We start from the raw sequence: 57,671 nt of genomic DNA, 5'->3' as shown, positions 1-57,671 counted from the left end.
ATACAGGAATAATTCATGTAAAAAGAAAAACAACTCCAATTTTAAAGTTTGACTACACCTATTGGTCGTCTCCGGTAGAGAATCAAAAATTGATTGATGTTTCTCCAAATACTTTATCGGACAAATTTTTTTCTTATAATAATGTTCTGAAAAACTGGAATCAGGAAATTCTCTCAGCAATAATGACTGCCGGAAAAGGCTATATTATACGAGGCCCGCAGAATTTTTCTACTGCTATTCCTGCCATTTATGAAGCAGTTTTTAAGGGCATTCCAAACAATGGAAAAGTAAATGTTGATATTGGTGTTTCAGACAGTTATAATCTGATAGGTAATCCTTATCCTTCAGCAATTGATGCAGATGCTTTTTTAATAGAAAACTCAGAGAGAATAAAAGGAACGCTTTATTTCTGGACACACAATACACCAATTACAAATAATATGAACAGCTATATATACACTTATAATGATTATGCTGTTTATAATTTGCTTGGAGGAGTGGGTACAAGACCAGCTTTAGCATCCGGGGTAAATGAAACAGAACCAAATGGAACCATTGCTTCCGGACAATCTTTTTTTGCACATAGCATAACATCCGGAGAGGTGAAATTTGACAATAGCATGCGAATAATTGAGGGAAATGCGTCTTTTTTTAAGCCGGGTAAAAATATAAAGAGCAAAAAGAGTAAGGAGCAAAAGAGTAGAATATGGTTGAATCTAACCAATAAAGATGCTGTTTTTAAGCAGCTTTTGGTTGGATATGCTGAAGGAGCAACCAATAAATATGATGCTTCTTTTGATGGTGAAACGTTTAATGGCAATCAATATGTAAATTTTTATAGTACCAACGAAAACAAAAACTGGACAATTCAGGCCAAAGGATTGCCTTTTCAGGATGAAGATAGTATTCCGCTGGGTTATCAGACTGAGCTAAATGGTGATTTCTCTATAACTATTGATCATTTAGACGGAATTTTTACAAATCAATCGGTTTTTATTGAAGACACGAAAAAAAATATACTACATGATTTAAAGAAAGGACCTTATGCTTTCGCAACAGAAAAAGGAGTGTTTAATGATCGCCTTGTTTTAAAATTTACGGACAAAACATTATCGTCTGATGAATTTTTATTAAATAAAAAAAACGCCCTTGTTTACCAGAAAAAAGGGCAGTTAATTATAGAATCACAGGATTCAATTATTCATAAAATTCAGATCTATGACGTTTTAGGAAAATTAATTTTAGAACAAAATACAAATCAAAATTCAGTAATAATTTCAAATTTGAAAATTAAAAACCAAATTTTGATCCTGAAAATTATAACTGAAAACAACGTAGAAACCAAAAAAGTAATTTATTAGACTTCATTCATTAAATGATCATGTGTATTCTGAATTGCTTTTTCATTTTTATAATCAATCCATTTTTGTCCTTTGAATTTTCGCATTAAAATATCAAAATGGCGCATAATTAAAACATTATAAGCCGCCTTTGATAAATTGGTAATATTCTTAGGAAAAGAACGCAGGCTCATAGAAAATCCCGGAGTCAAATATTTCATATAATGCCAATAACCTTCGGGCATGTACAGCATTTCGCCATGTTTTAAATTGGTAATATAACCTTCGGCATTTTTTAGTGCAGGAAATTTTTCAAAATCAGGCGCATCAAAGTCAATATCTTCCCTTGAAATCAAGGCATGCGGAACTTTATACATGTATTTGGACTGATCAGGAGGAAAAATCATACATTGTTTTTCTCCATGAAAATGAAAATGAAGAATATTGGAGTAGTCAATATCATAATGCATAAACACTTTTGAGTTTTCTCCACCAAAAAAAAGCATAGGAAGTTGTCTGACCAGTTTCAAACCAATATCAGGCCATAAAAAATCATTTTTTAGAACCGGGACATCTTTCATTAAGTTGTAAAGGAAAATGCGATAATTAGTGGGTTTTTCTTCAAGCAAATCGATATAATCACTCATTTTCATTGAAATATGGGCTTCATTAAAACCATCTTCGTGGTGAACAGGCCTGTTATCATACAGAGGCACAACCTTATCGCCTGCAATTTCTTTAATATAGGATAGTTTCCATTTAGTATAGGCTGGCCAGTCTTCGGTCAGTTCCTCAACAACAACAGGAATTTGGTTTTTTACATATTGGGAAATAAAATCAGATTTAGATTTTTTTTTTACCCTTTCGATTTGTTTTAAATTCATCTCTTCTAATAAAAATTATTCTGACGCTTAAGTCAGAACCAATTTAAAATTATTTTTTGCGACGGATGAACTCATTTGCTTAAATTTTTAACTTCATCAAAACGGAAGATTATTAAATTAAACCTGTTTGATAAAATTAAAAACCTGTCAGGCTGAGCGGAGCCGCAGCCTTTTTAAGTCAAAAAGCCTTCGGCGAAGTTTATCCGGAGTAAATTCAAATGGTCTCAGTGTAAAATCATTACTTAGATTATAAAGGATGTTTACTATCAATTTTACAAGATCTGATCTGTTTTTTCATCAAATCAAATTTTTTGTCAATTCACCTTACGAGTAGTTTTGTAACAGACTGAATGTCTGCATCTTGGTTTTTTGGTAATAAAATAATTATAATTTTTTAGCACAAGAGTTGTTTGCAACGGATGAACTCATTTGCTTAAATGTTTAACTTTATCGAAGCTTAAGAGCTTAATAAATGTTACTTTAAAGTCTTTTTTGTTCTTCAGTTTGTTCCCTGTTTTTTTCGCTCAGTTTTTGATTCCCAATATTGTATTTAAACCCGATCCTGAAATTCTGAGTATCACTGTAATCAGTAAAATAATTATATTGATTGGCATAATTCGTTGTCACAGTTTGTTTTTCTCCGCGATAAACATCAGAGAAAAGAGCAAAAAATTCCCATTTTTCATGAAAGGCCTTTTTACGGAAAGCAAAATTCAGACTTGTTGACTGACTAATAGTAAAAGTGCCCTGAACGGATGGGGAATTATAATAAAAATTGGCTTCGGCGGTACAATCTTTTTTCTTGTTAAGTATAAATCGGTTATTGATACTCCCGTTAAATTGCCAGCAATTGTTCTGGTAGATTTTTTTATCAATACCCTGAAAAGTATCCTGAGTATAATTTATCCCGGATTCAATTCCGGATTCCCACCATTTAAATAGAACCAGATTCGTATTGAAGTCCAGTCCGAAAGCAGTGTTTTTTTCAATATTCGTAAGATGATACACAACCGTAGTCGTTTCATAATCCTGATAGGAAATTTCCATAGACGGATTCTTTTCCTGTCTGTAATACAAGTCAAAATTGTATTTATCTTTTAAAGTATAGGTCAGGTTCAGGTTGTGAATAATCGTAGGCTGCAATTTAGGATCTCCGATAAAATAAGAATAGGAATTATAATAAGACCGAAAAGGATTTAACCAGCTGTATTGCGGTCTGCTGATTCGTTTTCCGTATGAAAATCCAATTTGATGATTTTCATTGGCTTTGTAAAGTGCATAAAACGTTGGGAAAAGTTTAAAATAATTCTGTTTGTTTATTTCTGTTATACTCACAGAATTACCTTCTAGTTGGGTGTGTTCTCCTCTCAATCCGGCTTTCAGTGTCCATTTTTTGATTTCTTTATTGTAGCTTATGTAACCGGCAAAGATAGATTCATCATATAAAAACTGATTCGTTCTCTCTGCATTTTCTATTAGTTCACCATTAATTGCGTCTTTAAAATTAAGCTTGCTGTCTGCTTTTACCTTTCCAAATTTCACTCCTATTTCGATACCTTTTTCTTCATTTGAATAATCTGACTGGGCTGAAAATAGTTGGATTTTTTGAGTATTGTCACTAACAAAACGCGTTTCACGGTAAGGAATACTGTTAGGTAATGAAAATGAAGAAAAAATATCCTGATTCTCATTATCAAAGTATCGTGTATAATCAGAGGAGAAAGAAAGCTTTTTCTTTTCGCTGAATTTGTGGTCATAAGAAAAATTATAAGCACTGTTTCGGGATGCGTTTTTTCTTTTGTTTTGAGTCACATATAAAGAGTCTAACTGTCCGTTGCGATCATAAATATAAGTTGGGACATTATAAAAACCATTAAAATTGGGAGACGAGGAACCTGTTACTCCAAATGAAACAGTATTCAGGCTGTCAATTTCATATCCTGAATCCAGTCGATAGGAATTTTGAGGCGTTGATTTGTTTTTTCTTCTCAAACTACTTTCCCAGACAGAATTAGTCTCGCCGGAATCATCCAGATAATGAACAAAATCCTTTCCTTCGCGTACATAAGTTCCCGAGCCTAAAGAATATCTTCCTGTCAAAGAAAGTTTTTTTCCTTTGTAAATATGGCTTGTTGAGACAACTCCTTTTGGATAAATAGACTGTACATAAGATCCGGTAACAGTTCCTTTATAACCTAATTTAACATTTTTCTTTAACTTAATATTTAAAACGGTAGCTCCCTGCGCTTCATATTTTGCCGGCGGATTTGTAATTACTTCAATCGATTTTACATCTTCTCCATTTGTGTTTTCCAGAAATTGTTTTAATTCATCACCAGTTAAATACACCTTTTTATCGTTTATAGTAACCAGGATGCTGGTACTCCCGCGTACCGTGAGGCCTCCATTTCCCATCGTAGTAACACTTGGCGTTTTACCCAGTATTTCCCATGCATTATTAGTAGAAAGTGATGAGTTTTCTACAGTGAATTCTAAGCGGTCAATTTTTCTTTTTACAATTGGTTTTGATGCCGTGATTTGCACATCATTCAGCATTTCTGCAGCCTGCTCCAGAACCACCGGAGAAAGTTCAGTATCAGTTTGAAGGTCAATATTGAGATGTTTTTCAGAATGACCAAGCGAGGTGATTTTCAAAATGTAGTTTCCTTTTTCAATTTTCATTATTTTAAAAAAGCCTTTTTCATCTGTCTGGGTGCTTTTATAAAGTGTTGAATCCTGTGGTTTCAATAAGGTGATTGCTGCAAAGTCAACGGGATTTTTTTTATAGTCTAAAATTGTTCCTGAAATTTTTTGCTGTCCGGTTCCTATAAAAGGAAAGAGTATAAATAATAAAAGATACTGTCTCATAATGTTGTGATGATTTGTTTGGTGCAAATCTCTGAAACCTCTTTTGAGTATTGGGTTAATAGACGGTTAACGATGGGTTAAAGGCGTTTTGCAAAATTCAGATCTAAGAACAATTGCAATATACTCCCCAGGTTTTCATGAGATTGATTCCATAATTGGGTTAATGAAGGGTTAATCACGGTATTTATTGAATGAGCAAATGATTATTAAAGTAGATTTGCCATGTTAATTCTTTACATCATGCAAAAAAGAAAGAAAATTGCGTATCTAATTGGAGCCTGTATTTTTACAGTGATTGCGCTAGCTGTTATTCAGGGATATTTTATATACAATACCTATAAACTTACAGAAAGGGAAGTCAATGTTAAAATTAAAAAGCAACTAACAGAACTGGAAGATTACCCTGAATTTGATGCTATAAAAGATGTTTGGCTGGAGACTTCGGCAAAATTTGCCAAAGAATATATTGATCAGAAAATATCAAAAAAAGAATACGTTAAACTAATTCAAAAAAGTCATGATTCGCTTTCGAATGCTATGAAAACCCATATGCAAAAAAGGAAGAAAACTGGAGATTATGATATTGGCTACAGTGATTATCTGATGTCATTGGTAATTGTGAAAAACAATAAAATCGACACCATCTATAAGGGTAAATTGTTAATTTTTGATAATAAAGTCAAGAGTAATAATGAAATTTATTCTTCCAGCGGAAGTTGGGAAAACAAAAATAAATCAGAAGATTCAAATGCTGTTGTTTCAGAAAACAGGGATTATGCACTTTTATTAAAAACACAACAATACTATAGTTTTGCAAGCTGGCAAAAAACGATTTTAAGTAAAATGGCGGGTTTGCTTTTGTTCTCGCTGGTCCTGATGTTTTTTGTAGTGTATCTTTATTATCTCTCCATTAAGAATTTAATCAATCAAAAACGAATTGCGGATATAAAAACCGATTTTGTAAACAATATTACACATGAGTTTCAAACCCCGCTGGCAACAATGGATATTGCAATAAAAACATTGCAGCGCAAAGAAAGCAGGATGTCTGATGAAGACTATAAAAACACATTGTCATTGCTTGAAAGACAAAACAAAAGACTTCAGAAGTTATTTGTGCAGGTTGCCGCAGTTTCCCTGAAACCCATTGCAGATACGAGTTCTCAAATAGAAATTAGTTGTAAAGAAATTAAGGAAATTATAGAGGACTTCAGTCTTTCTAAACCTGATGTTGTAATTAAGTGTAATCAGAAGAATGAAGCGATTAATGTAAAAATCGATCGTTTCCACCTCAATACAATTCTGGTAAATCTTTTGGATAATGCCGTAAAATACGGAGCTTCACAAATAGATATTGAATTGAATTGCATTGATGGAAATTTTTTACTGGCCATAAAAGATAACGGAAAAGGGATTTCTCCAAAAGAACATGCAGCAATTTTTGATAAATTTTACAGAGCCGAAAAAGGAAATCTTCATACCACCAAAGGTCTTGGTCTTGGATTATTTTATGTAAAACAATTAGTTGACGCCTATAAAGGGGATTTGAAACTGATTAGTGAAGAAAATAAAGGAGCCTTGTTTTTAATTTCAATTCCGTTATAATGAAACATATTTTGTTAGTAGAAGATGATTCTGATTATGCTTCAATTTTGAAACAATATCTTCAATTTTCTGGATTTAGGGTAACCTGGGCGAAAAATGGTAAAGAAGCTTTATTGGGTCTTCCGTCTGCTCAACCTGATATTTGCATTTTGGATGTCATGATGCCGGAAATGGACGGTTTTAGTTTAGCCGAAAAGATTGTTGAAGATTATCCGGAAACGCCTTTTGTTTTTCTAACCGCAAAAGCACTTCAGGAAGATAAAATCAAAGGTTTAAAATTAGGAGCAGATGATTATATCGTAAAACCTTTTGAAGTAGAAGAATTGATTTTAAGGATTGGCAATATCTTAAAACGATCTCAAAAAAGAGAAGAAAAAGAGGCTTTGCAAAAGACACTCCTTATTGGAAGTTACCTTTTTGATAATGAAAATTATGTGTTAAAACACGAAACAATAACCCATCGGATTACAGAAAAAGAGGCACAATTGATTGCTTTTTTAAATTCAAATCGAAACAGACTTATTAAGAGGGAAGAAATTTTAAAAGCAATCTGGGGTAATGAAGATTTTTTTTCCGGAAGAAGTATGGATGTCTTTATCAGCCGATTGCGGAAATATTTTAAGGAAGACTCCAACATATCAATTTCTAGTGTCAGAGGATTGGGTTTTGAATTTACTATTAACGAATAAATCAGACAAAATGAAAATTATTACAGTACTTATTTTTATGGCCATTAGCTTTTTAGCAAACTGCCAGAGCAAACCTGCAGTGCCAAAAACTCCAAAAACCACTACCACGAGTTCCAGCTCATCAGTTTCAATTCAAAATTCAGATTCATCTTATAGCTTTAAGGCAAATTTTGATTCGGATAAAAATGAAAAAGTAAAAAGAATACTGACAGAGAATCTGGATAAAAAACAGATGATAAACAAAGGTCAGAATCTTGTTTGGCAAAAATCAGATGATAATGAAATTGCTTATACGGTCACTTTTAAAAATGGAAGTTTAAAAATGAATGTTGATAAGGAACTGAGTTCAGGCAATGCGATTAAGAAATTTATTGAACTCGGAGAGGAATTAAGAGAGACAATTTCAAATAATTAAAACAAAAAAATGCTTTTGACAACTGAGCCAAAAGCATTTTTTTATGAATTGTAATATTCATTTATACCTTTAATTTTCCGGAGGCCTCCAGGTTTTTTTCAATAGTATGTCCGGGTCTTGACCATTTTGGTTTTTCTCCTAAAGGAGCAAATTGAGAATCTTCTGCTTCAACGGTTTGAGGCTGAGAAACTTTTACAAATGGTTTTTGTGGAATTAATCCTAACATTTCAAACATTTTCATGTCTTCGTGTACATCAGGATTTGGTGTTGTAAGTAATTTGTCTCCTGCAAAAATAGAATTGGCACCTGCAAAAAAGCACATTGCCTGACCTTCACGGCTCATATTGGTTCTTCCTGCAGATAAACGTACTTGTGTATCCGGCATTATAATTCTGGTCGTTGCTACCATACGGATCATTTCCCAGATTTCAACCGGTTTTTCTTCCTCCATCGGAGTTCCTTCAACAGCTACCAAAGCATTAATTGGTACGGATTCCGGCTGCGGGTTTAAAGTAGAAAGTGCTACAAGCATTCCGGCTCTGTCTTCGATGCTTTCACCCATTCCGATGATTCCTCCACTGCAAACGGTAACATTTGTTTTACGAACATTCTCGATAGTCTGTAAACGGTCTTCAAAAGAACGTGTAGAAATAACATCTTTATAATATTCTTCAGAAGTATCTAAATTATGGTTGTAGGCATATAAACCGGCTTCTGCTAAACGCTGAGCCTGGTTTTCGGTAATCATACCTAAGGTGCAGCAAACTTCCATGTCTAGTTTGTTGATGGTACGTACCATTTCCAGTACCTGATCAAACTCTTCACCATCTTTTACATTTCTCCAGGCAGCTCCCATGCAAACACGTGATGAACCGCTTGATTTTGCACGCAAAGCCTGTGCTTTTACCTGGCTTACACTCATTAAATCGTTTCCTTCAACGCCTGTGTTGTAACGTGCTGCCTGTGGGCAATAGCCACAATCTTCAGGGCATCCTCCTGTTTTAATGGATAGCAGGGTAGAAACCTGAACCACATTTGGATCGTGTTTTTGCCTGTGTATTGTTGCTGCTTCATACAGCAGATCCATCATGGGTTTATTATATATGGCGATTATTTCGTCTCTTGTCCAGTTGTGTTTTGTAATGCTCATTGATACAATGTTTTTTGAAGCTTCAAAAGTAGTTAAATTGTTCTAATCAACCAATGATGATTTTCTTAAATGAGTATTTGGGAGTTATTTTAAAAAAAGAAACACTCTAAAACCATATATTTTAATTTTTTTATGATTTTAGAGTGTTAATCGCCGGTTATTTTAAAAAATTAATCGGCTGCATATTTATTATTCCAGTATAACATCATCATCATGGTGACAATTACAGAGGAGGCAATTCCTTCAAATAAGAGACAAATGCAATAAGTGGGTACAGATGGGTTTCCTCCAAACATAAAAGCTTCAGACAAGGTTCCCACATAGGCATCTCCTCCTCGTGCATAACTGTAAACCAGTAATCCGAAAACGCTCATCGATACCCCCACGATGGATGTTGCCATGGCTGAAACAGCATTTGATACAAAATTGGTTTCTCCTTCCCGAAGGTTCATTTGCATGGTTCTGTTGACACCATAAAATATAAAAAATACATTCAGGGTACGCAGATAAAAGAGATCAGCTAAACCTAGTACATTCATCAGCAAAAAATAAATGGCAATACCAAGGAATATTAAAAAACCATTGGTAATTTCTTTTGGTAATTTCATAGTGGTTATTTTTAAAAAAGGTTAATAGTAATCTTTTGATAAACAGTGTAGTATATCAAATTTACTAAAAAAATAAACACAATAATTTTAAAAATTGAAAAATGTAAATTATGGATTTTTAAAATTCAGCAACAAATGCCAAAGCATCTTTTTTATCCTGATTTAACTGAGCTTTCAGTAAATCTACAGAATCAAATTTTTGCTCTTCTCGAAGATAATGTAATAAGGAAACGGCTATATTTTGCCTATAAATGTCAGCATCAAACTCAAAAAAATGTACTTCGATTGTTTGCTTCTGTCCATTTACCGTTGGGTTAAAACCAATATTCATCATGCCAAAAACCTCTTTTTGATTCATGATGGACTTGACTACATAAACCCCGTTTTTTGGAATTAGTTTGTAGTTTTCATCAATTTGGATATTGGCTGTCGGAAAACCAATTGTTCTTCCTAATTGTTTTCCTTTTACTACTTCGCCTGTCAAAAAATAGTCATACCCGAGGTATTCATTGGCAAGAGCCATATTACCATCCTGCAGTGCCTTTCTGATTTTGGTAGAACTTACAGAGACATCCTGGATTTCCTGAGCCGAAATCTGTTCTACTTCAAAACCATATTCAGCCCCAAAAGCAATTAAATTATCAATATTGGCGGTTCTGTTTCTTCCAAAACGATGATCGTGTCCAATAATTATTTTATGGATATGAAATTGATCGACTAAAATAGAATGTACAAATTCTTCGGCTGTTAGTCTTGAAAAGCTTTCGTTAAAAGGATGAATAACAAGGTTTTCTATTCCTGTTGCTTCTAGTAATTTTGATTTTTCAGGAATGGTATTCAAAAGTTTAATTTCAGATTTTTCCTGTAAAACCATTCTTGGATGCGGAAAAAAAGTGAGTACCAAACTTTCATATTTGCCGTTTTCAGTATTTTGAGTAATTCTTTCTAAGATTTTTTTATGACCAATATGCACGCCGTCAAAGGTGCCAAGTGTCAAAATGGTTTTCTTGTCTGACTGAAAATCGTTTATAGAATGAAAGAGCTTCAAAGCAAATAGTTTAAGATGATGCAAATTTATACTATCTATTTTAAATGTGATACTAACCTGAATTGATTTTTTGAAGTGAATGTGATGATTTGTTAAAAAAAGCAAACCAGCAGACCCGAAATAAATATATATCTATAATAATAAGAATTTGACTTAATTGATTTAATTTTGATTTTTATAATATATCCGGTTATGAAAAAACAGCTACTTTTTTTAGTCCTTATTTTTTATTGTGTGAAAATCCAGGCTCAGAGTAATGAACTATGGAATAAAGTCAACCCAATTTCAATTACTGGTAAGACAAATGATAACTTTTCTGGAAAGGATAAAATATATTATGCACTAGATGAAGTTTTTTTAAAGCAAAAATTAACAAAAACAACGGGTAAATCTTCTGCAGACAATACTTTAGAAATTACGATTCCAAATACAGAAGGAATACTTGAAAGGTTTATAGTCTGGGAATCTTCCAATTTTGACCCGGAATTGCAAGCAAAATATCCTGATATAAGAGCGTATAAAGGTTATGGTTTAGATGACAGAACTGCAAAAATTCATTTTAGTTTTTCTCCCATAGGGATGCAGACAATGGTAATCCGGCCAAATAAGGCATCTGAGTTTATTGAAAAAAGTTTGGAAAACAAATCCCAATATGTTTTGTTTACTTCTAAAAACAGCAATAGGCTAAATACTCCTTTGACCTGTAAAACTCCTGCTTCAATTAATAAAAACAATAATAATAAAACAGCAAAGTCAGCTTCAAATAACCAAGTCTTAAAAACACTTCGTCTGGCGCTGTCCTGCACAGGAGAATATGCTGCTTACTTTGGAGGAACAAAGGCTGGCGCACTTGCAGGTATGAATGCTACCATGACAAGAGTCAATGGCATTTTTAATAAGGATTTAGCAGTACACTTAGCGTTGATTGCTAATAACAATGACGTAATTTATACAGATCCAGCAACAGATCCGTATTCCAACTCTGGTCCAGGTGCAGATGGCGCCTGGAATGTTGAGGTTCAGAATACGTTAACGACTGTCCTTGGAAATAGTGTTTATGATATTGGACATCTGTTTGGAGGATCTGGAGGAGGAGGAGATGCAGGATGTATTGGGTGCGTATGTGTAAATCCTATATCACCAACGGATGAAGATGCAAAAGGGAGTGCCTTTACTTCACCATCAAATGCTATTCCGCAGGGAGATACTTTTGATATTGATTATGTTGCGCATGAAATGGGACATCAGTTAGGAGGAAGCCATACTTTTTCTTATGACATTGAAGGTACAGATGTAAATGTTGAACCCGGCAGTGGCTCTACCATTATGGGATATGCAGGTGTTACACAAGATTATGATATTCAGAACAATTCAGACGATTATTTTGCCTATGCCAGTATTTTGGAAATCCAGAATAATCTTGCAACAAAATCATGCCCCGTAAGTACAATAATAGTCAATAATAATCCTCCGGCAATAAATGCAGGCTCAGATTACACCATTCCTTTTAACACTCCCTTTATTTTGACAGGAACTGGTTCAGATACCGATACAGGTAATATTATCAGTTATTGTTGGGAACAAAATGATAGTGCAACATCGACTTCGTTGAGCAATAGTTTTGCTTATCCTGAAAAACCTGACGGACCTTTGTTTCGTTCTCTTGTTCCGTCAGATTCTCCAATTCGGTATATGCCAAGTTTGAGTACTGTAGTCCAAAACAGATTGACAACTAAATGGGAATCAGTTTCATCGGTAGCCAGAACACTTCATTTTACATTGACAGGCCGTGATAATGCAACTTTGGATACTCCACAAACCAATACAGATGAGATGATTGTTATTGTTAGTCCTACAATTGGCCCCTTTACGGTTAGCTCTCAAAGCGCTACCGATATTGGCTGGCAAAATGGTTCCGGACAAACCATAACTTGGAATGTAAACAGTACAAATTCACTTGCTGGTTCAGCAAACGTTGATATTAAATTATCGACAGACGGGGGTTTGACTTTTCCTGTTGTTTTAGCTTCAAATACACCAAATGACGGATCACATACGGTTACTGTTCCAGCAGATATTACTGCTACTAATTGCAGGATTTTAATACAGCCAACCAATAATATTTTTTATGCTTTAAATAAAAATTCATTTGCAATAGGATATACTCCCAAAACTACTTGTGATTCATATAGTTTCGGTAATTCATTTTCAATTCCTGCCGGAAATACTTTTACAACCAAAACAGTAAATTTGCCAGCTTCTACCGGAATTGTTTCCGATGTTAATGTTGCAGTAAGTGTGACCCATTCCCGTTTGTCTGATATTGAAATTCAAATTCAGAGTCCTTTGGGAACTATTGTGAAATTATTTGATAAAGATTGCGGATCTTCCAATGCGACAGTATTGCTTCAATACGATGATGCTGGTATTCCGTTAGATTGTTCGTTGACAACCAGCCAGATTGTTTTGCCTTCAGGATTATTAAGTGCTTTTAATGGGGAGAGCAGTCAGGGAAATTGGATTTTAAGAGTTCGTGATGCTGTTTCCGGAAGTTTTGGTACAATTAATTCTGCGTCAGTTACTATTTGTAATCAAACATTTACTTTAGGGGTTCCTGATACTGAAGTTCCTGATTTTGTTTTTTATCCAAATCCGAATGAAGGAAATTTTACCGTTCAGTTTGAAAGTGATTCAATTAATGCCATTCAGGTAATGGTTCATGATATTTTCGGACAGAAAATATATGATAAGACTTTTGAAAAAACATATCATTTTAATCAGAATGTACAATTGGAAAACGCATCATCAGGTCTTTATTTTTTAACGGTAATGGATGGTAATCGGGAATTTGTCAAAAAAATAGTGGTCAATTAAATTTAAGAATGTGCCATCGCCATGCAAGCAATACTTATTCTGGCTCCCGGAATTTTTAAAAGTGCTCTTGCGCAGGCTTCAAGTGTAGCACCTGTTGTAAGTACATCATCGACTAATAAGAAATGCTTGTTCTGATTTTCTTCTGAATGTATGATATCAAACATATTTTCAATGTTTTCAGATCTTCCCAACAGATTTTTTTTGGATTGTGTTTTGGAATATTTTTTTCGGTATAAAACGAAATCATTGTACGGAATATTCAAACCTTCTGCCAAAGCTTTTCCAAAAGTGGTCACCTGATTATAACCGCGTTCCCTAAACTTTTTTTTGTGCAGCGGAACCGGGATTATACTATCAAAAGGGATTTTTAAATTAAGATCTTTTAAATCTTCAACATACCATTTTCCTATAACAGTGCCAACTTCTTCCTGTCCTTTGTATTTTAAATTGTGAATTAGCTCCTGAACAATTCCCTTTTTATTAAAATATAAAAATGCTGAGGCATGCTCAATTTCAATTTTCCCATAAAATTTCTTTACCGCTTCATTTTTTGGATCCAAATGATATTTAGTCAGTGGCATTTCATGTCTGCAGACCGTGCAGATTGTCAGTTCTTTTGTAATTAAAAGAGCATGGCATCCTGCACAGACCTGAGGGAAAAACAAATTAATTAGATGGCTAAACATAAATAGAAAGAATTTATTTACAAAAATATACAAATTCAATGTTTTAATCTTTATTATTTTTTCTTTTTTTTAAACCTACTTTTTATATTTTTGCATCACTATGGCAAAACAAGAAGATTTATTTAAGAATGTGGTTTCGCACGCAAAAGAGTACGGATTTATTTTTCCGTCAAGCGAAGTATACGATGGATTGAGTGCAGTGTATGATTATGCACAAAATGGTGTCGAGTTAAAAAAGAATATCCGTGAATATTGGTGGAAATCAATGGTTCAGATGAATGAGAATATTGTAGGTTTAGATGCTGCAATACTGATGCATCCAACAACCTGGAAAGCTTCTGGACACGTTGATGCTTTCAATGATCCGTTAATTGATAATAAAGATTCGAAAAAAAGATACAGAGCAGACGTTTTGGTTGAAGATTATGCTGAAAAGCTTAATGTAAAAGCAAAAAAAGAAATCGAAAAAGCAAAAGAACGTTTTGGTGATGCTTTTAATGAGCAGGAATTTATCACGACCAATGCACGTGTTGTGGAATATCTGGCAAAAGAAAGAGAAATTCTGGAAAGATTAGCCCGCTCTTTAGGAAATGAAGATTTGGCTGATGTAAAAGCACTGATCGAAGAATTAGAAATTGCTGATCCTGAAACCGGTTCCAGAAACTGGACAGAGGTAAAGCAATTCAATCTGATGTTCGGAACGAAACTTGGAGCTTCTGCAGATTCTGCAATGGATTTATATTTACGTCCGGAAACGGCTCAGGGTATTTTTGTGAATTTCCTGAATGTCCAAAAATCAGGTCGTATGAAAGTTCCTTTTGGAATTGCGCAAACCGGTAAAGCTTTCAGAAATGAGATTGTGGCAAGACAATTCATTTTTCGTATGCGTGAATTCGAACAAATGGAAATGCAGTTTTTTGTTCGTCCTGGCGAGGAGATGAAATCCTATGAATACTGGAAAGAAACACGTTTAAAATGGCATTTGTCTTTAGGGTTAGGAAGAGAAAATTACCGTTTTCATGATCACGAAAAATTAGCACATTACGCCAATGCTGCTGCAGATATTGAATTTAATTTTCCATTCGGATTCAAAGAATTAGAAGGAATTCACTCTCGTACTGATTTCGATTTAAAAGCACACGAGAAATTTTCAGGGAGAAAATTGCAATATTTTGATGCTGAACTGAATCAAAACTACGTGCCATACGTGGTAGAAACTTCAGTAGGTTTAGACCGTATGTTCCTGGCTGTTTTTGCGACTTCATTAAAGGAAGAAACGTTGGAAGACGGATCAACAAGAACAGTTCTTAAATTACCATCTGTTTTAGCGCCAACAAAAGCAGCTGTTTTGCCATTGGTTAAAAAAGACGGATTGCCGGAAATTTCTAAAAAAATCATTGACGATTTAAAATGGGATTTCAATGTGGCTTATGATGAAAAAGATGCAGTAGGTCGTCGTTACAGAAGACAGGATGCACTTGGAACCCCTTTTTGTATTACAGTCGACCACCAGACTATCGAAGATCAGACCGTAACGATTCGCCATAGAGATACCATGAAACAGGATCGTGTTGCCATAGCCGATTTAAAATCAATTATAGAAAAAGAAGTTTCCATGAAAAATTGGTTGATGAAAATGTAATTTTTTAAAAATCAAATACATATAACCCAAATTCCAAACAGGAATTTGGGTTTTTTATTTGTCTTTTTTTACGTAGGAAGTATGATTTTGAATATTTTTTTTAACTTTAGATGCTTTATTTTTACAAAATCCCCCCCATTACTCAATTAATCACAAAAGAAATCCCAACATGAATTACACCTACATTATTTTAGATGATGATCCTGAAAGTGTTATCAGAATAAAGAAGATGTCCAGTGAGTTTTCAGAACTAAATTTTATAGCATCTGCTGATAACTGCACAGAAGGATTAAATTTGATTTTAAAACACATACCGGATTTGATTTTTTTAGAAATAGATCCAAGAGACAAGAACAGCGGATTATCTTTAAATTTGCTGAGTGGACTATTAATGTACTTAAAGGAAATGCCAAAAATTGTTATTACAACAAAAAGCAAGGATTTGGCGTTTGACTGTATACAATACAAAGTGACAGATTATTTGTTAAAACCACTTTCTCAGATCGATTTTGTAAAATTAATCCATAAACTAAATAAATCGAATGTTGAAGATGAAATCCTGCTGGTGCAAAATGTGAAACCTAAAGAAAAGCAGGATGATGAATCAAGTGTAGTGAATAAAAACAGAAGATCTTTTATTTTATGTGTAAAATCATATGGTGATCACCGATATATCGACTCCAATGAAATATGTTATTTTCAGGCGGATAATAATTCAACTGATATTCATTTAAAAAATGGTGAGATGATAACAGCTTTCAAAACCTTAAAACATTTTGAAACCGTTTTATCTAATCCTTTTGTCAGAATTCATAACAGCTATATCGTAAATCGCAATTACATCTCGAGAATTCATACCGGTAATTCATTGTGCTATATAAAAAAAACTACCATAAAGCTACCATTTTCAAAGTCTTACAAAGCAAATATTGATTTTATTATTAGCGAATTTGCGAATGAAAATTACATAGAAACTTAAAAAATCATCGTTCGCCACCATTTGATATGCATTCACTCATGAACGGATAGCATTGACCATAAACACCTTTTTTTTAAATGATTGTTTTGGATTACTGTTTAGTTTTACAAAAGAATTCCAATAGAAATGGAATCAAAAAAGTAAAAAATAATAAAATATAAATCCCAAACAAACATGAAAAAATCAATCGTAACAATCGCCTTATTTTCTTTAGCATTAGTAACAACTTCTTTTACTTCAGTAGAAACTTCAAACAGTTTATCAAGTATGGAATCTACTTCACAGGATCCTCCAATTGGTGGTGTATGTACTCAATGCGGAGGTAAAAAAGTAGATATTATCCAATCAGAGACAACAGTGGCTGCAGCGAATGCTAATTCAGATCAAACTAATAGTTTTAGTACTGATACACAATCATTAGGAAATACTAAAAAAATAGACTAAATAAAAGTCAGAATTTTTAATCAGGGCTGTCAATTTTTTGACAGCCTTTTTTTTGTGTCTATAGTTTTAGTATTTTTGATAAAAACCAAACAGGCATTGAGATATAATTACACCATATTATTCCTTTTTTTTATGATGCTTTTTGGTTGTACCAAAAAAAATGATAAGAATAAAAATGTAAATCTTTCAACTGATAGTCTTGCGGCCTATTTATCATTGGCCAATGAGGATAATATGCCATATGAATATAAACAAAAATATAATAAGAAAGCATTTGAAATAATCATCAGACAAAAAAATGATTCAATTAGTAAAATAAACCTGTTTAGGGTTGCCAATCGATATTACAACATGAGCGACTGGCAATCTTATAAAGAAATATCAAATTTAATTTTAGAAAAATCAAAAACCACACAGGATTCAATCAATATGGCCCAGGCATATGTTTACCTGGGAGACTATTACAAATTTAAGAGTATTTCAGATAGTGCTTTCATAAATTATTTTGAAGCCGAAAAGTTATATCTTCATATAAATGATGAGTATAACCTGGCTAAAACACTTCTAAGTAAAGCTAGTCTGCAGTTTGATGAGGGAAATTTTTTTCAAAGTGAAATAACGGTTTTTAAAGCTTTGCAATTATTAAAAAGGCAGCAAAATGTCAGCGATTTATTTTATAATTCTTACAATCTTCTCGGAATTTTGTATAATTCACGCGAGGAGTACAATAAAGCATTAGAGTTTCATAATAAAGCTTTATTAACTCTGGAGGATAAGGCAATTCCGTCACAATTTCAATATACAGCTGCTTCCCTTAATAATATTGGATTTGTTTACTTGAGTATGCGTAATTACCATCAGGCTAAAATACATTTTCAAAAAGGTCTGGAGCAAAAAAATCTTTTCAAAGAAAATATAACATTATATGCTATGCTGATGGATAACGTGGCTTACTCTAAATTTAAATTAAGAGAATCCGAAGGTCTTCCCGATCAATTTTTTAAGGCTTTAAAAATCAGGGATAGTTTAAATTTGGATTCAGGGATAGTTTTAAATAAAATACACTTATCAGAATATTTTGCCTATCATAAGGATACTTTGAGAGCAATACAATATTCCAAACAAGCATTGATGTTGTCCCGTAGGTCTAAGAAACTAAGAAACACATTAGAAGTACTCAAACAAATAGCGCTGGTTGATCCTAAAAAGGCATCAGTTTATTCTAAAGAGTATATTGAGACTAATGAAAAAGTTCAAAAACAAGAAAGAAAGATGGGAGAAAAATTTTCCAGAATAGAATATGAGACCAATGAAATAAAAGATAAAAATACAAGTTTAAATGTTCAGAACAGAACCTTAATTTATGTATTCAGTATTTTAGGTTTGCTGGGAATCTTTTTTTTCGTTTATAAAACCCAAAAAGCCAGGCACAGGGAACTTCTTTTTAAGCAACAGCAGCAAGTTGCCAATGAAGATATTTATAACCTGATGATTTCTCAGCAAAATGCAATTGAAGCTATTAGAATTAAGGATAAAAAACGTGTTTCGCAGGATTTACATGATGGAATTTTAGGAAGAATGTTTGGTGTGAGAATAAGTTTGGACAGCCTCGATAAATTAGATGAAGTGACTGCAGCACTAAAGCGCAAAAAATATTTATCAGAACTAAAGGAAATTGAACAGGATATTAGGGAAATTTCCCATGATTTGAACAAGGAAAAATCGGAAGTAATTAATAATTTTGTAGCTATAATAGATAAATTATTAGAAAATCAACGCGGAACATTCAATTCAGAGCTGATAGCAAATATAGATTCAAGTATTAAATGGGAATTAATAGCAAACTCAATTAAGATAAATTTGTACAGAATAGTTCAGGAGGCATTACAAAACTGCAATAAATATTCTAATGCAAAAATGATAAAAATAGAATTTAAAAATGAAGTTGATTATTTGTTTTTAATTATTAGTGATGATGGAGCCGGGTTTAATGTTGACAAGGTTAAAAAAGGAATAGGACTACAAAACATTTTTTACAGAACAAAAGAATGTAATGGAGAAATTGATATTAAATCTTATACAGGAGAAGGAACAACAATAGAAATCAGAATCCCCATTGATCAAAAAATAAAGTTAAAAAATAATGATAGCTAACCCAAATCCAGAAACAATAAAAAAGAATATACTAATAGTTGATGATCATCCTTTTATTATAGAAGGGTATAAAAATGCTATTACCCGATACAATACGGATCAATATGATTTTAAAATAGCCCAGGCTAAAGATTGTAAATCGGCCTATCAAATTATTATGAATGCTGAGCATCCTGATTTTGATATTGCCTTTTTGGATATCAGCATGCCTGCTTATGATGAAAAAGAAATTTTTTCCGGAGAAGATCTGGCAAAATTAATTATGGAGCATATGCCAAACTGTAAAATTATATTGTTGACAATGTATACAGAATTGCTGAAGATAAAAACAATCATCCGTACCATAAACCCGAGCGGATTGATTATAAAAAACGATCTGACTTTTGATGAATTGCTTTTTGCTTTTGACAGAGTAATTAAAAATAAAACATATTACAGTCAGTCCGTCGAAAAAATGCTTACTGAATCTACTTTCAATTCAATTGAAATAGATGAATTCGACAAACAGATTCTTTTCCATTTATCCAAAGGAACCAAAACAGATGAAATTCCTCATTACATTCCAATTTCCTCAATTGCCATTGAGAGAAGAAAAACAAATATGAAAGAATTGCTTAAAATATCCTCTGATTCAGATGAAGAATTAATTAAGGAAGCCAAAAAGGCAGGATTGTTTTAAATAAAGAAAGATGTATAAAAGACATCTTTCTTTATTTAACTTTTAAACTACTCAGATAAGGCATCCCATCCCCGGGCCTTCAGGCCAATTTTAGTGTTGGCTCTTGTAACCAAATGAATTCCTTCACTTTCATCTGCCATATGGCCAATAATCGTAAAGTTTGGATTTCCTTTTATCTTATCGAAATCATTAATGTCGATCGTAAACAACAATTCATAATCTTCTCCGCCATTAATAGCTACTGTTGTGCTGTCAATATTAAATTCTTCACAGGTCGAAATAAATTGTGGATCCAAAGGAAGCTTATCTTCATATAAATTACAACCCACTTTTGATTGTTTGCATAAATGAATAATTTCTGAAGATAATCCATCAGAAATATCAATCATCGAGGTAGGTTTTATTTCAAGGGCATGCAGTAAAGTACGAACGTCTTTTCGTGCTTCAGGTTTCAGCTGTCGCTCGATTAAATAAGTGTATAAATCTAAATCTGGCTGGCTGTTCGGGTTTACCTGAAAAACTTGTTTTTCTCTTTCTAAAACCTGCAATCCCATATAAGCTGCGCCAATATCGCCGGTTACAACTAACAAATCAGTTTGTTTGGCTCCGTTTCTGTATACAATCTCCTCTTCATCAGCTTCTCCAATTGCTGTGATGCTTATAATTAATCCTTTTTGTGATGAGGTGGTGTCACCCCCAATAACATCTACTTTGTATTCTTTTGCAGCATGCGTAATGCCTTCAAATAATTCTTCTAAAGCTTCCAAAGGAAAACGATTAGAAACTGCTACTGAAACTGTTATTTGCGTGGGTCTGGCATTCATGGCGCAAATATCAGACACATTTACGACAACTGCTTTGTAGCCTAAATGCTTTAAGGGCATGTATGCCAAATCAAAATGCACTCCTTCAATCAGTAAATCGGTTGAAACGACCACTTTTTTATCTTTAAAGTCAAGAACTGCTGCATCATCACCAATACTTTTTAAAGTGGATTCCTGAGTAACATCAAAATTTTTGGTTAAATGTTCAATCAGGCCAAATTCTCCTAATTGCGCTATACTGGTCCGTTGCGGTTTTTTATCTTCAATCATTTTTTCTATGTTCCAATGTTTGTAAGTTGCAAAGGTACAAAGTTGCAAAGGTTTTGTCTAATTTAAATCACAATCCATTCTGTTTTGAAAGTCAAAGGTTATTAAAATCAATATTTTTACCGATCTTTAAGATTGATAAAATATAAAATATGAAATCATTTGATATCGTTACCCTGACCGTAAATCCATCGGTAGACAAAAGCACTCACTTCTCCGGTTTAATTGCCGAACAAAAAATAAGATGCAAAGATCCTCAATTTGATGCGGGTGGGGGCGGAATAAATGTATCAAAAGCAATTTCACGCTTACGCGGAAGTTCATTAGCTGTGTTTACATCAGGAGGGCCAGTTGGGCAAATGCTGAAAGATTTAGTTAAAGAAGAAAAGATAGAATCTGAAGTTATTGAAACTGCATCCGCAACCAGAGAAAATTTTATTGCTGTTGATGACAACACCAATTCTCAATATCGTTTTGGATTTACGGGTGATGTTTTATCTGATGCAGAAGTAAAAGAAGTCTTGAAAACCATTTCAAATCTGAAACCAAAATATTTAGTGGCCAGCGGAAGTTTAAATGAAGGTTTAGCCGATAATTTTTATCAAAAAGTAGCTGAAATTGCTAAAAAATCAGATTCAAAATTAATAGTAGACACATCAGGAGAAGCTTTGAAAAAAGTTTTGGAAACGGGTGCTTATCTGATAAAACCAAATGTAGGCGAACTGGCAAAATTAATTGGTGTAGAACGTTTAGAAATAGACGAAGTAAACGAAGCTGCCAAAAAAATAATTGCTGATGGCGGAGCAGAAATTGTCGTAGTTTCCCTTGGTCCGCAAGGAGCCGTTTTGGTTACTAAAGATAATTACGAATTTGTTCCTGCACCCAATGTTGCCAAAAAAAGCACCGTTGGGGCAGGAGACAGTATGGTGGGCGGAATGGTTTGGGCATTATCCCAAAATAAAAACCTAAAAGAAGTGATTCGTTGGGGAGTTGCCTGCGGGTCAGCCGCAACAATGAACGAAGGAACACAATTGTTTAAATTTGAAGATGCCAATCGGTTATTTGAATGGCTCAAAAATAAATAATACAATTGTTCCTTTCTCGTATTATCCCAGAAAAATTATTTTTTTATGTTGGCTTTTAATATTTGAAAAGTTTAATTTTAAGTATACTGATATCATCGAGATAAACATCTGAAACTATATTATAGGGATTTGGCGGCAGCTTTATTCCAAACTCATCTCCATTTATAGTCCTCTTTTTTACCCATTTTCCTTTAACGAATTTACCTTCTTCAACCGACAGGAGCTGGGAGTTTGGTTGGCGTGAATCAGCAGACTCATACCCAACATGACAAGCATTTCCTGATACCATAAACTCATCTTCAGAAATCTGAATGATCAATCCGTATCCTTTAATAAGTGAATCTTTTTGGAGGTCATAGTTAGGTTTAAAGATAAAGTCACCAAGCTGAAAAGATGCAGGTGACGCATCATCACCTTCCATAAAGCCGTTTATTTTATCTTCAGCCTGGGCTTTGGCAATAAGCGGTGCAAGATTAGCAAGTACTTCATAGGCTTTTTTTATGGAATGCTTACTATGATATGTAGGATGATCTATGCCAAATGGCGAAAAACCCATTGCTTTGAAATGTCCAAAACTAAAAAACGCTTTTGGTGCAGCACTTAATGTATCATTCATCCAAATTGCACAGGCTTCAGGTACAAGCAAAGGGTTTTTGTTGTGTACAAAATTTTTAGCTGATAATCCGAATGTTGGTGAGTAATTATCGTTGGCAAGAACATCAATGTCAGGAGCTCCGGCCTGCCAAATATCAAGCATAAGATAATTGGGTCCCCCGCTAGGCCAGATACCCGGGATGAGATTACCTCCTGCGGCATCCCAGGCGTTTACAAATGTTGGTATATTATGGATAGCCTTGCCCGCCTTTGCAAGTTTATTTACATATTTAGCATAATTCCACGCCATATAGATTTCATCAGTATTGGGTGATTTTCCAAAAATCTCTTCCCATGTCCCTTGTTTTTTGGAACCATTTTTGAGATAAGGTTCAGAGATTTTTGGTTTTAATGTAGTAAGATTATGAGTAATGTATTTAATTAATTCACCAGGAACTTGTTGTTCAAATAATTTAGTTGATTCAGCTGAAAAATCCCTTGTACCACCTAATAATCCAACCTCGTTTTCAATTTGCATCATTATAACAGTATTGTGCTTATCAACCTCAGCAATTCGTTCCATTAGCTTTTTATAAGCCTTCAGATCGGCATTTAAACAATTTTTATTCGTGTTTGAAATTGTGGTCGAAATTTTCCCGTCTTTAAAAAGCATGCGGGGGAAACGTTTCATATCCGTTTTAACCCAATCTGGAGTATAATGGGACTCGCCATTTTTCCAGCTTCCAAACCACAGGATAACCAGTTTCAGGTTGTTTTCTTTTGCACTTTTTATGTGGCTATCGATAAGGGAATAATCAAAAGCATCTTCTTTAGGTTCAAATTGCTGCCAGTTTACAGGCAAAAAAACCGTATTAACATTTAGCGATTTAATTTGTCTCCAAATATCTTTCATGTGTTCAATGCTCGAGGCAGAAGAATTTAATAGTTCAGATCCAATAATTAGAAATGGTTCATTGTTTACATATAATTGTTTGACGCCCTTAGTTTCTTTTATTACTGGTAAAGCTGCATTGGCAGTTGGATCTCCTGACTTTGAAGAACTGGTTGAATTGTTACATCCTGTTAATAAAGCCAATAGTAGAATAATAACTATCGGTGAAAGAATTATTTTCATAAATCAATTATTTTAAAAAATCACGCAATTTAAGCTTAAAGCGTTTTAAGTCAAAAGTGGGTTTAATTGGTGAAGGTTCGTTTCTTTTTTACTTTTTCCAAATATAGAAAATAATAATTCTAAACTAGAAAAGCAGCATTTCTCTTTTTATTATGAAGTTCTTAAGAGCGCGTGAAGGATGGGAGCAGGTTACCGAAGTAACGCGGACAGCCTGACAGCATCCCGATAAGAGGGCGAATAAGCGCAAAGTAAGTTTTTGCCCGCTTAACGGGATGGTGGGACGCCCCAATGATGTTTTTTAATTTTATTTTTTCCTGCTGACAAACTGTTGTCACCAACCCTTGATAATTTTGAAGTATTAAATAATTAAACTTTAAAATTATGAAAACATTAGCTGCACAAGTAATTACTCCGGAAGATTTGTTGAACCACTGGCAAGGTCACCGCGCACTTACGCGTCGTGTAATTGAAGCTTTTCCTGAAAAAGATTTTTTTGAATTCTCAATAGCAGGAATGCGTTCTTTTGCGAAACTGACAGATGAACTTTTGGCAATAGCAGTTCCAGGTATTAAAGGAATTGTAAATAAAGAAGTTAAGCCTTTTACTGAAAAAGAAACAGAAAAATTAATTTTTAAAGCGCAATACCTTGAAAAATGGGATGAAGCCACTGAAGAAATTAATCAGTATTGGCAAAAATTATCGATTGAGGATTTCAATGAAACCTTTAATCTTTTTGGACAGTATGAATTTCCGGTAATTCAGAACATCCTGTATTTTATCGAAAACGAAGTGCATCACCGCGGTCAGGGATATGTTTATCTGAGAGCTTTAGGAATTGAGCCTCCTTTTTTCTGGGAAAGATAAATTTTTTGAAGAGTGTACATAAAAAACTCCTAACGCAGAAAGTAAAATTTCTTATTAGGAGTTTTTTAATAACCTTTCCCTATTGATTTCCAGTAATGCTAAAGTTCGCGTTTTAAGTTCTTCCGGTTCCAAAATGATAGCGTGATCGCCAAACATCAAAAACCAACGCGGAAAACCGCTTTCAAGATCACGACACATAAAAGTCATTTCTATTTTGTCTCCTACTTCTTTTTCAGACACAAAACCGTGATATTTTCTTTCGTAAGCTAAATATCGGGCAATTTTCTTTTCTATTAAAATTCGGACTTTTGTTGTTGGAATAGTTTCTGTTTTCTTTAAATAAGTTTCTAACGAATCGTGTTCGATCGTGAAATCACAATCTGTTTTTTTAATTTCCAGAATCCGGTCGGTTCTAAACTGGCGGTAGTCTTTCCGCAAATGGCAATAGCCCAGAAAATACCAATTATTATGATCGTGAAATACACCTACAGGTTCCAGATTTCGCTGTGTAGTTTCTTCCTTCTCAAAAGTTTTATAGGATAATAAGATTTGCTTTTTTTCTGCTATACTTTCAAAAAGAACCGCCAAAGTGTTTGGAGAATTATCATTAAACAAAGGTTCGGCTGTCTGCATCATGACGCTCGATTCAATATTCGAAAGATAGTCTTTATCGTTGCTTCTCAAAACCGATTTCAGTTTGAACATCGCTGAGGAATAATGACTTCCCAAAGAGGGATCTGTAAATTTCTGCATCAGTTTTTCAGCCGCAATAAAACTGCTGACTTCCTCACGCGTAAACATAACAGGCGGCAATCGATAACCTTCCATCAAAGCATAACCAACTCCCGCCTCACTGTAAATAGGTACTCCTGAAGCTTCCAAAGTTCGAATGTCCCGATAAATAGTCCGCAGGCTAACTTCAAAACGATCTGCCAGTTCCTGCGCTTTTACAATTTTCTTGGATTGTAATTGAATCAGGATGGCGACAATTCGGTCAAATCGTTTTGGGGTTTCGTCCATTTTGTTTTAGTTGTAGAGTTGTGGTGTACAGATTTTAATATCAAAGATACATTTCAAAAACAAAAAACCCAACAACTTTCGTCATTGGGTTAGTCTATATTCTTGACTCTATATTCTTTCTTCTAAAATTTTAGTCGTTAAGTTTCAAAACAGCCATAAATGCCTCCTGTGGAATCTCCACATTTCCAACCAGTCTCATACGTTTTTTACCTTTTTTCTGTTTTTCCAACAATTTACGTTTACGGGAAATATCTCCACCGTAACATTTGGCAGTAACGTCTTTACGTAAAGCTTTAATGGTTTCACGCGAAATTACTTTTACACCAATCGCCGCCTGAACAGGAATATCAAATTGCTGACGCGGAATCAGTTCTTTTAGCTTTTCACACATTTTTTTACCAATAGAGTACGCATTATCTACGTGCATCAGGGATGACAAAGCATCCACAATAGTAGCATTTAGTAAAATATCAACTTTTACCAGGTTGGAAGTTCGCATACCAATAGGCATATAATCAAACGAAGCATATCCTTTGGAAACCGTCTTTAAACGATCATAAAAATCAAATACAATTTCCGCCAGTGGCATATCAAAATTCAACTCCACACGTTCTGTGGTTAAATAGGTCTGATTCGTTATTTGTCCACGTTTTTCAATACATAAACTCATTACGTTTCCTACGTAATCCGACTTGGTAATAATGGTTGCTTTAATAAAAGGCTCTTCAACATGGTCTAAACGGGAAGGCTCCGGCAAATCAGACGGATTGTTAACAATCAAAATAGTATCCGGATCTTTTTTGGTAAAAGCATGGTACGAAACGTTAGGTACCGTAGTAATTACGGTCATATTGAACTCACGTTCCAAACGTTCCTGTATGATTTCCATGTGTAACATTCCTAAGAATCCACAACGGAAACCAAATCCTAAAGCAGCAGAACTTTCAGGTAAAAATACCAACGAAGCGTCGTTCAATTGTAGTTTTTCCATTGAGTTACGCAGCTCCTCATAATCTTCAGTGTCAACAGGATAAATTCCGGCAAATACCATTGGTTTAACGTCTTCAAAACCGGTAATCATATTGGTTGTAGGCGTTTTGGCATCAGTTAGTGTATCACCAACTTTTACTTCTTTCGCTTCCTTAATTCCTGAAATCAAATACCCAACATCACCTGCAGATATTACACTTTTCGGAACCTGATTTAATTTTAGAGTTCCAATTTCGTCAGCAAAATATTCATTTCCGGTGGCCATGAATTTAATTTTTTGCCCTTTTTTAATCTGTCCGTTTTTCACACGAAAAATAACTTCAATTCCACGAAACGGATTGTAATGTGAATCGAAAATCAAAGCTTGTAACGGTTCATCAACATTTCCGGATGGAGGCGGAATTTTCTCAATAATGGCAGCCAGAATATTCTCAACACCAAAACCGGTTTTTCCGGATGCATGAATAATATCTTCAAGTTTACAACCTAATAAATCAATAATATCATCACTAACTTCTTCAGGATTGGCACTTGGTAAATCTACTTTATTCAAAACCGGGATAATTTCCAGGTCATTTTCTAAAGCTAAATATAAATTTGAAATGGTTTGTGCCTGAATACTTTGTGCTGCATCCACAATCAAAAGCGCACCTTCGCAGGCAGCAATTGATCTTGAAACTTCGTATGAAAAGTCAACGTGACCGGGAGTGTCAATAAGGTTTAAAATATATTCTTCTCCTTTATAAGTGTATTCCATCTGAATGGCGTGACTTTTAATGGTGATGCCACGCTCGCGCTCCAGATCCATGTTGTCCAGCAATTGTGCTTTTTCTTCACGGGCTGTAACGGTTTGTGTAGCGCCTAATAATCGGTCTGCCAATGTACTTTTACCGTGGTCAATGTGTGCAATAATGCAAAAGTTACGTATCTTCTTCATTTTATGATATCAATTCTCTGTACGAGTTTAAGTAATTTTTATAATCTGCTCTTTAGCAATTGCTATAGGGCATTTTATTAAGGCGCAAATATAACGCAAAGTTTTGGATTCTGGAATGAAGATGTCTGATTGTTAGATTCTGTGATTTAAAATCATTTTTAAAATTCAAAACTGAATCCTTTTTCGGTAAGTTTCTTGTAGATTTCAGCATCAAATTTGTACAATTTTGCAGCCCTGTGTGAGACATCCTGTTGTTTCTCATCGAGTGCAAGCAAGAGTTTCATGTGAAGAATTTTTCTTCGGAAATTCGATTTGTCCAGTTCAATTCCTAATATTTCTTCATACAAATGCATCAACTGCAATAAGGTGAATTTTTCAGGCAACAGATTAAATCCAATAGGGGCCTGACGGACGCGATTTCGCAATTGCATCAGGCTAAAATTTAAAATTTCGTTATGGTCAAAAATCAAATCCGGAATGTCATTGATTTTATACCATTTCGCTTCCCTTAGAGTGAAACCTTTTTTTATGTGATAATCTTCACGGTTGACTAAAGTATAATAACCAATAGTGACTACTCTTATATCTTTTACACGATTTGGATCGGTAAAGGCTTTTAACTGTTCCAGATAAATATTGTCAAGACTGGTAAGTTCATACAAAATACGCTGTGCAGCATAATTTGCGCTTTCCTCTCTTTGAAGCGTACCTCCCAAAAGCCCCCATTTTCCAATACTTGCTCCTTCAGCATGCTGTACCAGAAGCACTTCCAGACTTTCTTTGTTAAATCCAAATATAACACAGTCTATAGTTACAATACTCATTACGTTTGGATCGGCTTTTACAGCAGAATCATAATCTACATTTTCAACATCCATGTTTTTGCTAAATTTTGACAAATTAAATGAATTAAAATAAAAGTTGAAGAATTAAAGTTTCAAATTGTTTTATTGGTTTCTATTTTATTATTTTGATAAAAACTTTGTAATAATAATTCTGATATAAAAAAAATAAACCCAATTTTTTGCTAATATAGGAAAAATGTTTTACACTTGTAGTCAATGTAACCATAAGATGATTGTTGTAAACGGAATGCTATCATCTTTATTTTAAAGACTTGTAAATCAAAAGATTTCTGAAACTTTTATAAAATTAAAAAAGTATCATGTCAATATTCCTAAATAAAATTCTAATGACACATAAAAAAAGGAAACTAAATAACTTCTATTTCTTGTTTATCCTGGTTGTTAGTATCTTTTTGCTATCCTGCAAAAAAGAGCAGGACTTCGCAAACCGAAAAATTTCTTTTAATTCAGATTGGAGTTTTCATTTAAATGATAGTATAAATGATAGAGATACTATTGGAACTTCAACCAAATGGAGAATTTTAAATGTTCCTCATGATTGGAGCATTGAAGGAAGATTTGATGAAAAAAGTCCGGCAGGATATGGAGGAGGATCACTTAACGGAGGTTTAGGCTGGTATAAGAAAACTTTCAAAATAAACGCCTCTGATAGCAGTAAAGTAATATCAATAACCTTTGATGGCGTTTACAAAAACAGCGAAGTCTGGGTAAACGGACATTTTTTAGGACAACGTCCCAACGGATATATTGGTTTTCAATATGATATGTCACCGTACTTAAATTATGGTAAAAAAACCAATGAAATTATTGTAAAGGTTGACAATTCAAAACAACCTAATTCACGTTGGTATTCAGGTTCCGGAATTTTTAGAAATGTCTGGATCGAAACTACCGATAAATTGCACGTTGCACAATGGGGAACTTATGTGACAACGCCAAAGGTTACTGCTGAAAACGCTTCTATAAATATTGAAACTAGAATTCAGAATCAATATACATCTTCAAAAAAAGCAACAATAATTACTACTCTTTTTTATAATGCCGGAAGTGAACTTAGAAGAATAAAAGATATTGATCAAAATATAACAATTGGAGCAAATACCAATCAAATTATCAAGCAGGAAATCGAAGTTACAAAACCTGTTTTATGGTCTGTAGAAAGACCTGAATCGTATATTGCTGTTACTGATGTTTTTGTAGATGATAAACTTGTAGATACATACAAAACTAATTTTGGAATCAGGGATTTTAAGTTTGACGTGAACAAAGGTTTTATTTTGAATGGAAAACAGGTAAAAATAAAAGGAGTTTGCCTGCATCATGATTTAGGACCTTTAGGTTCTGCAATCAACACGCGCGCCATCGCACGTCAGTTGGAAATTCTAAAAGAAATGGGTGTAAACGGAATCAGGACTTCTCATAATCCTCCCGCTCCGGAACTTTTAGATCTTTGTGATAAAATGGGTTTCATTGTCATGGATGAAGCTTTCGACATGTGGAAACAAACCAAAACCAAATACGATTATGGAAACGATTGGGACAAATGGCACAAAAAAGATTTAGTAGATCAATTGCGTCGAGATCGTAATCATCCAAGTATTTTTATGTGGAGTATCGGAAATGAAATCCCGGAACAATGGAATGAAACCGGAGTTACAATTGCGAAAGAATTAGCGGCTATAGTACGTTTGAATGACAAAACACGTCCGCTAACCGCAGCGATGAATCCACCTGTAAATATGAATATCGATGAAGTAACGTTACAATTCGAAAAAAAGAATGTTCAGTTTAATGCCATTGCAAAATCGGGAGTTTTAGATCTTATTGGTTATAATTATGCCCATCAGACGTATGAGCATCATCAAAAAAACTTTCCTAATACCCCCTTTATCGCAACTGAAACTACGTCTGGTTTACAAACCCGGGGTTATTATGATGCGGTTTCAGATACAATTAAAAAATGGCCGGTAAGATGGGATCTTAAATTTACCGGAGGAAATCCCGGAAACACTGTTTCAGCATACGATCAGGTTCAGGCGCCGTGGGGTTCAACGCATGAAGCGACGTGGAAAGTCATTAAAAAACATGATTATCTTTCCGGAATGTATATCTGGACCGGTTTTGATTATATAGGAGAACCAACGCCTTACGAATGGCCATCGGTTAGTTCGTATTTCGGAATTGTAGATTTAGCCGGTTTCCCCAAAGATGTTTATTATATGTACCAAAGTGAATGGACGGACAAAACTGTACTGCACATTTTTCCGCATTGGAACTGGAAAGTCGGACAAACCGTCGACGTTTGGGCTTATTACAATAAAGCGGATGAGGTTGAACTTTTTCTTAATGGAAAATCAGTTGCTGTTCGCAGTAAAAAAGGAGACGATTTACACGTAATGTGGAGAATTCCTTTTCAGCCCGGAACTCTAAAAGCAGTTTCTCGTAAAAACGGAAAAACAGTTTTAGAAACTGAAATCAAAACGGCTGGAAATCCATCACAATTAAAATTAAAAGCAGACAGAAGTACCATCAAAGCTGACGGAAATGATTTGTCGTTTGTAACGGTTGATATTTTAGACGAAAAGGGAACTTTAGCGCCAAATGCCAATAATGAAATCAATTTTTCTTTAAAAGGAAACGGAAAAATTGTTGGTGTCAGCAGCGGGGATCCTGTAAGTCATGAATCTTTTAAGGGTTCAAAACACAGAGCTCTGCACGGAAAATGTTTAGTGATTGTTCAGTCGGATAATAAATCCGGAAGATTGGAATTAACCGCTAAATCAAATGGATTAAAACAGTCAACAATTGTAATTACAGCAGAATAAAAAACTACTAATTATCTAAATAACCACACATGAAAAAAATACAGATAGCTTCCTTGTCGCTGTTTATGGGCTTAGGATTACTGCTTGCGCCAGAAACGTCGGCACAAATCCAAAATGCAGACGTGCTTAATGCTCCAATTGACATCAGCAAAGATTTTCAGAATTACCTGAACACCTTTTATTTTGCAGATGAATTAATAAGTTTCGATCCAACCACAGCAAACGGAACTATAAAGTATTTGCGTTATAATTATAAAACGCGTCAGGCTTTCAACAACATGATGATGAAACCGGATACTGAGAAACCAAATGAATTTCCAACAACAGAATATGAAGTTTCGCCTGAATTGCCTTTTCAGATTCAATTTGTTTCAGACAGGACTATTCGAATCAAAACGACTTCCGGGCCACAATTTCATCCCGAAAAAGAATCCTTAATGCTCATTAATGGTGTTGCACCCAATCATCCTGAGTTATGGAAATATTCTAAAATCGAAGGTGGTCATAAATATACCAGCAGACACGGTGCGGTTGAAATTTTAACCAAACCATGGCATGTAAAAATTTATGATGAAAAAGGAAAATTGCTGACAAGTACACTTCATAATTCTGATTTTGCAAATGGGTATACACCATCACTTCCGTTTTCGTATGTGCGCAGAAACAGCGATTATTCAAGAAGTATGGGAGCCGCTTTCAGCTTAGAGCCGGACGAAAAAATATTTGGTTGTGGAGAATCTTTCACGCAATTCAACAAACGCGGTCAAAAAGTGGTTTTATGGACAGATGACGCTAACGGAATCCAGAATGAAACGATGTACAAACCAATTCCGTTTTACATGAGCAGCCGGGGTTACGGAGTTTTTATGCATCATTCAACACCCATTACAGTTGATTTTGGAAAATACTTTGGAAGTGCAAACGAAATGTACATTGGAGATGACGAAGCCGATTTGTTTTTCTTTATCGGAGAACCTAAAGATATTCTTGACCAATATACAGATTTGACCGGAAAAGCAGCGATGCCACCGCTTTGGTCTTTTGGTTTCTGGATGAGCCGAATCACTTATTTCTCTGAAAAAGAAGGAAGAGAAGTGGCCAAAGATTTGCGTAAATATAAAATTCCAACAGATGTAATTCATTTTGATACCGGTTGGTTTGATGTAGACTGGAGAAATAATTATGAGTTTGCAAAAGCACGTTTCCCCGATGCTCAGAAAATGATGTCTGATTTAAAAGAAGATGGTTTTCAGGTTTGTCTTTGGCAATTGCCTTACTTTACCCCAAAAAACACATTGTTCAACGAAATTATGGATAAAAACTTAGCGGTAAGAGACCGCAAAGGAAATCTTCCGTACGAAGATGCTGTATTGGATTTCTCAAATCCTGAAACCGTTACGTGGTATCAGTCAAAACTAAAAAAATTATTCGACCAGGGCGTTGCTGTTTTCAAAGTAGATTTTGGAGAAGCAGCACCGCCGGATGGAATTTACCATTCAGGAAGAACGGGTTTCTATGAACACAATTTATATCCTTTAAGATACAATAAGGCTGTCGCCGAAATTACTCAGAAAGAAAAAGGATATACTTTAATCTGGGCAAGAAGCACCTGGGCAGGAAGTCAGCGTTATCCATTGCATTGGGGTGGAGATGCCGAAACTTCAAACGGAGCAATGTCTGCCGAATTACGTGGCGGACTTTCATTAGGTCTAAGCGGATTCAGTTTTTGGAGTCATGACGTAGGAGGATTTGCTACAAAATCTCCGGAGAATTTATACAGAAGATGGGCACCTTTCGGAATGTTTACATCACACGTAAGAAGCCACGGAGAGCCTCCGCGTGAACCTTGGTTATACAGCAAAGACTTTTTAGAAGGTTTCAGAAAAGCAGATAATATGCGTTACGAATTAATGCCCTATATCTACGCTCAGGCAAAAGAAAGTTCTCAAAAAGGATTACCAATGATGAGGGCTTTATTTGTAGAATATCCAAACGATCCCGGAGCATGGTTAGTTGATAACGAATATTTATTTGGATCAAGTATTTTGGTAGCACCACTTTTTGAAGAAGTGACGGAGAGAGATGTTTATCTTCCGGAAGGAACCTGGATCGATTATCAAACCAAAAAAGTATACCAATCTGGATGGCATAAAATCGCAGCGGGCGAAGTGCCAATTGTAGTTTTGGTAAAAGACGGAACAATATTACCTCATATTGGTTTGGCACAATCTACCAAAGATATGGATTGGAGCAAACTAACCTTAAAAGTATATGCCAGCGACAAAACAACTACAGCTTCAGGTAAAGTGTATTTGCCAAACGGAGATGCAGTAAAAGATATCGTTGTTATGAAAAAAGCAAATAATTTTGAAGTAACAGCAAACCCATTAAACGGAAAAACCACTTTTAAAACCGAGTGGATAAAATAAAAAAGTATGCTACAGATTTAAGGATTAAAAAGATTAGAAATAAAATCAGCTTAATCTCCCAAATCTGCGAGAAAAAATTAAACACATAGAAACATAGGTTTTCTTTTTACGAAAAGAGAATAAAGGAAACACATTTCTTCACATAGTAAGCTATGAGAATTTTAACAAGTGAAACGTCCTTTTTTAAGTTTTTAAATCTATGTCTGTCTCTATGTGTTAAAACAAAAATTACGTTCAACGAATAAAAATAAGTTTTTATTGAATTTAGATCGGGCGAAAGCTCATCTTCGTCCGGTTTATTATAATGCATTAAGTTAAATACCATGAAAAAATATCTAGTTCTTCCCGCTGTATTGCTTTCAATTACGATTGGATACAGTCAGAAAAATAAAAATGCTTACGAATTGGCTTCACCAAACGGTCAGAATAAAATTAAATTCGAATTAGTGAAAAATGCTCCAAAGTATGCAGTGTCACACGGAAAAACAGAAGTGATTACGCCATCTGATATGGGTTTTTTATTAAAAGGAAATGAAGATTTGAGTACCAACTTCGAAATCAAAAATGTAAAAAACACTTCTTTTGATGAAACATGGGAACAAGTTTGGGGAGAAAAGAAAAAAATCAGAAATAATTACAACCAACTTTCGGTTGAATTGCAGCAAAAAACAGGAAACAAACGCAAATTAGAAATTCAGTTTCGTGCTTTTGATGACGGAATCGCTTTTAGATATGTCTATCCAAAACAAAATATAAAAGTAAAAGACAGTATTTTCATTATGGATGAAAAAACGACTTTCAACTTAAAAGAAGATGGAAAAGCATGGTGGATTCCGGCTTACCGCGAAAACCGCTACGAATATTTATATGAGAATACTCCGCTAAGTACTTTAGATACAGTGCACACTCCAATGACTGTTGAGAGTAAAAGCGGCTTGAAATTAAGTTTTCACGAAGCCAATCTGACTGATTTTGCCAGTATGACCTTGGTTAACACTAGCGGAACACAGCTAAAATCTGATTTAGTGCCGTGGGCAGATGGTATAAAAGTCCGTGTTGAAGATACTTTTACGTCTTCCTGGAGAACCATTCAAATCGGAGAAAATGCTGGAGAATTGATCGATTCGTATTTAATTTTAAATTTAAATGAGCCCAACAAATTAGGAAATCCTTCTTATGTAAAACCGTATAAATATTTCGGAATCTGGTGGGGAATGCACATCGGGAAATATACGTTTTGGGAAAGCGACAAACAGGGAGCAACGACAAAAAATGCCGAAGAATATATTGATTTTACCGCCAAGGAAGGTTTTAATCATTTATTGATTGAAGGATGGAATAAAGGCTGGACGCCAGCTTGGTATGAGAACCACATGCACATGTTTAGCTTTACAAAAAGTGCCGATAATTTTGACCTGGAAAAAGTGGTTGAATACGGAAAGAAAAAGGATGTTGAACTTATTGGATACCACGAAACAGGATCTAATTTGATTAATTATTTAAAACAAATTGATGAAGGTTTTGCTTTATATAAAAAATTAGGCATTCATACCGTGAAAATAGGTCATGTAGGTTCAAAATTAAATATGAAGGAATGGCATCACGGACAATTTGGGGTGAATTATTTCAGATACGTTTTAGAAAAAGCGGCTCAATATGATTTGGCTGTTTTCTATCACGAGCCCATAAAAGATACCGGAGAACGCAGAACCTATCCAAATATGCTGGCCAGAGAAGCGGCTCGCGGACAGGAGTACAATGCATGGAGTGAAGGAAATCCGCCAAATCATGCGGTTATTTTACCATTCACCAGAATGTTGTCAGGTCCGATGGAATATACTCCCGGAGTTTTGGATGTTGAGATCAAACAAGGCTATCCCGGAAAAAGAGTGCACGGAACAACGGCTCAGCAATTGGCTATGTACGTAGTGTATTATTCCCCAATTCAAATGTTAGCGGATCTTCCGGAAAATTACAAAGGAGTTCCTTCTTTTCAATTCTTAAAAGATGTTCCTACAGATTGGGCAGATACAAAAGTATTGAATGCTGAAATTGGAGAATACCTGACTACAGTCCGTAAAGATCAAAATAGTGAAGATTGGTATTTAGGAAGTATGACGAACGAGAAAAGCAGAGATTTAACGATTTCATTGTCTTTCTTAGATCGAAGTGCAACTTACGAAGCTCAGATTTATGCAGATGCAGATGGTACTGATGAGACACACAACCCAACTGCCGTTGCGATTTCTAAAAGAACAGTAAAAGCTTCAGATTCACTAAAATTGCATTTAGGTGGAGCTGGTGGAACAGCGATAAGATTTAAAAAATTATAATTACAGATAATCAAACCCCACAGGTTTTAAACGTGTCGGGTTTATTAGCATAAAGATTTTTAAAAGAAAAACCATTACAGATGAAAAAATGTTTAGCAATACTACTTATTTCATTCCTCCTAATCAATATTAATTTGTTTGGACAAAATGCTGCTGCTGAAAACAGAATCATAAAAGTTGATTACAATAAAACTGACGGTAAACTGAACACCATGTTCAAAGAATGCATTGGAGCGGGAAGAGCAAACGAAGGTTTAAGAGCTGACTGGCAGCAGCAATTGGCTATGGTGAAAAAAGAATGTGACTTTAAATACATCAGAATGCACGGTTTATTGTCTGATGATATGGGGGTTTACAGAGAAGACTCAAAAGGAAATCCGGAATACAATTACCAGTATATTGATGTTCTGTATGATTATATTATAAGTATTAAAATGAAACCATTTGTAGAATTGGGTTTTATGCCATCGGCTTTGGCTAGTGGAAAAGAAACTATTTTCTGGTGGAAAGGAAACGTAACGCCTCCAAAAGATTATAAAAAATGGGAAGATTTAATTCGGAATTTAACACAACATTTCACCGAACGTTACGGAGCCGAAGAAGTAAAAACCTGGTATTTTGAAGTTTGGAACGAGCCCAATTTAACTCCGGGTTTCTGGACAGGGACTCAGGAAGAATATTTCAGGTTATATGATCACGCAGCACGCGGAATAAAAAGTGTAAATCCTGCCTATAAAGTAGGCGGGCCTGCAACAGCCGGAGCAGCATGGGTTCCCGAAACTATTGAATTTGCAACGAAAAACAATGTGCCGTTAGATTTTATTTCAACCCATACTTATGGTGTAAAACAAGGGTTTTTAGATGAATTTGGAACAACAGGAACTGTTTTAAACAAAGAAGATTCCAGCATAAGCGGAGATGTAATCAATTCACGTAAACAAATTTCCTCTTCGGCAAAGCCAAAACTCGAATTGCATTATACAGAATGGAGTTCATCCTACACACCCGCAGATCCTATTCACGATAGTTACCATTCTGCAGCTTATATTCTTCAAAAATTAAAACAAGTTGGTAATGCCGCAAACTCCATGTCGTATTGGGTTTTTACAGATATTTTTGAAGAACCGGGACCAAGATTCACGCCTTTTCATGGAGGTTTTGGCTTATTGAATACACAGGGAATTAAAAAACCGGCTTATTTCTCTTATTCTTTTCTGAATAAATTGGGAGAAACAGAACTTCAAAATACAGATACATCTTCCTGGGCAGCTAAAAGTTCAAAAGGAGATGTTCAGTTGTTATTCTGGGATTTTACCAATACACATCCCGGAGATTCTGTTAATAATCAAACGTATTATATTCAGGATTTACCTTCCAAAGCAAAAGGGACTGTAAAAATTGAACTAACAGGTCTTCAAAAAGGAAAATACATTTTAGAAATATGCAAAGTTGGATATAAAAGCAATGATGCTTTTGCTGATTATCTGGCAATGGGAAAACCAAACCAGCTTACAAAACAACAAGTCAGCAGTCTTAAAGAAAAAAATAACGGTGATGTAATCGCAACAGAAAAAGTAACGATAAATTCAGACGGAAATTACAGTAAAGATTTCAAAATAAATGAAAATGATGTTGTTTTGTTGAATTTGATAAAACAATAATTAAATAAAAACTAAAAATAAATTTAAACCATGATTTAAAATTTTAGTGAGGATAAATTTTAAATCTAAAAAAACTATCTATGAAAAACAAAATTTTACAGTTATTACTATTATTTGCTTTTGTGACATTTACTTCTTGTAAAAACAATGACCAAAGTGCTGATTTTGATTCTAATTCAGTTCAAAAAGAATATGCAGGTAAAGAAATAGGGTCAGAATTTGACGCTGAAATCGACAAACTGGTAGCTCAAATGACACTTGAGGAAAAAATAGGAATGCTGCATGGTAATAGTATGTTTACTAGCGGAGGCGTAAAACGTCTGGGCATCCCAGAACTAAAAATGGCTGATGGACCGTTAGGAGTTCGTGAGGAAATTTCCCGTGATAACTGGGCTCCGGCTGGTTTGACCAATGATTTTGCTACCTATTATCCGGCCGCAGGAGCTTTGGCTGCAACGTGGAATGATGAAATGGCATATACTTTTGGAAATAGTGTTGGACAGGAATTACGAGCCAGAGATAAAGACATGTTACTTTCGCCTGCGATTAATATCGTAAGAACTCCATTAGGAGGAAGAACTTATGAGTATATGACTGAAGATCCGTTTTTAAACAAAAAAATGGCGGTTCCTATGGTGGTGGGTTTACAGGACAACGATGTTATGGCCTGTGTAAAACATTATGCGGCAAACAATCAGGAGACCAATCGTGATTTTGTTGATGTTCAGATTGATGAGCGTACCCTTCGTGAAATTTATCTTCCGGCATTCGAAGCATCCGTTAAAGAAGGAAAGGCATACAGTATTATGGGGGCGTATAATAAATTCAGAGGAGAATATTTATGTGAAAATGATTATATGCTGAATAAAATTCTTCGTGATGAGTGGGGCTTTAAAGGAGTAGTAGTTTCGGACTGGGCTGCAGTACATTCGACAGTAAAATCTTTAAAAAGCGGATTGGACATCGAAATGGGAACTCCAAAACCATTCAATGAATTTTTCCTTGCCGATAAATTAATAGCTGCAGCTAAAAACAAAGAAATCTCAGAAGCAGAAATTGATATTCACGTTAAAAGAATTTTACGCACTTTATTCCAGATAAAAGCCATGGGAGGAAAAGAACGTGTAAAAGGAAGTCTGGCAACAGAAGCACATTATCAGGATACCTATAAAATTGCAGCAGAAGCAGTAGTTTTATTGAAAAATGAAAATAATGCATTGCCTTTAAAATTAGACGGAGTTAAATCTGTTGCCGTTATTGGAAACAATGCCACCAAGAAAAATGCTTTAGGTGGATTTGGTGCCGGAGTAAAAACGAAAAGAGAAATTACACCTCTTGATGGTCTAAAAAACAGATTGCCTAAGTCAATTCAAATTAATTATGCGGAAGGATATTTAGAGCGTTACGAAGAAAAAAATAAAGGAAATTTAGGAAATGTAACTTCAACCGGACCTGTTACTATTGATAAGTTAGAGCCGGCTAAATTACAGGAAGCCATCGAAGCAGCAAAAAAATCAGATGTGGCTATTATTTTCGCTGGTTCAAACCGAGATTATGAAACAGAAGCTTCTGACCGCAGGGATTTAAAATTGCCATTCGGACAAGAAGAATTAATTCAGAAAGTATTAGCTGTTAATCCCCGCACTATTGTAGTGATTGTTGCAGGCGCTCCTTTTGATGTTGATGCAGTGAGCAAAAAAACAAAGGCACTGGTTTGGACTTGGTTTAATGGTTCTGAAGGAGGTAATGCATTGGCAGATGTATTGTTAGGAAAAATAAATCCATCAGGAAAATTACCATGGACGATGCCTAAAAAATTAATGGATTCTCCTGCTCATGCCACTAATAGTTTTCCTGGCGATAAAGCTGTAAAATATGAAGAAGGAATCTTGGTAGGATATCGTTGGTTTGATACTAAAAAGGTTGCGCCATTATATCCTTTCGGATATGGATTATCTTACACAACTTTTGCGATTGAAAATGCTAAGGCTGATAAAACGGAATATGCGTTAAATGAAACCATTTCAGTTTCGGTTGATGTGAAAAACATAGGTAAAGTGGATGGAAAAGAAGTGATTCAGTTGTATACATCCAAATCAGATTCAAAAATTACCCGTGCAGCCAAAGAACTTAAGGGTTTCAAAAAAGTATTGGTAAAATCAGGAGATTCAAACACAGTAACCATAAAAGTTCCGGTTAAGGAATTAGCATATTATGATGTCGCTGCTAAAAAATGGACAGTTGAACCAGGAAAATATACATTAAAAGTTGGAAGTTCTTCCAGAGATATCAAAAAAGAAATTGGTATAACAATCAAGTAAGCCGCTAAAACTAAATTTGGTACTATCGGAGAACAACTTTAACTGGAGATGTTTAACTTTAAATTTGTCAAGAGCGAATATTTAGTAATTGTTGTTCAAAAGCCAAAATAAAAAGTTTTATCGCTATTTATTAGGATGAAGGAAGGAATGAAAATAATGGTTTTGGCATTTTCAACAGAAGCGACAATACTGTTTTTACCACTCAGGTTTTAAATGCTTTTGAAAGAAGGATTGCAATAAAAACTTTTTTAAACTGCATAAGTGATATAAGTAAATTAAGTACTTGATAGTATTTAAACTTAAATTATCTTATATCACTTGTTTGTTTTTCTAATATTTAATTTATATAGTATGAAAAAAATTACAGTATTTATTTTATTGATAATGAGTTCTTTGTCTCATTCAAATGTTAGAATGCCTCTGTTGTTTTCTGACGGAATGGTGCTACAGCGCAACAAGGCAATTCCGATTTGGGGTTTTGCAGATGCCAACGAAAAAATAGAGGTACATTTTAACAAACAAATTAAGAAAACACAAGCCGACAAGAACGGAAAATGGGCACTTAATCTAAGTGCTGAAAAAGAAGGCGGGCCATTTGAATTAACGATTAATGGAAAAAATAAAATCACGATCAAAAATGTTCTGGTTGGCGAAGTGTGGATTTGCAGCGGACAATCCAACATGGAGTTTCGAGTTTCACAAACAATAAATGCCCAACAAGAAATTGCCGATTCCAATTACCCAATGATTCGTCATTTTGGTGTCGCACAAGATTTAAGCGGAACTCCAAAAGACGATTTGAAAGCCGGTAAATGGGAAGTTGCAGGAAAGGAAACTGTAGGTAACTTTACCGCAGTTGGTTTTTATTTTGCTAAAAAATTATATGCCAAATTAAAAATTCCAATCGGAATCATTCACACCTCCTGGGGAGGTACGAATGTTGAAACCTGGACAAGCCGACAGGCTTTCGAAAAAAGCGATGAATTTAAAAATATGATTGCAGAAGTTCCCGTAATGAATATAGATTCAATTTCGAAATTGAATGACAAACAAATGAAAGAAAGAGTTGAAAAAATTCAGGGAACCCCGGTTACGGCAGAAAACGAAAATACCTTCAATGAATTCTCTTTTAACGATACTGCATGGGGAGAAATCAATAATCCGGGTTTATGGGAAAATCAGGCTTTAGGCAATTTAGACGGAGTAGTATGGATGCGAAAAACGATAACACTTTCTGCTGAAGACATAAAAAATAAAGCAGTTCTGGGACTTTCAAAAATCGACGATGAGGATATTACCTATGTCAACGGAATCGAAATTGGCAGAAATACCCAATACACACTTACGCGTGTTTACGAAATACCCTCAAATGTACTTAAAGTAGGTAAAAATGTGATTGCAGTCAGAATTGTTGACAATACTGGCGGAGGTGGAATTTACGGTGATTCAGCCGATTTAAAATTAACACTCGGCAATAAAAATATAACATTAGAAGGAAAATGGAAGTTTAAAGTTGTTTTTGTAAAAACGTCTTTATCGCCAAACGGTTATCCTTCGCTATTATACAATGCAATGGTAAATCCGCTTGTGCCATATGCTATTCAGGGCGTTTTATGGTATCAGGGCGAAGCAAATGTTACCAGGGCAGATCAATACAAAATAGCATTCCCGCTCATGATCACAGACTGGCGAACCAAATTTAAACAGGGCGATTTCCCTTTTTACTTTGTTCAGTTATCCACTTTCGACGAGTTTGGCGGAAACAGCAAAGTTGGCAGCCGCTGGGCTGAACTTTGTGAAGCACAATCCGAAACGTTAAAACTGAAAAATACCGGGATGGCCGTAACAACCGATATTGGAAACGCAAAAGATATTCACCCAACTAATAAACAAGATGTTGGATTGCGTCTGGCAGCAATTGCATTGAACAATGTGTACGGAAAAAAACAAATCTACAGCGGACCAACTTTTAAATCACAACAGATAAAGGGAAACCAAATCGCATTGACTTTTGATAATATTGGTTCAGGTTTGGCAGCCGGAGATAATTCAGAAAACGTAAAAGGTTTCGAAATCGCCGGTGCCGACAAAGTTTTTCATTCCGCGAAAGCGATAATTAAGGATAACAAAATATTAGTGTCAAGCGAAAATGTTCCCAATCCAGTTGCCGTTCATTACGGTTGGGCAGACGATGATACGGAAATCAATCTTTTCAATAAAGAAAAATTTCCTGCATCACCTTTCAGAACCGATAATTGGGAAATAATGACGGCTAATGAGAAATATAAGGTGAGTAAATAGTTGGGCGTGACCGCATTTGCAAAAGGCGCTATATAACATACCGCTTATGTTCGCCTTTTGCAAATGCGGTCAGGCTATTCGCACTACTTCGGTAGTTTGCTCCTATCCTTCACGCAAGTAAGGTAACATGAATTTTTTAATATTAGTAACCCAGGATGGATTTGTGTCCGTGGCAGATTTAAAATCGCTATGCAATGGATAATAAAAACATTAAAAAGTTACACTATTTTCTAAATTGACAAAAAACAATCCTGATTAATGGTGGTAAAAATCACAATATCATTTTGAACAGAGGAAAGAAATTAGAAATAATCAGGTGGTTAAATGAAAAAAATGTTTTTCAAACCCGACACGTTTTAAAACCTGTCGGGTTTTGTGTTAAATACTAATTCAGTTTAGATGATATCCAACTGTATGTAAAGTAACTCATTAGCAAAACAATAAAGCATATAATTGAAAAAGCAATTGAATTTTAATTAACTTTGAAAAATAATATTTTATAATTATGGCTTACAATCCCACAACAGTGGCTAATTATTTCATAGATAAATATTCCAAAACCGGGAATCTTACTCCTATGAAGATAATCAAGCTGACTTATATTGCTTATGGCTGGTATTTGGCGCTGACAAACAAAAAGGAAAGGTTAATTGATGAAAACCCAATTGCCTGGGATTTTGGCCCTGTTTTTCCTTCCTTGTATTACAGTATAAAACAATACAAAAAAGAAAAAATTACAGAGAAAATTCCAAATACAACTAAGAACGAAAAAATTACAAGCGAAGACGAGCAGTTTTTAGATAAGATATGGGAAGTGTACGGAAGGTTTGACGGTGTCTATTTAAGCGCCTTAACACATATTGAAGGAACACCCTGGGAAAAAGTGTATCGCAAAGATTCTAATGCTGTTATCTCTGATGAGGATATTTTTGAACATTATAAAACTAAGCTGAAACCAATTTCTACCTAAAATGTCGTTACTTAATTTAAGCCAGATTTCTATTGAAAATAGCGCTGCAGTCCGACCTGTAGATATTGATAATGCCCGTATCCAAAATCAGATTCTTGAAGACAGGCTGGGAAATGCAAAAGTAGGCAGGTTTTTAGAAGACACGATGCTAAGAAGATACCTTACCTATATTTTCTCTTTTATTATCTTCCTTTGGCTGGCAGCTGTAGTTTCAATTTTGTATTTCAATAACAATGTATTGCATTTGAATCTTTCAGAAAATGTACTGATTACGTTATTGACAACCTCATCAGTAAATGTAATTGGAATGATGCTGATTATTTTGAAAAACTTGTTTCCGCAGCCAATCAATAAAATTGAATAATTTATTCTTTTTCAGCTGATTCTGCTTTCTTTTCAGCATTTGCTTTTTTCAAACTTTCATATCCTTTCTCAACAGACGGATAAACGAAAGCAGCTACTTTTTTAATAGGATTATAAAAAACAGATCGATCCAAAGTTTCTTTTTTGGCAAAAGTATTGTTGAAGTTGAGTTTCTCAAAAAGCGCGATAATAATACTTAAAATCAAAATTGTTTTTAAAACCCTGAAAAGACCTCCTCCTAATTTATTCATCCACCCCAAAAAGGCTAAGTCGGCAATTCCGGTTAAAATTTTGGCTAAAAAATAAATTCCAATAACTACGAGGATAAAGACCAAAAGAAAAGCCACTACCTGAATCGTATTCGGATTCCAGGAAACATGTTTCATAATAATTTCTCTCATAAAGGAGGAGAATTTTATCGCAATATAAATTCCCAGTACTAAAGAAATAAAAGAAGCCACTTCTATAAAAAGCCCATTTTTGATGCCTTTATAAAGACTAAAAGCCAAAAGTGCTCCTAAAATCATGTCTAAAAAACTCATGCTGTTAACGTTGAAATGAATTAATATATTTTTACTTTTGTCAAAAACAATTAAAATAAGAAAAAGCGTATTAATTAAAAACCTTTGTATTTTTTGTGTAGCAATATTTTCTTCATGTTCAAATGATGACGTGGGCAAAGATAATACATCAAATGAAAAATCAATTCTTATAAAAAAGATAACTGAAACAGTTTATTTTTCTGATGAGTCAGAAACTAGCATAATGAATTTTATTTATGAAAATGAGGTTTTAAAAAGTGTTATTACAAATATTCGTTATAAAACTGAATTTGTATATGATGGTGAAAAGATAAGCAAAATGAATTACTTTAGAGATGAAGTGCCTTCAGGTTCTGCGATATTTCATTATAATGGAGATCTCTTGAGTTATATTTTTTCTGAAGGAAACCCCGATGAAAAAACGGAATATTCTTATGTGAATGGAATTCTTGCTTCAGAAAAAAATGGTTACATTGATGGTGATAAATATATTATTCAAAGAGAATTATCCATTTTCTTCTGATAATGCCAAAAATATAACTCAAATTATAAATAAGTCTTCCTTAACTGGTTCTGAAATAATTTCAAAAGACAATTACTTTTACGATAATAAAAATAACCCGATGAAATTTATGAATAAATATTATCGAATGGTTTTTATATCAGAAGGATTTGGTGGACAGACGGCGAATAATGTAGTGTCAAGAGAATCTTATTATCCAGTTAATAGCGAAGTTCCTAAATATTACATTTCTGAAATAATTTATAATAATGACAACTTTCCAATAGAAATAAAAAAGATTTCAAAAGAAAGTAATAATGTAATTTCAAAAACGCTTATTGAATATCAGTAATACAAGCTTAATATTAATATGAATTTGTAAGGACAAATTTATTTTAGTAAGATTGGATTTCAACTCCGTATCTTTGCAAGCTAAATTTTATGGTTTTTTGAATTTATAATTCACAGTCCATAATTCACAATTATAGAAATGTCCAGAGATACACAACTAAAAGAACGCTGGGAACAGCTTGTTAACATACTTTCCAATCAGTTTTCGCAAGGCGAAGATTTGGATTTGGATGCCATTATTTATTTAATTGGTGTTCAGGAACTCGGAAAAGTACATCGTGAATTCAAAAAAGATGAAAAACTGAACCTGATGCACATCGCCATTTGCAGATTATTGGAACCTTACGGATTTTATGAATTCGAATATTTTGATGACGAAGGCTGGCCGCATTATAAGGTAAAAGAAGAACTGCCGCCATTAAAAGCAGGTGAACAATCTGTTTTAATGAAAGAAGCAATTGTAAATTATTTTTTAGAAAGAGAACTAATAGAATAAATTAGATTACAGAAAGGAGTTTTTAGATTAAGTTTGAAAATATAACACAACTTTAGAAATACTTATATTTTCCTGTATCAAACTTCTCACTTTTTTCCTTAAATTTGTTCCCTCAATTGTAGAAGGAAAATGATAGACAAGATAAAACAGCATATAGAGGAAGCCAAAGCCTTTAATGATAAAAATAAAGAATCTTTAGAGCAGTTTCGTATAAAATATTTAGGAAGTAAAGGGTTATTAAAGGAACTTTTCACGGAGTTCAAAAATATTCCAAACGATCAGAAAAAAGACTTCGGACAAGTAATAAACACGTTAAAAGCCGTTGCTGAAGAAAAAGTAAGGGTTATTCAGGAAGAGCTGGAAAGCAAGGAAGAAATAAAAGGATTTTTTGGGGATTTAACGCGTTCAGCGGAGCCTGTTATTATTGGTTCCCGACATCCTATTTCGATTGTTAAAAATCAGATTATAGATATTTTTGCCAATATTGGTTTCAATGTTTCCGAAGGTCCGGAAATCGAAGACGACTGGCATAATTTTACGGCACTGAATTTACCGGAATATCATCCGGCGCGCGATATGCAGGATACCTTTTTCATTCAGACGAATCCTGATGTGTTGTTGCGTACACATACATCATCTGTTCAGGTGCGTTATATGGAAAATAACAAACCGCCAATCCGTACGATTTCTCCAGGACGTGTTTTCCGTAATGAAGCGATTTCCTCGCGTTCTCACTGTATTTTTCATCAGGTTGAAGGATTGTACATTGACAAAGACGTTTCTTTTGCCGATTTGAAGCAGACCTTGCTTTATTTTACCAAGGAAATGTTCGGGAAATCGAAGATTCGTTTACGTCCGTCCTATTTTCCATTTACAGAACCAAGTGCCGAAATTGATATTTACTGGGGCTTAAAAACCGAAACCGATTACCGTATCACCAAAGGAACCGGCTGGCTGGAAATTGGAGGCTGCGGAATGGTGGATCCGAATGTGCTGAAAAATTGCGACATCAATCCGGATGAATTCAACGGTTTTGCTTTCGGAATGGGAGTAGAGCGCATTGCGATGTTGTTGTATCAAATTGGTGATATCCGTATGTTTTACGAAAATGATGTTCGTTTCTTAGAGCAATTTAAAGCAAATATTTAAAATAAAGTTATTAGTAAATAGTGATTAGTAAGTAGTTTTCTTCTTTCTAATCACTATTTACTTTTTACTATTCACTAAACTATGAAAAAAGACATAACAATCCCCGAAGTAGAAAATGTATTCCTTGCCGCCGTTCAGGAATGGAGCGACGATTTTATGGAAAAAGTCTGGTATGCTTATCTGGTAAACGACAGTGATTTTAATCTGGACAGCGTAATGGTGGTTTCAAAGGCATTTGGAACAATCGATGGCGAGATGAAAAAAACATCTGTTTTGCGTCATGCCTTTGTTGAGGTTCCGGCTGTTTCAGTAGTTAAAATCGAAATGATTGAAAAAAGTCTTTTGGTGTTGAACAATGAATTTATGGTAACTTTCTTTATCGGAAATACATTATACGACAAGAAATTTATTTTTAAATCTAATTTAATCAACGAAAATGATACTGAAGAAGTGCCGATTTTGTTTGTTGAAGGAATTATGGTTAAATGATTAAAACCTATAAATCTTCTCAGGCGTCACACAATAATCCAGTTTTACATCCGATTCAAAAACATCATCAATCTGATCTACAGCTTCAAAAAACGAAAGTCCAATTTTGATGGTTTCCGGTTGGCATTCGGCTAAAAATTTATCGTAAAAACCTTTTCCGTAGCCAATACGATTTCCAAAAACATCAAAAGCCAAAAGCGGTACAAAAACCACTTCGATGGTTTGAGAAGGAACTGGCAAACCATTTACAGGTTCCGGAATATTGTATTCGTTTTTCCTGATTTTAGTATTGTCAGTCAATAAAAAATGTGACATAATCCGGGTTTCAAAATCGCTTTTAGAAACTACGATTTCTTTGTCTTTTCCGGAAAGTAAGTGCAATATAAACTCGGTATTGACTTCTTTCTGTTCTTCAATCGGAAGAAAAACATGGTAGTAAGTTTTATCCCAAATAGGCAATTTAATTAATTGATTGGTTATTTCCAGACTTTTTTCTTCAATCTCTTCCTCGGAAAGTTGTTTTCTGAGATTTTTATAATGCAATCGCAATTCTTTTTTACTCGTTGGCATTTTCGTCAATATTTTTAGAAATATGGTAAATAGCATCACCTTCATAAACAATAGGCGAATGATTGGCATTAATGACATACCCATCATGCGGTGCTTTTACTTTTTGCTCGAATTTACCAAAAGGGTCTGTAATAATCGCTAAAATAGTTCCCTTGGTTACAAATTTCGTAATCATGTTATAATCGTGCAATAATCCCGATTGTTTTGCCCGTAACCACACAGAATTTTTGATATAAATAGAAGGAAACTCTGCTTTTTCAACAACATGTTTAGGGTCGAGCATATTAAGGTAATGAAGAAGACGTTTGACTCCTTTCACACCTTCATTGGCAACCGGGTCATTAATGTCTAATGATTTTCCACCTTCAAAAAGGAGCATTTTTACGTTAGCCTTTTCTGAAGTTGTTCTGAACGAACCTAAAATATTTTTAGAATATAAAGTAAATGGGGCATTAAAAACATCAGCAAGAATCTTTAATTCACGATTTTTTTCTGAGATTCGAATTTGTGGAGCGTTAAAGCGACTCGCGCCACCTGCATGAAAATCTACTGCGTAATCAATAAGCGGCAATACTTCATTTGTGATATGAAAAGCAAATCGGCTCGCTAAAGATCCTTTTTTGCTTCCCGGAAAAACACGGTTTAGATCGCGTCCGTCAGGAAATTCCCTGGATTTATTGACAAATCCGTAAATATTAATAATGGGGATACAGATAATAGTTCCTCTTGTAGGGCGGTTGATTTTTTTACTGATGATCTGGCGTACGATTTCAACACCATTTATTTCATCGCCATGAATTCCCGCAGAGAATAAAACTACAGGTCCGTCAAATTTAGAACGGCGCACTATAATCGGAATATTAAGTTTAGTTGTAGTATGCAGTCTGGCGATTTCTACATTTATTGTTTTGTTTTCTCCAGGCAAAATCGATTCGCCAAAAAGAACCATTGGGGCATTGTTTTTCATGTCGAATTATAAAAGCTAAATATAGAAATTATTCTTTTGATTTTGTAAATTTGGAAAGATTTCGTTGTCAGGCTTTCCAATTCAAATGGGAATGATTTTTGACACCACTTTATCCTATCTTCAGAAATAAAACAGCATGCAAATACCGTCTTTAGAACTTCAGATTCAAACCCTTCCGGACAATCCGGGAGTATATCAATATTATGATAAAGACGGGAAGATATTATATGTTGGAAAAGCAAAAAACTTAAAAAAAAGGGTTTCTTCCTACTTCAATAAAATTCACGATACGAGGAAAACAAATGTTTTGGTGCGTAAAATCGTAACTATTAAACATATCGTTGTTCCTACTGAAACAGATGCACTTTTATTGGAAAACAATTTGATCAAAACTTTGCAGCCACGTTATAATGTGCTGCTTCGCGATGACAAAAGCTATCCCTGGATCTGCATTAAAAAAGAACCTTTCTCCAGAATATTTTTAACCCGAAGAATGATTAAGGACGGATCGGAATATTATGGTCCGTACACGAATTTTAAAATGGTATACACAATTCTGGATTTAATTAAAGAATTATATCCGTTAAGGACCTGCAATTATGATTTGAATGAATCCAACATCAATTCAGGTAAATTTAAAGTTTGTCTGGAGTATCACATTGGAAATTGCAAAGGCCCATGCGAAGGATTGGAAGCATTAGAAGATTATCAAAGGCAGGTTGATGCGATCAGGGAAATCCTGAAAGGAAATTTTAAGGAGAGCATGAAAGACTTCAAGCGTTTAATGAATCAATATGCGCAGGATTTGCGTTTCGAAGAAGCCCAGAAAATCAAGGAAAAAATAGAAATTTTAGAAAATTACCAATCAAGATCTACCATTGTAAATACAAAGATTACCAATATAGATGTATTTTCGATTGTATCTGATGAAAGTGCGGCGTATGTCAACTTTTTGCAAATTTCACATGGATCCATCATCCGTTCGCATACCATGGAAATCAGGAAAAAACTCGATGAACCTGATGAAGAATTACTGGAATTGGCAATAATAGAACTTCGGGAACGGTTTCAATTATTATCGAAAGAAGTCATTGTTCCGTTTGAGGTTGATCTGGGCGAAAAAATCAAAACAACAGTTCCGCAATTGGGCGATAAAAAACAAATTCTAGATTTATCTGTCAGAAATGCAAAATTTTTTAGAATAGAGCAACTCAAACAATTACAGATTGTAGATCCGGACCGACATGTGAACAGGATCATGGCACAAATGCAGAAAGACCTTCGTTTGCCCGCTGAGCCAAGATATATCGAATGTTTTGATAACTCCAACATTCAGGGAACCAATCCTGTTGCGGCCTGCGTGGTTTTTAAAGATGGTAAACCCAGTAAAAAAGATTACCGCCATTTTAATGTAAAAACAGTTGTAGGACCTGACGATTTCGCGTCTATGACAGAGATTGTGTATCGTCGTTATAAAAGATTACTGGATGAAAACGAACCGCTTCCGCAACTAATTATTATTGACGGTGGAAAAGGGCAATTGTCAGCAGCACTTAAAAGTATAGATGAGTTAGGACTACGAGGTAAAATTGCCATAATCGGAATCGCAAAACGTCTCGAAGAACTTTTTTATCCGGGCGACTCGATTCCGTTGTACCTCGATAAAAAATCCGAAACGTTAAAAGTGATACAGCAGCTGCGAAATGAAGCCCACCGATTCGGAATCACTTTTCATCGGGACAAGCGTAGCAAAGCAGCTCTTAATTCGTCTGTAGAGAGTATTCCCGGCATTGGCGAAAAAACCATGCTTACGTTAATACAACATTTTAAAAGTGTTAAAAGATTAAAACTGGCTACAGAAAAAGAGATATCTGACGTTGTAGGTATATCGAAAGCCAAAAAAATTGTCGACTTTTACAAAATTAATCAGTAAGTTTTTTATGCGCCTAATCCAGCTGTACATTTCAAATACTCGGTCAAAAAACTTTTTTTCCAATGCAAAAAAAGGAGCTTCCAGGGGCGCTCTTTTTTTACAGGAAAAAATAGCTTTTTGTCTCTCGCAGTTTTCCATTTCCATCCGGGGCGGGGCATTAGTATTTTTAATATTGTTTGTAATTTCTCCGCAAAACTCTTTTTCACAGCAAATAAAAGCAGACAGTATAAAAAAAAGACCAAAAATTGGTTTGGTTTTAAGCGGAGGAGGAGCCAAAGGATTTGCACATATAGGAGTTTTAAAAGTATTGGAAGAAGCAGGAATAAAAGTAGATTATATTGGTGGAACAAGTATGGGGGCGATAATAGGCGGACTCTATGCAACAGGATATAATGCAACACAAATTGATTCCATTTTCAGGGATACCAATTTTGATGAATTAATCAATGACTATATTCCACGGGGTTCCAAAAATTTTTATGGCAAACGAAATGATGAATTGTATGCGATTGTGCTGCCTTTCAGTAACTTTAGAATCGGAATTCCCGAAGCGCTTTCAAAAGGAATGTACAATTATAATTTATTGAGCAGCCTGACCCGAAGTGTGCGTCATGTACGTGATTTCAATAAACTTCCAACTCCTTTTTTATGCATTGGAACTGATATAGAAACAGGTGAAGAGGTGTTACTCAATAAAGGCAATCTGGCACAGGCAATGATTGCCAGTGCTGCTTTTCCTTCCTTGTTTTCACCCGTTGAAGTGGATGGAAGATTATTGGTTGATGGAGGTGTCGCCAATAATTATCCTATAAAGGAAGTACGCAATTTAGGAGCTGATATTATTATTGGAGTCGATGTTCAGGATGATTTGCAAACCCGAAAAAACCTGAAAAATGCGACCAGGATTTTGGTTCAGATTACCAATCTTCAGTCTATCGAAAAAATGAAAGAAAAAATAGTAGATACTGATATTTACATAAAACCGGATATTCGTGATTTTGGAGTGATTTCTTTTGACAGGGGAAGTGAAATTGTAAGAAGGGGTGAAGAGGCTGCATTCGGTGTTTATGAAAAAATAAAAGCTTTAGCAGATGAGCAGAATTTATATAAAAAACCGAAATTAGAAATAGGTTCCGATACGCTTGAAATAAAAAAAATAAACAATACTAAATTAGAAAATTATACTAAAGAATATATTACAAGTAAACTTCGTTTTAAACCGGAAAGTACAATTTGTTATGAAGATCTTCGTAAAGGCATTAACAATATAAATGCAACACAAAATTTCAGTGCTATCTCCTACTCATTGGAACCTAATGGTGATAAAGATGATTTGAATCTTGTACTTAAGGAAAATTCAACGCAAACCTACCTTAAATTAGGACTGCATTATGACGGACTTTATAAAAGTGGCGTTTTATTGAATTTAACCCGAAAAAAAACATTGTTAAAAAACGATAATATGTCCCTTGATATTATTCTGGGTGATAATTTTAGATACGATTTTAATTATTATGTCGAAAATGGATTTAATATCAGTTTTGGTTTTAATTCCAGACTCAGTCAGTTTAACCGAAATGTTACAGAAAGCATTAACAACAAAGCTATGGAAAGTCCAGACATTAACATGATTAATGTCGACTTTTTAGATGTAACAAATCAAGCTTATTTTCAGACTATTTTTGTTCAAAAATTTCTTATGGGCGGTGGACTGGAGTATAAATTTTTAAAAATAAAATCGCCTACAATCGGTAACACAGATCCAAAAATTGATGAAAGTACTTATTTAAGTGTTTTTGGTTATTTAAAATACGATTCTTTCGACAATAAAAGTTTCCCGCGATCGGGCTGGTACCTTTCCGGAGATGTCCAGACTTATCTCGCCTCCTCTGATTATACGAATAAGTTTAATCCTTTTTCTACAGCAAAAGCAGAGGTTGGAATTGCGAGGACTGTCTTTAATAAGGCCACAATAAAGTTTCAGTCTGATGCCGGATTTGCTTTTGGCAATGACAGCGTGCCTTTTTTCGATTATATTTTGGGAGGTTATGGATACAATAAAATAAATAATTTCAATTATTTTTATGGGTATGATTTTTTAAGTATTGCCGGCGATAGTTATATCAAAGCGGCCATTACTTTTGACTATGAGATATTAAAAAAGAACCACCTTAATTTTTCCGCAAATTATGCCAATCTGGGGGATGATCTTTTTAGTACAGTAGATTGGATAGGAGTGCCTAAATATTCAGGTTATGCAGTTGGTTATGGTCTGGAAACTATTATTGGTCCTATAGAAGTAAAGTATTCCTGGTCTCCGGAAAACTCAAAAGGTTTCACTTGGTTCAGCATAGGATTTTTGTTTTAATTTGTAATTTAACTCAATAAAAATTACGATATTTGTTGTAATGAAAACAAAATGGACAGGTTTATTAGAGTATCTTCAATTCCTTATCAAGAGAAATCCTGAGTGAAACTACCGAATTGAGGTAATTAGTCAATGAAAATTGAACTGATTATCTGTTCACACAATTCACATTTTTCGAATTATCTAATTTACAAATTATCTAATTGAAAAGCCATGCCATTATATCACAAACTCGGAAATTTTCCACACAAGAGACATACCCAATTCGAAAAACCCAACGGAGGTTTTTACTACGAACAATTATTTGGTACCGAAGGTTTTCACGGACATTCATCATTATCCTACCATATTCACAGACCTACGCAGGTTAAGGAAATTTTAAACTCTTATTCGGTTGAGCCAAAAATTGCAATCGGAAAAAATATAAAATCATTATTATTTAAAGGTTTTGAATTGAAACCTGAAAATGATTTTTTAGACAGCCGCAAAGCCATGTTGGTCAACAAAGACTGTATTGTTGGCCTGGCAGCGCCTAAAGAATCGCTTCGTAATTATTTCTACAAAAATGCCGATGCCGATGAAATGCTCTTTATCCATAAAGGAAAAGGAAAATTAAGAACCATGTTAGGAAACATTCCTTTTGAATATGGCGATTACTTAATTATTCCGAGAGGCATTATTTATCAAATAGAATTTGAAACAGAAGAAAACCGACTTTTTTACGTTGAATCCTACTCTCCTTTTTATACTCCAAAACGTTATAAAAACCAATCTGGGCAGCATTTAGAACATTCGCCTTTTTGCGAACGTGATTTTATTTTGCCAAACGAATTAGAGACACATGACGAAAAAGGCGATTTTTTAATTAAAATCAAAAAAGAAGGCATGATTCACGAAGTAGTTTATGCCACACATCCTTTTGACGTTGTGGGTTGGGACGGCTATAATTTTCCATACGGATTCTCGATTCATAATTTTGAGCCTATAACCGGGCGTGTTCACCAACCACCGCCGGTACACCAAACTTTCGAAACGGCTACTTTTGTCGTTTGTTCCTTCTGCCCGAGACTTTACGATTATCATCCGAAAGCGATTCCGGCACCTTATAATCACAGCAATATCGATTCAGACGAAGTGCTGTATTATGTTGATGGCGATTTTATGAGCCGTAATAATATCGAGCAGGGTCATATCACTTTACACCCTAAAGGTATTCCGCATGGTCCCGCACCAGGCGCAATGGAACGAAGCATTGGTCATAAAGAAACACAGGAATTGGCCGTTATGGTGGATACTTTCCGTCCGCTTATGGTCACGGAAGAAGCAATGGGATTAGACGATGGAAAATACTATAAATCGTGGACGGAGTAGTTATTAGATAATGTGTCAATTAGATAATTAGATAATGTTTGAAATCGCACAAATTAGTTAATTATAAAATAATTAATTTGTAGTTTTTAGATTACAATTAATATTTTTAGAAAAAAATTATCTCATTATCAAATTTTCTAATTAACTAATTCAAAAAATGACTTTCAACGAAAAATATAAAGACAACGCTCTTTTAATAAAAACATTCAATTTTGCATTAAATATAATTGACTATACAAGTGAATTACAAGATCAGAAAAAATTTGTAATTGCTAATCAACTATTAAAAAGTGGAACATCAATTGGCGCGAATTCAAAAGAATCTCAAAATGCAGAAAGCAAAGCCGATTTTATTCATAAATTAAAAATAGCAATTAAAGAAGCAGATGAAACAGAATATTGGTTGTTTTTATGTGATGCTCACCGAGAATATCCCAATTGCACACGCTTATTAAATGATCTTTCTGAAATTTTAAAAATTTTAAATAAAATAATATCAACATCAAAAATGAAATAACAATTAGATAATTTGTCAATGTGCCAATTAGAAAATTAATCTAATTAAGTTCATTTTAGGAATTATCTCATTATCTCATTCTCAAATTATCTCATTATGAAAGAAGTAAAATCAGTAGAATACGGATTAGAAAAAATCTTTGAAGGAGCACAGGATTTCCTTCCATTATTAGGAACCGATTACGTAGAGTTCTACGTAGGAAACGCAAAACAATCGGCACATTATTATAAAACTGCTTTCGGATATCAATCATTGGCTTACGCAGGATTAGAAACCGGAGTAAAAGACAAAGCTTCGTATGTTTTGAAACAGGATAAGATTAGAATTGTTTTGACCACGCCATTAACTCAGGACTCACCAATACACGCACATCTTCAAAAACATGGCGATGGTGTAAAAGTCGCTGCCCTTTGGGTTGAAGATGCCAGAAGCGCTTACGAGGAAACCATGAAACGCGGGGCGCGCTCGTTTATGGAGCCAACTGTAGAATCAGATGAATTTGGTGAAGTAGTCCGCTCCGGAATTTACACTTATGGAGAAACGGTTCATATCTTTGTAGAAAGAAAAAATTACAACGGTGTTTTTCTGCCTGGCTACAAAGAATGGAAATCAGATTACAATCCAGAGCCAACAGGATTGAAATATATTGACCACATGGTCGGAAATGTGGGTTGGAACGAAATGAATACCTGGGTAAAATTCTACGAGGAAGTAATGGGATTCGTGAATTTCCTTTCATTCGATGACAAACAAATCAATACGGAATATTCTGCTTTGATGAGCAAGGTAATGTCTAACGGAAACGGGAGGATTAAATTTCCAATCAATGAACCGGCCGAAGGGAAGAAAAAATCTCAAATCGAAGAATATCTGGATTTTTACGGCGGGCCCGGAATTCAGCACATTGCCATTGCCACCGATGACATCATTCAGACAGTATCCCAATTAAGAGCGCGTGGTGTTGAATTTTTATCTGCACCGCCTCATACTTATTATCAGGCAATTCCGGAAAGATTAGGAGTTCATATGGATATGATGAAAGAAAATTTAAACGAAATCGAAAAATTAGCCATTATGGTCGACGCCGATGAAGATGGTTATTTATTACAGATATTTACAAAACCTGTTCAGGACAGACCGACGCTTTTTTTCGAAATTATACAAAGAATGGGTGCAAAAGGGTTTGGTGCAGGGAACTTTAAAGCCCTTTTTGAGTCAATCGAAAGAGAACAGGCATTGAGAGGAACTTTGTAAAAACTATTTATTTTTGCATTATGTAGAAAAATTCTCTGTAAAACGATGATTTTTATGCAAATGTTATGTTAAACTGACTTTTTTCTATTTAATTTTTGAACTTACTGTATATCTTTGCACTCGCAAAAAGGAAGGGGTGGTTTCCTTCCTCATTGATATAAATTTTCATAATTTATAGTTTTTTGGTTAGTTAATAGCATAAAAACTCAGTCATCCTTGACTGAGTTTTTTTGTTTTGGTATATTTGGAATAAAATTTGCATTTACAGCTGATAAATTGCAAAACACTCTTATTATGAAAAAATTAGCCCTATTCATATTAATTCTTTCGACACTTAGTTTCGATACCTTTAAAGAAGATGCTTTCGATGTGGGAGAATATATTAAATTCAGGATACATTATGGAATTGTAAATGCCGGATACGCTACTTTAGAAGTTAAGGATGCCACCATAAATAATAAAAAGGTATTTCATGCGGTGGGTAAAGGGTATACAACTGGTATGTCAAAATTTTTCTTTAAAGTAGAAGATATATACGAAAGTTATTTTGATAAGGAAACAGGGGAACCTTACCGATATGTCCGAAAAATAAATGAAGGCGGGTATACCAAAAATCAGGAAGGTTTTTTTAACCAGAAAGAAAACAGAATTTTAGTTAAGGATTACAAACGTAAATCTGAAAAAACGATTGTTCTGACAGACAATGTTCAGGACATTTTATCTTCCTTTTATTATTTAAGAAATCATCCAAATATTGATAAATTAAAATCAGGTGAATCCATTTCTATTGATATGTTCTTTGATGAGGAAATAACAAAATTTAAGTTAAAATACATAGGCAAACAAGATATTACAACTAAATTTGGCACCGTTTCAACTTTGGTTTTTAAGCCGTTAGTGCAATCTGGAAGGGTGTTTAAGGAACAGGAAAGCGTAACGCTTTGGATATCTGCCGATGACAATAAAGTTCCTGTTCGTATAAAAGCTGATCTAGCCGTTGGCTCACTAAAAGCTGATATTGAGGAATATAAAGGATTAAAAAATCCATTTAAAGTAAAAAAATAATGAACACCACAGATAATTCTGAATCAATCCTGAAAGAAATTGATCTTAAATTTAAAGCTATAAATCAGAAAACGGATGTTCAGCTGGAAGGTTTGCTGTGGTCTAAACCCATAACATATTGGGATTATATTCAAACCGATGCACTTTTAAATCTTCAAATACAGCGAACTACACTTCCTGATGAAATGGTTTTTATTATGTATCATCAGGTAAATGAATTGATTTTTAAAATGATTTTGTGGGAAAT

General features: G+C 34.5%; 45 protein-coding genes and 1 pseudogene (1 of these 46 running past the window's edge). 32 read left to right on the top strand and 14 right to left on the bottom strand.

Annotated features, from left to right (window positions below; all coding sequences use genetic code 11):
• Positions 1–1,361 carry the 3' end of a calcium-binding protein gene (locus ABI657_RS03260; RefSeq protein ID WP_348095803.1) on the top strand. It extends 2,494 nt beyond the left edge of the window, so 1,361 of the gene's 3,855 nt are visible here — the last part of the coding sequence; its start codon lies off the left edge, out of view; the stop codon is at positions 1,359–1,361.
• Here the strand turns inward: ABI657_RS03260 and ABI657_RS03255 are convergent.
• Both ABI657_RS03255 and ABI657_RS03250 read right to left on the bottom strand, forming a co-directional pair.
• Positions 1,358–2,224: a cupin-like domain-containing protein gene (locus ABI657_RS03255; RefSeq protein WP_348095802.1), complete on the bottom strand. Its 867-nt coding sequence runs from the start codon at positions 2,222–2,224 to the stop codon at positions 1,358–1,360. The genes ABI657_RS03260 and ABI657_RS03255 overlap by 4 nt on opposite strands.
• 480 nt (positions 2,225–2,704) lie before the next feature.
• Positions 2,705–5,092: an outer membrane beta-barrel family protein gene (locus ABI657_RS03250; protein WP_348095801.1), complete on the bottom strand. Its 2,388-nt coding sequence runs from the start codon at positions 5,090–5,092 to the stop codon at positions 2,705–2,707.
• 240 nt (positions 5,093–5,332) lie between these two features.
• Here ABI657_RS03250 and ABI657_RS03245 point away from each other — a divergent pair, with 240 nt between their 5' ends.
• Genes ABI657_RS03245 through ABI657_RS03235 form a run of 3 tightly spaced genes read left to right on the top strand, consistent with a single transcriptional unit; the run spans position 5,333 to position 7,801 of the window.
• Entirely contained in the window at positions 5,333–6,697 is a 1,365-nt protein-coding gene (locus tag ABI657_RS03245; protein WP_348095800.1) for a HAMP domain-containing sensor histidine kinase, read from the top strand.
• A complete protein-coding gene (locus ABI657_RS03240) occupies positions 6,697–7,386 on the top strand; it encodes a response regulator transcription factor (RefSeq protein WP_348095799.1) in 690 nt (229 codons plus the stop codon). Before ABI657_RS03245 ends, ABI657_RS03240 begins: the two co-directional genes overlap by 1 nt.
• 10 nt (positions 7,387–7,396) lie before the next feature.
• Positions 7,397–7,801: a hypothetical protein gene (locus tag ABI657_RS03235; protein WP_348095798.1), complete on the top strand. Its 405-nt coding sequence runs from the start codon at positions 7,397–7,399 to the stop codon at positions 7,799–7,801.
• Between the two features lie 61 nt (positions 7,802–7,862).
• Here ABI657_RS03235 and bioB read toward each other — a convergent pair whose 3' ends face one another.
• The 3 genes from bioB to ABI657_RS03220 all read right to left on the bottom strand — a co-directional run bounded on the left by bioB (position 7,863) and on the right by ABI657_RS03220 (position 10,607).
• Complete coding sequence (bioB, locus tag ABI657_RS03230) at positions 7,863–8,951, bottom strand: biotin synthase BioB (RefSeq protein WP_348095797.1); 1,089 nt, start codon at positions 8,949–8,951, stop codon at positions 7,863–7,865.
• A 170-nt stretch (positions 8,952–9,121) separates the two neighbouring features.
• Entirely contained in the window at positions 9,122–9,559 is a 438-nt protein-coding gene (locus tag ABI657_RS03225; protein WP_348095796.1) for a hypothetical protein, read from the bottom strand.
• Between the two features lie 118 nt (positions 9,560–9,677).
• Positions 9,678–10,607: a bifunctional riboflavin kinase/FAD synthetase gene (locus ABI657_RS03220; protein ID WP_348095795.1), complete on the bottom strand. Its 930-nt coding sequence runs from the start codon at positions 10,605–10,607 to the stop codon at positions 9,678–9,680.
• Between the two features lie 192 nt (positions 10,608–10,799).
• Between ABI657_RS03220 and ABI657_RS03215 the strand changes: the two genes are divergently transcribed.
• Positions 10,800–13,481: a reprolysin-like metallopeptidase gene (locus ABI657_RS03215; RefSeq protein ID WP_348095794.1), complete on the top strand. Its 2,682-nt coding sequence runs from the start codon at positions 10,800–10,802 to the stop codon at positions 13,479–13,481.
• Between the two features lie 2 nt (positions 13,482–13,483).
• Here ABI657_RS03215 and ABI657_RS03210 read toward each other — a convergent pair whose 3' ends face one another.
• Entirely contained in the window at positions 13,484–14,167 is a 684-nt protein-coding gene (locus ABI657_RS03210; RefSeq protein ID WP_348095793.1) for a ComF family protein, read from the bottom strand.
• A gap of 100 nt (positions 14,168–14,267) precedes the next feature.
• Here ABI657_RS03210 and ABI657_RS03205 point away from each other — a divergent pair, with 100 nt between their 5' ends.
• From ABI657_RS03205 to ABI657_RS03185, 5 genes are all read left to right on the top strand, one after another.
• Positions 14,268–15,809, top strand: coding sequence for a glycine--tRNA ligase (locus ABI657_RS03205; RefSeq protein ID WP_348095792.1), 1,542 nt, complete (start codon positions 14,268–14,270; stop codon positions 15,807–15,809).
• A gap of 169 nt (positions 15,810–15,978) precedes the next feature.
• The gene (locus tag ABI657_RS03200; protein ID WP_348095791.1) at positions 15,979–16,788 is read left to right on the top strand and encodes a LytTR family DNA-binding domain-containing protein; all 810 of its coding nucleotides are present in this window, start codon (positions 15,979–15,981) and stop codon (positions 16,786–16,788) included.
• 174 nt (positions 16,789–16,962) lie between these two features.
• Positions 16,963–17,232, top strand: a complete 270-nt coding sequence (locus ABI657_RS03195) for a hypothetical protein (RefSeq protein WP_348095790.1) — start codon at positions 16,963–16,965, stop codon at positions 17,230–17,232.
• A gap of 75 nt (positions 17,233–17,307) precedes the next feature.
• A complete protein-coding gene (locus ABI657_RS03190) occupies positions 17,308–19,386 on the top strand; it encodes an ATP-binding protein (RefSeq protein WP_348095789.1) in 2,079 nt (692 codons plus the stop codon).
• A complete protein-coding gene (locus ABI657_RS03185) occupies positions 19,376–20,065 on the top strand; it encodes a response regulator (RefSeq protein WP_348095788.1) in 690 nt (229 codons plus the stop codon). Before ABI657_RS03190 ends, ABI657_RS03185 begins: the two co-directional genes overlap by 11 nt.
• A 47-nt stretch (positions 20,066–20,112) precedes the next feature.
• Here the strand turns inward: ABI657_RS03185 and thiL are convergent, their stop codons facing one another.
• Positions 20,113–21,159 carry a thiamine-phosphate kinase gene (thiL, locus tag ABI657_RS03180; RefSeq protein ID WP_348095787.1) on the bottom strand — a complete coding sequence of 349 codons (1,047 nt, stop codon included), beginning with the start codon at positions 21,157–21,159 and terminating at the stop codon, positions 20,113–20,115.
• A gap of 149 nt (positions 21,160–21,308) precedes the next feature.
• Here thiL and ABI657_RS03175 point away from each other — a divergent pair, with 149 nt between their 5' ends.
• Positions 21,309–22,241, top strand: a complete 933-nt coding sequence (locus tag ABI657_RS03175) for a 1-phosphofructokinase family hexose kinase (protein ID WP_348095786.1) — start codon at positions 21,309–21,311, stop codon at positions 22,239–22,241.
• 55 nt (positions 22,242–22,296) lie between these two features.
• Here the strand turns inward: ABI657_RS03175 and ABI657_RS03170 are convergent, their stop codons facing one another.
• The gene (locus tag ABI657_RS03170) at positions 22,297–23,970 is read right to left on the bottom strand and encodes a DUF5597 domain-containing protein (protein WP_348095785.1); all 1,674 of its coding nucleotides are present in this window, start codon (positions 23,968–23,970) and stop codon (positions 22,297–22,299) included.
• Between the two features lie 381 nt (positions 23,971–24,351).
• On the opposite strand from ABI657_RS03170, the gene ABI657_RS03165 reads away from it, so the two are divergent.
• Entirely contained in the window at positions 24,352–24,834 is a 483-nt protein-coding gene (locus ABI657_RS03165; protein WP_348095784.1) for a DinB family protein, read from the top strand.
• Positions 24,835–24,888: 54 nt separating this feature from the next.
• Here the strand turns inward: ABI657_RS03165 and ABI657_RS03160 are convergent, their stop codons facing one another.
• The 3 genes from ABI657_RS03160 to ABI657_RS03150 all read right to left on the bottom strand — a co-directional run bounded on the left by ABI657_RS03160 (position 24,889) and on the right by ABI657_RS03150 (position 28,659).
• Entirely contained in the window at positions 24,889–25,854 is a 966-nt protein-coding gene (locus ABI657_RS03160) for a YafY family protein (RefSeq protein ID WP_348095783.1), read from the bottom strand.
• A gap of 130 nt (positions 25,855–25,984) precedes the next feature.
• A complete protein-coding gene (gene lepA, locus ABI657_RS03155) occupies positions 25,985–27,781 on the bottom strand; it encodes a translation elongation factor 4 (protein ID WP_348095782.1) in 1,797 nt (598 codons plus the stop codon).
• 158 nt (positions 27,782–27,939) lie between these two features.
• Entirely contained in the window at positions 27,940–28,659 is a 720-nt protein-coding gene (locus ABI657_RS03150; protein ID WP_348095827.1) for an NUDIX domain-containing protein, read from the bottom strand.
• Positions 28,660–28,973: 314 nt separating this feature from the next.
• On the opposite strand from ABI657_RS03150, the gene galB reads away from it, so the two are divergent.
• The 8 genes from galB to ABI657_RS03110 all read left to right on the top strand — a co-directional run bounded on the left by galB (position 28,974) and on the right by ABI657_RS03110 (position 43,851).
• Complete coding sequence (gene galB / locus ABI657_RS03145; protein ID WP_348095781.1) at positions 28,974–31,472, top strand: beta-galactosidase GalB; 2,499 nt, start codon at positions 28,974–28,976, stop codon at positions 31,470–31,472.
• Between the two features lie 29 nt (positions 31,473–31,501).
• Positions 31,502–33,901 carry an alpha-xylosidase gene (locus ABI657_RS03140; protein WP_348095780.1) on the top strand — a complete coding sequence of 800 codons (2,400 nt, stop codon included), beginning with the start codon at positions 31,502–31,504 and terminating at the stop codon, positions 33,899–33,901.
• Positions 33,902–34,224: 323 nt separating this feature from the next.
• Complete coding sequence (locus ABI657_RS03135; RefSeq protein WP_348095779.1) at positions 34,225–36,234, top strand: glycoside hydrolase family 97 protein; 2,010 nt, start codon at positions 34,225–34,227, stop codon at positions 36,232–36,234.
• A gap of 80 nt (positions 36,235–36,314) precedes the next feature.
• Positions 36,315–37,895 carry a glycoside hydrolase gene (locus ABI657_RS03130; protein WP_348095778.1) on the top strand — a complete coding sequence of 527 codons (1,581 nt, stop codon included), beginning with the start codon at positions 36,315–36,317 and terminating at the stop codon, positions 37,893–37,895.
• 80 nt (positions 37,896–37,975) lie between these two features.
• On the top strand, positions 37,976–40,216 hold the full coding sequence (locus tag ABI657_RS03125) for a glycoside hydrolase family 3 C-terminal domain-containing protein (protein ID WP_348095777.1): 2,241 nt from the start codon (positions 37,976–37,978) through the stop codon (positions 40,214–40,216).
• Between the two features lie 351 nt (positions 40,217–40,567).
• Positions 40,568–42,517, top strand: a complete 1,950-nt coding sequence (locus ABI657_RS03120) for a sialate O-acetylesterase (RefSeq protein ID WP_348095776.1) — start codon at positions 40,568–40,570, stop codon at positions 42,515–42,517.
• Between the two features lie 505 nt (positions 42,518–43,022).
• Positions 43,023–43,487 carry a type II toxin-antitoxin system antitoxin SocA domain-containing protein gene (locus ABI657_RS03115; RefSeq protein WP_348095775.1) on the top strand — a complete coding sequence of 155 codons (465 nt, stop codon included), beginning with the start codon at positions 43,023–43,025 and terminating at the stop codon, positions 43,485–43,487.
• Position 43,488: 1 nt separating this feature from the next.
• Complete coding sequence (locus ABI657_RS03110) at positions 43,489–43,851, top strand: hypothetical protein (RefSeq protein ID WP_348095774.1); 363 nt, start codon at positions 43,489–43,491, stop codon at positions 43,849–43,851.
• A gap of 1 nt (position 43,852) precedes the next feature.
• On the opposite strand, the gene ABI657_RS03105 is transcribed toward ABI657_RS03110, so the two are convergent.
• The gene (locus ABI657_RS03105) at positions 43,853–44,392 is read right to left on the bottom strand and encodes a CvpA family protein (protein ID WP_348095773.1); all 540 of its coding nucleotides are present in this window, start codon (positions 44,390–44,392) and stop codon (positions 43,853–43,855) included.
• Positions 44,393–44,615: 223 nt separating this feature from the next.
• On the opposite strand from ABI657_RS03105, the gene ABI657_RS03100 reads away from it, so the two are divergent.
• The 5 genes from ABI657_RS03100 to ABI657_RS03080 all read left to right on the top strand — a co-directional run bounded on the left by ABI657_RS03100 (position 44,616) and on the right by ABI657_RS03080 (position 47,379).
• Positions 44,616–44,915 carry a hypothetical protein gene (locus tag ABI657_RS03100; RefSeq protein WP_348095772.1) on the top strand — a complete coding sequence of 100 codons (300 nt, stop codon included), beginning with the start codon at positions 44,616–44,618 and terminating at the stop codon, positions 44,913–44,915.
• On the top strand, positions 44,869–45,246 hold the full coding sequence (locus tag ABI657_RS03095) for a hypothetical protein (RefSeq protein WP_348095771.1): 378 nt from the start codon (positions 44,869–44,871) through the stop codon (positions 45,244–45,246). The genes ABI657_RS03100 and ABI657_RS03095 overlap by 47 nt, the downstream gene beginning before the upstream one ends.
• Before the next feature lie 138 nt (positions 45,247–45,384).
• The gene (locus ABI657_RS03090) at positions 45,385–45,741 is read left to right on the top strand and encodes a hypothetical protein (protein WP_348095770.1); all 357 of its coding nucleotides are present in this window, start codon (positions 45,385–45,387) and stop codon (positions 45,739–45,741) included.
• Between the two features lie 129 nt (positions 45,742–45,870).
• Positions 45,871–46,890, top strand: coding sequence for a phenylalanine--tRNA ligase subunit alpha (pheS, locus tag ABI657_RS03085; RefSeq protein ID WP_348095769.1), 1,020 nt, complete (start codon positions 45,871–45,873; stop codon positions 46,888–46,890).
• A gap of 81 nt (positions 46,891–46,971) precedes the next feature.
• Complete coding sequence (locus ABI657_RS03080; RefSeq protein WP_316635887.1) at positions 46,972–47,379, top strand: hypothetical protein; 408 nt, start codon at positions 46,972–46,974, stop codon at positions 47,377–47,379.
• Here the strand turns inward: ABI657_RS03080 and ABI657_RS03075 are convergent, their stop codons facing one another.
• Both ABI657_RS03075 and ABI657_RS03070 read right to left on the bottom strand, forming a co-directional pair.
• Positions 47,380–47,949 carry a 5-formyltetrahydrofolate cyclo-ligase gene (locus ABI657_RS03075; RefSeq protein ID WP_348095768.1) on the bottom strand — a complete coding sequence of 190 codons (570 nt, stop codon included), beginning with the start codon at positions 47,947–47,949 and terminating at the stop codon, positions 47,380–47,382.
• On the bottom strand, positions 47,936–48,916 hold the full coding sequence (locus ABI657_RS03070) for a succinylglutamate desuccinylase/aspartoacylase family protein (RefSeq protein ID WP_348095767.1): 981 nt from the start codon (positions 48,914–48,916) through the stop codon (positions 47,936–47,938). Before ABI657_RS03070 ends, ABI657_RS03075 begins: the two co-directional genes overlap by 14 nt.
• 136 nt (positions 48,917–49,052) lie before the next feature.
• Here ABI657_RS03070 and uvrC point away from each other — a divergent pair, with 136 nt between their 5' ends.
• The 7 genes and pseudogenes from uvrC to ABI657_RS03035 all read left to right on the top strand — a co-directional run.
• The gene (uvrC, locus tag ABI657_RS03065; RefSeq protein ID WP_348095766.1) at positions 49,053–50,849 is read left to right on the top strand and encodes an excinuclease ABC subunit UvrC; all 1,797 of its coding nucleotides are present in this window, start codon (positions 49,053–49,055) and stop codon (positions 50,847–50,849) included.
• A gap of 172 nt (positions 50,850–51,021) precedes the next feature.
• Complete coding sequence (locus tag ABI657_RS03060) at positions 51,022–53,217, top strand: patatin-like phospholipase family protein (protein ID WP_348095765.1); 2,196 nt, start codon at positions 51,022–51,024, stop codon at positions 53,215–53,217.
• A gap of 213 nt (positions 53,218–53,430) precedes the next feature.
• Positions 53,431–54,588: a homogentisate 1,2-dioxygenase gene (locus ABI657_RS03055; protein WP_348095764.1), complete on the top strand. Its 1,158-nt coding sequence runs from the start codon at positions 53,431–53,433 to the stop codon at positions 54,586–54,588.
• A gap of 157 nt (positions 54,589–54,745) precedes the next feature.
• On the top strand, positions 54,746–55,105 hold the full coding sequence (locus tag ABI657_RS03050) for a four helix bundle protein (RefSeq protein ID WP_348095763.1): 360 nt from the start codon (positions 54,746–54,748) through the stop codon (positions 55,103–55,105).
• A 93-nt stretch (positions 55,106–55,198) separates the two neighbouring features.
• Positions 55,199–56,359 carry a 4-hydroxyphenylpyruvate dioxygenase gene (hppD, locus tag ABI657_RS03045; protein WP_348095826.1) on the top strand — a complete coding sequence of 387 codons (1,161 nt, stop codon included), beginning with the start codon at positions 55,199–55,201 and terminating at the stop codon, positions 56,357–56,359.
• 294 nt (positions 56,360–56,653) lie between these two features.
• A complete protein-coding gene (locus tag ABI657_RS03040; RefSeq protein ID WP_348095762.1) occupies positions 56,654–57,424 on the top strand; it encodes a DUF3108 domain-containing protein in 771 nt (256 codons plus the stop codon).
• Positions 57,424–57,671: pseudogene (locus ABI657_RS03035) on the top strand (tryptophan 2,3-dioxygenase); the annotation flags it as partial. The gene ABI657_RS03040 and the pseudogene ABI657_RS03035, both read left to right, overlap by 1 nt.

The sequence above is a fragment of the Flavobacterium sp. genome, assembly GCF_039930565.1.
Taxonomy (GTDB): domain Bacteria; phylum Bacteroidota; class Bacteroidia; order Flavobacteriales; family Flavobacteriaceae; genus Flavobacterium.
This window is presented reverse-complemented; position numbering and strand designations above follow the sequence as displayed.

Bases quoted from the DNA above. Each gene is read 5' to 3' on its own strand.
- uvrC (WP_348095766.1), top strand. From the start codon at position 49,053: ATGCAAATACCGTCTTTAGAACTTCAGATTCAAACCCTTCCGGACAAT.
- ABI657_RS03095 (WP_348095771.1), top strand. From the start codon at position 44,869: ATGGTGATAAATATATTATTCAAAGAGAATTATCCATTTTCTTCTGAT.
- ABI657_RS03210 (WP_348095793.1), bottom strand. From the start codon at position 14,167: ATGTTTAGCCATCTAATTAATTTGTTTTTCCCTCAGGTCTGTGCAGGA.
- ABI657_RS03055 (WP_348095764.1), top strand. From the start codon at position 53,431: ATGCCATTATATCACAAACTCGGAAATTTTCCACACAAGAGACATACC.
- ABI657_RS03235 (WP_348095798.1), top strand. From the start codon at position 7,397: ATGAAAATTATTACAGTACTTATTTTTATGGCCATTAGCTTTTTAGCA.
- ABI657_RS03130 (WP_348095778.1), top strand. From the start codon at position 36,315: ATGAAAAAATGTTTAGCAATACTACTTATTTCATTCCTCCTAATCAAT.
- ABI657_RS03185 (WP_348095788.1), top strand. From the start codon at position 19,376: ATGATAGCTAACCCAAATCCAGAAACAATAAAAAAGAATATACTAATA.
- ABI657_RS03050 (WP_348095763.1), top strand. From the start codon at position 54,746: ATGACTTTCAACGAAAAATATAAAGACAACGCTCTTTTAATAAAAACA.
- ABI657_RS03175 (WP_348095786.1), top strand. From the start codon at position 21,309: ATGAAATCATTTGATATCGTTACCCTGACCGTAAATCCATCGGTAGAC.
- galB (WP_348095781.1), top strand. From the start codon at position 28,974: ATGACACATAAAAAAAGGAAACTAAATAACTTCTATTTCTTGTTTATC.
- ABI657_RS03170 (WP_348095785.1), bottom strand. From the start codon at position 23,970: ATGAAAATAATTCTTTCACCGATAGTTATTATTCTACTATTGGCTTTA.
- ABI657_RS03225 (WP_348095796.1), bottom strand. From the start codon at position 9,559: ATGAAATTACCAAAAGAAATTACCAATGGTTTTTTAATATTCCTTGGT.
- ABI657_RS03105 (WP_348095773.1), bottom strand. From the start codon at position 44,392: ATGAGTTTTTTAGACATGATTTTAGGAGCACTTTTGGCTTTTAGTCTT.
- ABI657_RS03040 (WP_348095762.1), top strand. From the start codon at position 56,654: ATGAAAAAATTAGCCCTATTCATATTAATTCTTTCGACACTTAGTTTC.
- ABI657_RS03135 (WP_348095779.1), top strand. From the start codon at position 34,225: ATGAAAAAATATCTAGTTCTTCCCGCTGTATTGCTTTCAATTACGATT.
- ABI657_RS03080 (WP_316635887.1), top strand. From the start codon at position 46,972: ATGAAAAAAGACATAACAATCCCCGAAGTAGAAAATGTATTCCTTGCC.
- ABI657_RS03160 (WP_348095783.1), bottom strand. From the start codon at position 25,854: ATGGACGAAACCCCAAAACGATTTGACCGAATTGTCGCCATCCTGATT.
- ABI657_RS03240 (WP_348095799.1), top strand. From the start codon at position 6,697: ATGAAACATATTTTGTTAGTAGAAGATGATTCTGATTATGCTTCAATT.
- ABI657_RS03090 (WP_348095770.1), top strand. From the start codon at position 45,385: ATGTCCAGAGATACACAACTAAAAGAACGCTGGGAACAGCTTGTTAAC.
- ABI657_RS03250 (WP_348095801.1), bottom strand. From the start codon at position 5,092: ATGAGACAGTATCTTTTATTATTTATACTCTTTCCTTTTATAGGAACC.
- ABI657_RS03150 (WP_348095827.1), bottom strand. From the start codon at position 28,659: ATGGATGTTGAAAATGTAGATTATGATTCTGCTGTAAAAGCCGATCCA.
- ABI657_RS03110 (WP_348095774.1), top strand. From the start codon at position 43,489: ATGTCGTTACTTAATTTAAGCCAGATTTCTATTGAAAATAGCGCTGCA.
- ABI657_RS03165 (WP_348095784.1), top strand. From the start codon at position 24,352: ATGAAAACATTAGCTGCACAAGTAATTACTCCGGAAGATTTGTTGAAC.
- lepA (WP_348095782.1), bottom strand. From the start codon at position 27,781: ATGAAGAAGATACGTAACTTTTGCATTATTGCACACATTGACCACGGT.
- ABI657_RS03100 (WP_348095772.1), top strand. From the start codon at position 44,616: ATGAATTTTATTTATGAAAATGAGGTTTTAAAAAGTGTTATTACAAAT.
- ABI657_RS03205 (WP_348095792.1), top strand. From the start codon at position 14,268: ATGGCAAAACAAGAAGATTTATTTAAGAATGTGGTTTCGCACGCAAAA.
- ABI657_RS03200 (WP_348095791.1), top strand. From the start codon at position 15,979: ATGAATTACACCTACATTATTTTAGATGATGATCCTGAAAGTGTTATC.
- ABI657_RS03070 (WP_348095767.1), bottom strand. From the start codon at position 48,916: ATGAAAAACAATGCCCCAATGGTTCTTTTTGGCGAATCGATTTTGCCT.
- ABI657_RS03120 (WP_348095776.1), top strand. From the start codon at position 40,568: ATGAAAAAAATTACAGTATTTATTTTATTGATAATGAGTTCTTTGTCT.
- ABI657_RS03140 (WP_348095780.1), top strand. From the start codon at position 31,502: ATGAAAAAAATACAGATAGCTTCCTTGTCGCTGTTTATGGGCTTAGGA.
- ABI657_RS03115 (WP_348095775.1), top strand. From the start codon at position 43,023: ATGGCTTACAATCCCACAACAGTGGCTAATTATTTCATAGATAAATAT.
- bioB (WP_348095797.1), bottom strand. From the start codon at position 8,951: ATGAGCATTACAAAACACAACTGGACAAGAGACGAAATAATCGCCATA.
- ABI657_RS03195 (WP_348095790.1), top strand. From the start codon at position 16,963: ATGAAAAAATCAATCGTAACAATCGCCTTATTTTCTTTAGCATTAGTA.
- thiL (WP_348095787.1), bottom strand. From the start codon at position 21,159: ATGATTGAAGATAAAAAACCGCAACGGACCAGTATAGCGCAATTAGGA.
- ABI657_RS03125 (WP_348095777.1), top strand. From the start codon at position 37,976: ATGAAAAACAAAATTTTACAGTTATTACTATTATTTGCTTTTGTGACA.
- ABI657_RS03215 (WP_348095794.1), top strand. From the start codon at position 10,800: ATGAAAAAACAGCTACTTTTTTTAGTCCTTATTTTTTATTGTGTGAAA.
- ABI657_RS03255 (WP_348095802.1), bottom strand. From the start codon at position 2,224: ATGAATTTAAAACAAATCGAAAGGGTAAAAAAAAAATCTAAATCTGAT.
- pheS (WP_348095769.1), top strand. From the start codon at position 45,871: ATGATAGACAAGATAAAACAGCATATAGAGGAAGCCAAAGCCTTTAAT.
- ABI657_RS03245 (WP_348095800.1), top strand. From the start codon at position 5,333: ATGCAAAAAAGAAAGAAAATTGCGTATCTAATTGGAGCCTGTATTTTT.
- ABI657_RS03075 (WP_348095768.1), bottom strand. From the start codon at position 47,949: ATGCCAACGAGTAAAAAAGAATTGCGATTGCATTATAAAAATCTCAGA.